Origin of the sequence: Clostridium puniceum, from assembly GCF_002006345.1 — a bacterium.
Taxonomy (GTDB): Bacteria; Bacillota; Clostridia; order Clostridiales; family Clostridiaceae; genus Clostridium; species Clostridium puniceum.
On sequence record NZ_LZZM01000138.1, the window covers coordinates 1 to 57,671 of the forward strand.

The 57,671-nt window shown below is 28.7% G+C and carries 53 protein-coding genes (1 of these 53 running past the window's edge); all 53 read left to right on the forward strand.

What is annotated here, in order from left to right; genetic code table 11:
• Positions 1-120: 120 nt before the first annotated feature.
• Positions 121-1,524 (forward strand): glycosyltransferase family 2 protein, encoded by a 1,404-nt coding sequence (locus CLPUN_RS10390; RefSeq protein WP_077847210.1) that lies wholly within the window; start codon positions 121-123, stop codon positions 1,522-1,524.
• A gap of 233 nt (positions 1,525-1,757) precedes the next feature.
• Positions 1,758-3,707, forward strand: coding sequence for a DNA gyrase/topoisomerase IV subunit B (locus CLPUN_RS10395; protein WP_077847211.1), 1,950 nt, complete (start codon positions 1,758-1,760; stop codon positions 3,705-3,707).
• A gap of 127 nt (positions 3,708-3,834) precedes the next feature.
• Complete coding sequence (locus CLPUN_RS10400) at positions 3,835-6,750, forward strand: DNA topoisomerase IV subunit A (protein WP_077847212.1); 2,916 nt, start codon at positions 3,835-3,837, stop codon at positions 6,748-6,750.
• A gap of 20 nt (positions 6,751-6,770) precedes the next feature.
• Positions 6,771-7,325 (forward strand): DJ-1 family glyoxalase III, encoded by a 555-nt coding sequence (locus CLPUN_RS10405; RefSeq protein WP_077847213.1) that lies wholly within the window; start codon positions 6,771-6,773, stop codon positions 7,323-7,325.
• Between the two features lie 111 nt (positions 7,326-7,436).
• Positions 7,437-9,203, forward strand: coding sequence for a single-stranded-DNA-specific exonuclease RecJ (gene recJ / locus CLPUN_RS10410; protein WP_077847214.1), 1,767 nt, complete (start codon positions 7,437-7,439; stop codon positions 9,201-9,203).
• A gap of 120 nt (positions 9,204-9,323) precedes the next feature.
• Entirely contained in the window at positions 9,324-10,397 is a 1,074-nt protein-coding gene (locus tag CLPUN_RS10415) for an undecaprenyldiphospho-muramoylpentapeptide beta-N-acetylglucosaminyltransferase (RefSeq protein WP_077847215.1), read from the forward strand.
• A gap of 302 nt (positions 10,398-10,699) precedes the next feature.
• Positions 10,700-11,131 carry a flavodoxin domain-containing protein gene (locus CLPUN_RS10420; RefSeq protein WP_077847216.1) on the forward strand — a complete coding sequence of 144 codons (432 nt, stop codon included), beginning with the start codon at positions 10,700-10,702 and terminating at the stop codon, positions 11,129-11,131.
• 182 nt (positions 11,132-11,313) lie between these two features.
• Positions 11,314-14,823: a pyruvate:ferredoxin (flavodoxin) oxidoreductase gene (gene nifJ, locus CLPUN_RS10425; RefSeq protein WP_077847217.1), complete on the forward strand. Its 3,510-nt coding sequence runs from the start codon at positions 11,314-11,316 to the stop codon at positions 14,821-14,823.
• Positions 14,824-15,021: 198 nt separating this feature from the next.
• A complete protein-coding gene (locus tag CLPUN_RS10430) occupies positions 15,022-15,393 on the forward strand; it encodes a DUF1292 domain-containing protein (RefSeq protein ID WP_077847218.1) in 372 nt (123 codons plus the stop codon).
• A 474-nt stretch (positions 15,394-15,867) separates the two neighbouring features.
• Positions 15,868-17,061 (forward strand): pyridoxal phosphate-dependent aminotransferase, encoded by a 1,194-nt coding sequence (locus tag CLPUN_RS10435; protein WP_077847219.1) that lies wholly within the window; start codon positions 15,868-15,870, stop codon positions 17,059-17,061.
• A gap of 248 nt (positions 17,062-17,309) precedes the next feature.
• Complete coding sequence (locus CLPUN_RS10440) at positions 17,310-17,948, forward strand: HAD-IB family hydrolase (protein ID WP_077847220.1); 639 nt, start codon at positions 17,310-17,312, stop codon at positions 17,946-17,948.
• 72 nt (positions 17,949-18,020) lie between these two features.
• The gene (locus tag CLPUN_RS10445) at positions 18,021-18,755 is read left to right on the forward strand and encodes an aminotransferase class IV (RefSeq protein ID WP_077847275.1); all 735 of its coding nucleotides are present in this window, start codon (positions 18,021-18,023) and stop codon (positions 18,753-18,755) included.
• 119 nt (positions 18,756-18,874) lie between these two features.
• Positions 18,875-20,839, forward strand: a complete 1,965-nt coding sequence (locus CLPUN_RS10450; protein ID WP_077847221.1) for a flagellar assembly protein A — start codon at positions 18,875-18,877, stop codon at positions 20,837-20,839.
• Between the two features lie 14 nt (positions 20,840-20,853).
• A complete protein-coding gene (locus CLPUN_RS10455; protein WP_077847222.1) occupies positions 20,854-21,303 on the forward strand; it encodes a chemotaxis protein CheW in 450 nt (149 codons plus the stop codon).
• A 9-nt stretch (positions 21,304-21,312) separates the two neighbouring features.
• Positions 21,313-21,801 carry a chemotaxis protein CheD gene (locus CLPUN_RS10460; RefSeq protein ID WP_077847223.1) on the forward strand — a complete coding sequence of 163 codons (489 nt, stop codon included), beginning with the start codon at positions 21,313-21,315 and terminating at the stop codon, positions 21,799-21,801.
• Positions 21,802-21,818: 17 nt separating this feature from the next.
• Positions 21,819-22,919 carry a protein-glutamate methylesterase/protein-glutamine glutaminase gene (locus CLPUN_RS10465; RefSeq protein ID WP_077847224.1) on the forward strand — a complete coding sequence of 367 codons (1,101 nt, stop codon included), beginning with the start codon at positions 21,819-21,821 and terminating at the stop codon, positions 22,917-22,919.
• Between the two features lie 7 nt (positions 22,920-22,926).
• The gene (locus tag CLPUN_RS10470; protein WP_077847225.1) at positions 22,927-23,694 is read left to right on the forward strand and encodes a CheR family methyltransferase; all 768 of its coding nucleotides are present in this window, start codon (positions 22,927-22,929) and stop codon (positions 23,692-23,694) included.
• Positions 23,695-23,707: 13 nt separating this feature from the next.
• Entirely contained in the window at positions 23,708-25,795 is a 2,088-nt protein-coding gene (locus CLPUN_RS10475) for a chemotaxis protein CheA (protein ID WP_077847276.1), read from the forward strand.
• 37 nt (positions 25,796-25,832) lie between these two features.
• Positions 25,833-26,435 (forward strand): chemotaxis protein CheC, encoded by a 603-nt coding sequence (locus tag CLPUN_RS10480; RefSeq protein ID WP_077847226.1) that lies wholly within the window; start codon positions 25,833-25,835, stop codon positions 26,433-26,435.
• 19 nt (positions 26,436-26,454) lie between these two features.
• The gene (locus CLPUN_RS10485; protein ID WP_077847227.1) at positions 26,455-26,814 is read left to right on the forward strand and encodes a response regulator; all 360 of its coding nucleotides are present in this window, start codon (positions 26,455-26,457) and stop codon (positions 26,812-26,814) included.
• Positions 26,815-26,930: 116 nt separating this feature from the next.
• A complete protein-coding gene (locus tag CLPUN_RS10490; RefSeq protein WP_077847228.1) occupies positions 26,931-27,332 on the forward strand; it encodes a chemotaxis protein CheW in 402 nt (133 codons plus the stop codon).
• A 21-nt stretch (positions 27,333-27,353) separates the two neighbouring features.
• The gene (fliM, locus tag CLPUN_RS10495; protein WP_077847229.1) at positions 27,354-28,352 is read left to right on the forward strand and encodes a flagellar motor switch protein FliM; all 999 of its coding nucleotides are present in this window, start codon (positions 27,354-27,356) and stop codon (positions 28,350-28,352) included.
• Positions 28,336-29,538, forward strand: a complete 1,203-nt coding sequence (gene fliY, locus CLPUN_RS10500; protein ID WP_198944314.1) for a flagellar motor switch phosphatase FliY — start codon at positions 28,336-28,338, stop codon at positions 29,536-29,538. Before fliM ends, fliY begins: the two co-directional genes overlap by 17 nt.
• Before the next feature lie 125 nt (positions 29,539-29,663).
• Positions 29,664-29,939: a flagellar biosynthesis anti-sigma factor FlgM gene (gene flgM, locus CLPUN_RS10505; RefSeq protein ID WP_077847277.1), complete on the forward strand. Its 276-nt coding sequence runs from the start codon at positions 29,664-29,666 to the stop codon at positions 29,937-29,939.
• Positions 29,940-29,941: 2 nt separating this feature from the next.
• On the forward strand, positions 29,942-30,352 hold the full coding sequence (gene flgN / locus CLPUN_RS10510; protein WP_077847231.1) for a flagellar export chaperone FlgN: 411 nt from the start codon (positions 29,942-29,944) through the stop codon (positions 30,350-30,352).
• Between the two features lie 113 nt (positions 30,353-30,465).
• Entirely contained in the window at positions 30,466-32,319 is a 1,854-nt protein-coding gene (gene flgK, locus CLPUN_RS10515; RefSeq protein ID WP_077847232.1) for a flagellar hook-associated protein FlgK, read from the forward strand.
• Positions 32,320-32,382: 63 nt separating this feature from the next.
• A complete protein-coding gene (flgL, locus tag CLPUN_RS10520) occupies positions 32,383-33,576 on the forward strand; it encodes a flagellar hook-associated protein FlgL (RefSeq protein WP_077847233.1) in 1,194 nt (397 codons plus the stop codon).
• Between the two features lie 18 nt (positions 33,577-33,594).
• Positions 33,595-34,020, forward strand: a complete 426-nt coding sequence (gene fliW, locus CLPUN_RS10525; RefSeq protein WP_077847234.1) for a flagellar assembly protein FliW — start codon at positions 33,595-33,597, stop codon at positions 34,018-34,020.
• Positions 34,021-34,024: 4 nt separating this feature from the next.
• Positions 34,025-34,252, forward strand: a complete 228-nt coding sequence (gene csrA / locus CLPUN_RS10530; RefSeq protein WP_077847235.1) for a carbon storage regulator CsrA — start codon at positions 34,025-34,027, stop codon at positions 34,250-34,252.
• 33 nt (positions 34,253-34,285) lie between these two features.
• Positions 34,286-34,699: a flagellar protein FlaG gene (locus tag CLPUN_RS10535; RefSeq protein WP_077847236.1), complete on the forward strand. Its 414-nt coding sequence runs from the start codon at positions 34,286-34,288 to the stop codon at positions 34,697-34,699.
• A 57-nt stretch (positions 34,700-34,756) separates the two neighbouring features.
• Complete coding sequence (locus CLPUN_RS10540; RefSeq protein WP_077847237.1) at positions 34,757-35,050, forward strand: hypothetical protein; 294 nt, start codon at positions 34,757-34,759, stop codon at positions 35,048-35,050.
• A gap of 11 nt (positions 35,051-35,061) precedes the next feature.
• Entirely contained in the window at positions 35,062-35,442 is a 381-nt protein-coding gene (gene fliS, locus CLPUN_RS10545) for a flagellar export chaperone FliS (RefSeq protein ID WP_077847238.1), read from the forward strand.
• Between the two features lie 43 nt (positions 35,443-35,485).
• Positions 35,486-37,069, forward strand: coding sequence for a flagellar filament capping protein FliD (fliD, locus tag CLPUN_RS10550; RefSeq protein WP_077847239.1), 1,584 nt, complete (start codon positions 35,486-35,488; stop codon positions 37,067-37,069).
• Between the two features lie 54 nt (positions 37,070-37,123).
• Entirely contained in the window at positions 37,124-37,453 is a 330-nt protein-coding gene (locus tag CLPUN_RS10555) for a flagellar protein FliT (protein WP_077847240.1), read from the forward strand.
• A 171-nt stretch (positions 37,454-37,624) separates the two neighbouring features.
• Positions 37,625-38,434: a flagellin N-terminal helical domain-containing protein gene (locus tag CLPUN_RS10560; RefSeq protein WP_077847241.1), complete on the forward strand. Its 810-nt coding sequence runs from the start codon at positions 37,625-37,627 to the stop codon at positions 38,432-38,434.
• 125 nt (positions 38,435-38,559) lie between these two features.
• Positions 38,560-40,299 carry a motility associated factor glycosyltransferase family protein gene (locus tag CLPUN_RS10565; RefSeq protein ID WP_077847242.1) on the forward strand — a complete coding sequence of 580 codons (1,740 nt, stop codon included), beginning with the start codon at positions 38,560-38,562 and terminating at the stop codon, positions 40,297-40,299.
• 22 nt (positions 40,300-40,321) lie between these two features.
• Complete coding sequence (locus CLPUN_RS10570) at positions 40,322-40,672, forward strand: DUF8042 domain-containing protein (RefSeq protein WP_077847243.1); 351 nt, start codon at positions 40,322-40,324, stop codon at positions 40,670-40,672.
• A 139-nt stretch (positions 40,673-40,811) separates the two neighbouring features.
• Positions 40,812-42,545, forward strand: coding sequence for a motility associated factor glycosyltransferase family protein (locus tag CLPUN_RS10575; RefSeq protein WP_077847244.1), 1,734 nt, complete (start codon positions 40,812-40,814; stop codon positions 42,543-42,545).
• Between the two features lie 185 nt (positions 42,546-42,730).
• The gene (gene pseB / locus CLPUN_RS10580) at positions 42,731-43,756 is read left to right on the forward strand and encodes a UDP-N-acetylglucosamine 4,6-dehydratase (inverting) (RefSeq protein WP_077847245.1); all 1,026 of its coding nucleotides are present in this window, start codon (positions 42,731-42,733) and stop codon (positions 43,754-43,756) included.
• 34 nt (positions 43,757-43,790) lie between these two features.
• Positions 43,791-44,768, forward strand: a complete 978-nt coding sequence (locus tag CLPUN_RS10585; protein WP_077847246.1) for an ATP-grasp domain-containing protein — start codon at positions 43,791-43,793, stop codon at positions 44,766-44,768.
• A gap of 46 nt (positions 44,769-44,814) precedes the next feature.
• Entirely contained in the window at positions 44,815-45,801 is a 987-nt protein-coding gene (locus CLPUN_RS10590) for an NAD-dependent 4,6-dehydratase LegB (RefSeq protein WP_077847278.1), read from the forward strand.
• Between the two features lie 102 nt (positions 45,802-45,903).
• Positions 45,904-47,070: a LegC family aminotransferase gene (locus CLPUN_RS10595; RefSeq protein WP_077847247.1), complete on the forward strand. Its 1,167-nt coding sequence runs from the start codon at positions 45,904-45,906 to the stop codon at positions 47,068-47,070.
• Positions 47,071-47,084: 14 nt separating this feature from the next.
• Positions 47,085-48,128: a nucleotidyltransferase family protein gene (locus CLPUN_RS10600; RefSeq protein WP_143329027.1), complete on the forward strand. Its 1,044-nt coding sequence runs from the start codon at positions 47,085-47,087 to the stop codon at positions 48,126-48,128.
• 125 nt (positions 48,129-48,253) lie between these two features.
• The gene (locus CLPUN_RS10605) at positions 48,254-48,964 is read left to right on the forward strand and encodes an acylneuraminate cytidylyltransferase family protein (RefSeq protein ID WP_077847249.1); all 711 of its coding nucleotides are present in this window, start codon (positions 48,254-48,256) and stop codon (positions 48,962-48,964) included.
• Positions 48,957-50,108 carry a UDP-N-acetylglucosamine 2-epimerase gene (gene neuC / locus CLPUN_RS10610; protein WP_077847250.1) on the forward strand — a complete coding sequence of 384 codons (1,152 nt, stop codon included), beginning with the start codon at positions 48,957-48,959 and terminating at the stop codon, positions 50,106-50,108. Before CLPUN_RS10605 ends, neuC begins: the two co-directional genes overlap by 8 nt.
• A gap of 4 nt (positions 50,109-50,112) precedes the next feature.
• A complete protein-coding gene (gene neuB / locus CLPUN_RS10615) occupies positions 50,113-51,117 on the forward strand; it encodes an N-acetylneuraminate synthase (RefSeq protein WP_077847251.1) in 1,005 nt (334 codons plus the stop codon).
• Positions 51,102-52,169 (forward strand): DegT/DnrJ/EryC1/StrS family aminotransferase, encoded by a 1,068-nt coding sequence (locus tag CLPUN_RS10620; protein ID WP_077847252.1) that lies wholly within the window; start codon positions 51,102-51,104, stop codon positions 52,167-52,169. The genes neuB and CLPUN_RS10620 overlap by 16 nt, the downstream gene beginning before the upstream one ends.
• A gap of 13 nt (positions 52,170-52,182) precedes the next feature.
• Complete coding sequence (locus CLPUN_RS10625) at positions 52,183-52,689, forward strand: GNAT family N-acetyltransferase (protein WP_077847253.1); 507 nt, start codon at positions 52,183-52,185, stop codon at positions 52,687-52,689.
• A gap of 11 nt (positions 52,690-52,700) precedes the next feature.
• Complete coding sequence (locus CLPUN_RS10630) at positions 52,701-53,726, forward strand: lipid II:glycine glycyltransferase FemX (protein ID WP_077847254.1); 1,026 nt, start codon at positions 52,701-52,703, stop codon at positions 53,724-53,726.
• Positions 53,727-53,755: 29 nt separating this feature from the next.
• The gene (locus CLPUN_RS10635) at positions 53,756-54,436 is read left to right on the forward strand and encodes an HAD family hydrolase (protein ID WP_077847255.1); all 681 of its coding nucleotides are present in this window, start codon (positions 53,756-53,758) and stop codon (positions 54,434-54,436) included.
• A 111-nt stretch (positions 54,437-54,547) separates the two neighbouring features.
• Positions 54,548-55,213 carry a cytidylyltransferase domain-containing protein gene (locus CLPUN_RS10640; RefSeq protein ID WP_077847256.1) on the forward strand — a complete coding sequence of 222 codons (666 nt, stop codon included), beginning with the start codon at positions 54,548-54,550 and terminating at the stop codon, positions 55,211-55,213.
• 570 nt (positions 55,214-55,783) lie between these two features.
• Positions 55,784-57,259 carry a TDP-N-acetylfucosamine:lipid II N-acetylfucosaminyltransferase family protein gene (locus CLPUN_RS10645; protein WP_077847257.1) on the forward strand — a complete coding sequence of 492 codons (1,476 nt, stop codon included), beginning with the start codon at positions 55,784-55,786 and terminating at the stop codon, positions 57,257-57,259.
• A gap of 25 nt (positions 57,260-57,284) precedes the next feature.
• On the forward strand, positions 57,285-57,671 hold the start of the coding sequence (locus CLPUN_RS10650; RefSeq protein WP_077847258.1) for a formyltransferase family protein. 534 nt of this gene lie beyond the right edge of the window; the window shows 387 of its 921 coding nt (coding positions 1-387); the start codon lies at positions 57,285-57,287; its stop codon lies off the right edge, out of view.

Genomic DNA, 57,671 nt, shown 5'->3' on the forward strand with positions numbered 1-57,671 from the left:
CTTAAGAATATAGGCTTGATTTTTTATTTCTATTGAAATATTATTAGATAGGAATAATATCAAAAAATATTAAAATAATCAATGGGAAATTATTTCCATTAAATATTAGGAGTGAATGTAATGGGAAATTATATTTTGACCATAACAGCTTTTTTCCAAATTTTTGTTTTTGCGATAATATGTTATTATTTAGTTTTGGGGATATTTGGTCTTTTTAGAAAAAAAGAAAAGAAAAATTACGAACCTAAAAATAAGTTTGCATTATTAATAGCAGCACATAATGAAGAAGTAGTTATTGGTAGTCTTATTGAAAGCATGCTAAAACTAGATTATCCAAAAGAGATGTATGATGTTTTTGTTATTGCAGATAATTGTACAGATGACACAGCTAAAATAGCTAAAAGTTATGGTGTAAATGTATGTGAAAGATTTGCAGAAGACAAAAGAGGTAAAGGTTATGCATTAGAATGGATGTTTGAGAAGTTATTCAATATGGAAAAACAATATGATGCAGTTGCAATATTTGATGCTGATAATCTTGTACATAAAAATTTTGCAAAGGAAATTAATTCTAAGTTACAGGAAGGATATAAAGTTGTTCAAGGCTATATTGATAGTAAAAATCCAGAAGACTCATGGATTGCAGCATCGTATTCTATAGCTTTCTGGACTCAGAATAGAGTGTTTCAGTTAGCGAGGGCAAATGTAGGACTTTCTAATCAAATTGGAGGAACAGGATTTGCTATAGAAACTAATACATTAAAAAAATTAGGCTGGGGTGCTACTTGTTTAACAGAAGATTTAGAGTTTACTTGTAAGCTTGTATTAAATGGTGAAAAAGTAGGCTGGGCTCATGATGCTATTATATATGATGAAAAACCATTAACACTTAAGCAATCATGGAATCAAAGAAAAAGATGGATGCAAGGTTTTACAGATGTTGCTTCAAGATATTTCTTTAAATTATTTAAGCAAGCTATAATTAAAAGAAAATTTTTTATGTTTGACTGTGCATTATATGTATTACAGCCTTTTGTAACGTTGCTAACAGGTGTCGCAGCTGTGTTAACATTGATACAATCGAATACCAGTGGATTAAATATATTTATTATAAATTATTTATTTGATAATCTAGGTCTTGGAGCAGCAGGCTATCAAGCTTTTGCCGTTATTCAATTCTTAATTACACCATTTATACTGGCATTTGATAAAAAAATTACAAAACCATTTTTGGTTATGATGGTGTTATACTCGAGTAATGTTTTTGTAATTCCATTAATAACTGCAAATATTCAAAATTGGATTGTTGCTTGGGCAATTGGGATATTATATAATTTAGCGTTCTTGATATTAACTGGATTACTACTCGGAAAGAAACAATTAATATTATTCTTTAGATTCTGGTTGTATTCTATTTATACATTAACTTGGATACCAATTACGATCCAAGGTATTTTAAATAAGAATAATAAAGAATGGAGTCATACAAAGCATGTTAGAAAAATAGAAATATGTGATGTATAAATATAGAACTTAAAAAATTTACATTTAATTTTAGGAGTGTATTATTAATTAGGATAATACACTCTTTTGATATATATAATTATAGAATTTTTTATGAGAAAAATGCAAAATATAATTGAAAAGTTTAAGATATACTTAAGTTTCTTTTTGACATTAATGAAGAAAGGAAGTATATTTTTATAGAGTAGAAGAATTACGAATAAATAAGAACTGGTGTTCAATGGAGGTTTTTTATGGAATTAAAAAATACTAATACGTATGATGTAACGGACTTAACATCATTAGAAAAATTAGAGCCTGTAAGGATAAGACCAGGAATGTATATAGGTTCTACAGGAAGCAAGGGATTACATCATTGTATATGGGAAATCGTTGATAATGCCATAGATGAAATAACTAATGGATTTGGGAATAAGATAACTATAATTTTAAATGAAGATAAAAGTGTTACGGTTATTGATAATGGAAGAGGTATTCCTACTGGAATTCATCCAGTAAAAAAGAAATCTGGAGTAGAAATGGTATTTACTGAATTACATACAGGTGGAAAGTTTGATAATAAAAATTATAAAACTTCAGGGGGACTTCATGGAGTTGGAGCAGCTGTTGTAAATGCTCTATCAAAATGGCTTGAAGTTGAAGTATATCAAAATGGGAATATATATAGACAAAGATTTGAATATACTTTTGATAAAGAATTAAAAAGAGATATGCCGGGAACAGCTGTTGGAAATTTAAAAGTAATTGGGAAAACAGATAAAGTTGGAAGTAAGATTACTTTCAAACCAGATGGTGAAATTTTTTCAACAATTGATTTTAAATTTGACATAATAGATAGTAGATTACAAGAATTAGCGTTTCAAAATAAAGGTATAACTTTAGAGTTAATAGATAAAAGAAAGGAACAAGAAATAACAAAAGAATACTATTCCGAAAATGGTCTTTTAGATTTTATTAATTACTTAAATGAAAGTAAGACAACAATTCATGAAACACCTATAATATTTGATGGAGAAAGAACTGTTGGAAGTCTTCAAATGTATGGCGAAATATGTATCCAATTTACAGATTCAACAACTGAATATATTGCAAGTTATGTTAATAATATCCCAACAACTGAGGCAGGAACTCATGAAACAGGTTTTAAAACTGGAATGACAAGATCCTTTAAAGATTGGGCAAAGAAGCTTGGTTTGGTTAAGGAAAAAGATAAGGATTTTGAAGGTGACGATTTAAGAGAAGGTATGACGGCTATAGTGAGAATAAAAATCACAAATCCTATCTTTGAAGGTCAAACAAAAACTAAACTTGGAAATAACGAAGCATATACTATGATGAATGATTTGGTTTATACTAAATTTTCTGAATGGATTGAAGATAATAAGACACTTGCAACAAACATAATAAATAATGCACTAGAAGCTGCTAAGAGAAGAGATAAAATTAAGAAAATAAATGAAGCAGAAAAAAGGAAAATCGGAAAAGGAACAGCACCACTTGCTGGTAAGGTTGCTGTATGTACTTTAAAGGATAAAACTATAAATGAATTTATAGTTGTGGAAGGAGACTCGGCTGGAGGTTCTGCAAAGCAAGCTAGAGACAGAAGGTTTCAAACGATTATGCCTTCTAAAGGTAAAATTATGAATACGGAAAAACAAAAGCTTGAAAATGTATTAGCTTCAGAGGAATTGAAAATATTTAATACTGCTGTTGGAACTGGAACATTAGATAATTATAAAGAAGAAGATTTAAAATATGATAAAATAATAATAATGAGTGATGCAGATGTGGATGGATATCACATTAGAACCCTTTGGATGACTTATATTTATAGATATATGAAACCATTAATTGCCAATGGGCATTTATATTTAGCACAACCTCCTTTATATAAAGTGTATAAGGAAACAAAAGGAAAGAGTATAATTAAGTATGCTTATAGTGATGAAGAATTGGAAAAAACAAAAAAAGAAGTTGGTAAAGGTGCGTTAATTCAAAGATATAAAGGTCTTGGTGAAATGAATCCAGATCAATTGTGGGATACAACATTAAATCCAGAAAGTAGAGCACTTCTTCAAGTTAATATAGAAGATGCGGCAAAAGCTGAAAAAATGGTTTCACTACTCATGGGAGATGTTGTAGAACCTAGAAAAAAATATATATATAAATATGGAGAATTTTAATCGGTTAATAGTTATCAATTAAGAGTTAAGGAGTAAAAGCTAAAGGTTTTTCTAAATTATATATTAAAAAATTCAGTAGGAATTTTCAACTAAACTTTTAACTCTTAATTGAAAGAAAGGGGATATTATGGCAAAGAAAAATAATAATGTTATACCTAAAGATAATAATATAATGGGCATTCTTTTAGAAGAAGCAATGCCTGAGAATTTTTTACCATATGCAATAGAAGTTGCAAAAGATAGAGCACTTCCAGATGTTAGAGATGGACTTAAGCCTGTACATAGAAGGATTTTATATGGGGCATATATGCTTAAAGCGTTTCCAGACAAACCGTATTATAAATCTGCTAGAATAGTTGGAGATATTTTAGGTAAATTTCATCCTCATGGAGATACATCTGTATATGAAGCTATGGTAATTTTAGCTCAAGAATTTTCAACTAGAGTGCCTCTTATAGAAGGACATGGAAATTGGGGGTCAATAGATGGGGATGGTGCAGCTGCAATGAGGTATACTGAAGCAAGGTTATCATCTATTGCAATGGAAATGTTACGTGATATTGAAAAAGATACTGTAGATATGGTTCCTAACTACTCAGAAAGTGAAATGGAACCTAAAGTTTTACCAAGTAGATATCCAAACCTATTAGTAAATGGTACTTTTGGTATAGCAGTTGGTCTTGCAACTAACATACCACCACACAATTTAGAAGAAGTAACTAATGGAGTATTAGCTTACATAGATAATAATGAAATAACTACTTCAGAACTTATGGAGTATATAAAAGGTCCAGATTTACCTACAGGTGGAATCTTAATTGGAGAAAATTCTATGTTGTCAGCCTATGAAACAGGAGAAGGAAAAGTTGCATATAGAGCTAAAACTTCAATTGAAAAATTGGAAAATGGAAGATTAGGGATAGTAATAACTGAATTCCCTTATAGGAGAAATAAAGCTAAACTTCTTCAACTAATATCTGAAATGACAGGCGATAAAAGACATGCAAAAGCATTAGAATCAATAACAGATATTAGAGATGAATCTGATAGAAATGGAATAAGAGCTGTAATTGAACTAAAGAAAAATATTGATGAAGATGCCGCAGATAAGGTATTAAAATATCTATTTAAAAAGACTGATTTGCAATGTAACATAAATTTTAATATGGTTGCACTTGCAAATGGAAAGCCAGAAACTATGAGTTTAAAGGCTATAATTAAATATTATGTTGAGCATCAAAAAGAAATAATAACTAGAAGAACTCAAAAAGAACTTGATGTAGCAAAAAAGAGACATCATATTGTTGAAGGATTTATTAAAGCTATAAGTGTATTAGATGAGGTTATAGCCACTATTAGAGGCTCAAAATCAAAAAAAGATGCATCAGACAATTTAATTAGCAAATTTGGATTTTCAGAAGTTCAAGCACAAGCTATATTAGAACTTATGCTTTATAGATTAACAGGTCTTGAGATAGAAATATTTGAAAAAGAATTTGAACAGCTTGAAAAACTTATTAAAAAACTTGAAAAGATTTTATCTAGTGAAAAAGAACTTTTAAAAGTAGTTAAAAGTGAGCTCAAAGAGGTAAGCGATAAATATGGAAATAAAAGAAGAACTGAAATAATTCATGACGACAATGAAAGTAAGATTGATGTTGAAGAGTTAATTGTCGTAGAAGAAGTGATGATTACAATATCAAAGGATGGTTTCATCAAAAGAATACCACTTAAGAACTACAATAGATCAAGTTCAAATCCAGAGGATATTGAATATAGAGAAGGAGATTCGTTAAAATATTTAATAAGCTCAAATACTAAGGATACACTACTTATATTTACGGATAAAGGATTTATGTATCAAACCAAGGGGATTAATATACCTGAGCAGAAGTGGAAAGAAAAAGGTGAAAGATTAGATGAAATAATCAAAACCGTAAATCTAGATAATGAAAATATTGTTGGAGCAGTATCTTTAGATAGTTTTAATCCAAGTAAAGCATTTAGGTTTATAACTAAACGTGGTGGAATGAAATTAAGTTCATTAGAAAAATTCCAAACTGCTTATGGAAGGCTTCAGGCTTTAAAATTAAGAGATGATGATCAAGTAATTGATGTAGCAATAAGAGAATTGGAAGAAGAAAGTAAATTCTTAAAAGTTAAAAGTAAGTTAGGATTGGATTTTACTCTTGAAATGCCAAAGCTTGAAAATACTGCGAGAAACATATTGCCTATTCAATTATTTAACTTTGCACAGGAAGATGAAGTCATAGAAGTTGAAGATACAGAGCAAATTGAATATTTTGAATTGAGTGTTGGGATTACTGATAAGAACAATTTTAAAATGTATGAAAGAATTAAAGAAGATCCTTTAAAGACAAAAACTAATTCATTAAAGGAATTGCTTATTTTTACGAATAAAGGTTATGTTTATAAATTGCCAGTATTTTTAATGAAAAATGTTATGAAGGAAGAAATATCTGTAGAAGCATTTATAGGAAAACTTGAAAAGGGTGAAAAGATAGTTAGCTTAGTTTCAATCGATTCTTATGACGAAGAGTTAGGAGTATATACTTTCACTAAAAGAGGAATGCTTAAAAAGACATTATTAAAGGAATTTGAAGGAGAGCACATTAAACAAGTATGTCATAAATTTAAATTTGATGATGATCAAGTGGTTTCAGCAGAAATAAATCCAATGAAGCTTGGATATTTAGTAATGATAACTAAAAAAGGTATGGGAATAAGATTTCCTGTTGAAAATGTTAATGCAATGGGAAAAGTTGCATCAGGAGTTACAGGAATAAGCTTGAAAGATGAAGATGAAGTTATTTTTGGTAAATATCATAGTAATTATATAAGCAGTGAAGGAAACAGCATAACTTTATCACAAAATAGACTAGAAGTAATATTAATTTCAAAATCTAAAGAAAAAGCAATAGTTAAAATAAATGACATTAAATTACAAAATAGAGCTGGCAGAGGAACGAATATAATTATGGTTGCTCTTGATGATGAAATAAAAAATGTAACTTTAAATTAATTATACGAGGAGGAAATGATATGAAAAAAGTATGTGTATTGTTAGCAGAAGGATTTGAGGAGATCGAAGCATTAACAGTATCAGATGTAATGAGAAGAGCAAATATAACGTGTGATTTAGTTTCTATTAATAAAGATAAACAAGTTAAATCAAGTCATGGTATCATAGTTGAAGCTGATAAACTTTTCGATGATAATATGGAATATGACTTAATAGTAATTCCAGGTGGTATGCCTGGTGCAACTAATTTAAGAGATGATGACAGAGTAATAAACCTCATAAAAAAACAAAATAAAGAGGGAAAATTAATAGGCGCAATTTGTGCAGGACCAATAGCGCTTGGAAGAGCTGACATTATAGAAGGTAGAAAAGTAACTTCTTACCCAGGATATGAAGATGAATTGCTTAATTGTGAATATTCAGAAGATGCAGTAGTTGTTGATGGGAATATAGTCACTAGCAGGGGACCAGCAACAGCTATAGCATTTTCTTATAAATTATTAGAAAAACTTGGCTATGAAAAGCAGGCAGAAGTAATTTCGGCTGGTATGTTATATAAAATGTTTGTAGGATAAAATTATAGTTTTAAATAGTATAAAACACCTCTAAAATTAAAATTTTTTCATTTGCTTTTGAAAAATTTTATTTTGGGGGTGTTACTATAATGTGCTATGAGAGGAGAAATAATGGCAGAAAGATGGTTTATAAAAAATAAAAAAGTTGATTATAAGCAAATGGCTTATAAATATGGAATTACAGAATTTATAAGCAGGCTTATAATAAATAGAGACATTGTAAATGATGATATGATAAAAAGTTACATAAATCCAGAATTTGACAAACTTCATAATCCAAAACATATGAAAGATTTAGAAAAAACAGTAGAGATACTTCGTGATAAAATAAAATCTAAGCAAAAGATAAGAATTGTTGGAGATTATGATGTAGATGGAGTAATTAGTGTTTATATTTTATATACTGCATTAAAATTATGCAGTGCAAATGTAGATTATGAAATACCTGACAGGATAAAAGATGGTTATGGAATAAATAGTAATATAATAAAGCAGGCTAAAGATGATGGTGTAGATACTATTCTAACTTGTGATAATGGGATATCAGCTATAGAGCCAATACAATATGCTAAAGAATTAGGTCTTACTGTAATAGTTACAGATCATCATGATATCCCATTTGCTGAAGATGAAGATAATAATAGAGAATTTATAAAATTAAGTGCAGATGCTATAATAAATCCAAAACAAGAGGAATGTAATTACAAGTTTGAAAAGTTATGTGGAGCAGGAGTGGCATTTAAACTTGTAGAAGTTCTTTATGATAAAATAGGTATAAGTAAAGAAGAAAGTTATAAGTTTATGGAATTTCTTGCTATTGCAACAGTTTGTGATGTAGTGGATTTAGTTGATGAAAATAGGATTTTTGTAAAAAAAGGGTTGGAGTTTATAAATAATACTACCAACTTAGGTTTGCAGGAATTAATAAGAGAATGTGAAATGACAGGAAAAAAATTATCAGTGTATCATTTGGGGTTTATTATAGGACCATGTATAAATGCATGTGGAAGATTAGATTCTGCTAAAAAAGGTTTAGAACTGTTACTTTCAACAGATGAGGAAGAAGCTAATAAACTTGCAAAAGAATTAGTGAAATTAAATGAAGAAAGAAAAGAAATGACAATGGATGGTCTAGAAAGAGCCATAGAAATTATAGAAAAGAATAATATGATAAATGATAAAGTTTTTGTTATCTATATTTCAGATGTACATGAAAGCTTGGCAGGGATAATAGCGGGAAGAATAAGAGAAAAATATAATGTTCCTACTTTAATAATCACAAAATCAGAAAATGGTGCAAAGGGGTCAGCGAGATCGATAGAGGAATATAATATGTTTGAAGAGCTTGTTAAATGTAAAGACTTGCTTGGAAATTTTGGAGGTCATCCGATGGCAGCAGGATTTTCATTAAAGGAAGAGAATATTGATGAATTTAGAAGAAGATTAAATGAAAATACAATACTAAAAGATGAAGATCTACTAAGAAAAGTTACTATTGACTGTGTTTTACCTCTAGATTTAGTAAACTATGAATTAATTAATGACTTAGAAAGATTAGAACCTTTTGGAAAAGCAAATTCTAAACCTTTATTTGCTGAAAAAAATATTAATTTATTGAAGGCTACAATACTCGGCAAGAATAATAATGTATTGAAATTTAAGCTTAAAACAAAGTTAAATAAGTTTTTAGATGCTATTTATTTTGGTGATGTATATGAATTTGAAGAAATGATAAATGATAGATATGGAAGACAAGAATTGCAAAAGCTTTATGATGGAGCATATAATGATGTGAAGTTAGATTTAGTCTTTTATCCGAGTATTAATGAATATAATGGTAATACAAGCATTCAAATAGTAATACAAAATTACCGATAAATTAGAACAGTTCACAATTAATAATTAAAAGAAAGAGTTAAGGAATCAACTCTTTATGAGTTTGAAAATAAAAAATATAATAAACTCATAACTCTTAACTGAATTAAAGGAGTGGTATTTTTGACAAAATACAAAATAATAATGACAGGTGGAGGAACGGCAGGGCATGTGACTCCTAACTTAGCACTGATTCCTAAATTAAGAGAAAATGATTTTGAAATAAAGTATATTGGAAGCAAAGATGGAATTGAAAATGAAATAATAACACAAAATAATATCCCTTTCTTTGGAATTTCGTGTGGGAAATTAAGAAGATATTTTGATGTGAAAAATTTTACTGATCCTTTTAAAATTGTAAAGGGAATTGCACAAGCATTGGTGATATTATCTAAAGAAAAACCAGATGTTATTTTTTCGAAGGGCGGTTTTGTAGCAGTGCCAGTTGTTATTGCGGCATCTATAAAAAAGATACCTGTAGTAGCTCATGAATCTGATATGACACCAGGACTTGCAAATAAATTATCTGCACCTTTTTGTAATAAGTTATGTGTAACTTTCCGTGAAAGCTTAAATTTTGTAAAAGGAGATAAAGGTGTTCTTACAGGCAGCCCTATAAGAAAAGAAATACTTCAAGGTAATAAAAATAAGGGAAAAATAGCTTGTGGGTTTAATAATGATAAAGAAATATTGTTTATTATGGGCGGAAGTCTGGGTTCAAAGCTTATAAATGATGAAGTGAGAAAAAATTTAGAAGTGCTTTTGAAGGAATTTAATATAATTCATATTTGTGGTAAAGGAAATATAGATGAAAGCCTAAAAAATAAAAATGGGTATAAACAGTTTGAATATGTAAGTAAAGAATTGCCGGATTTTATGAAGGCTGCTGATTTTATAATTTCAAGAGCAGGAGCAAATTCTATATTTGAATTTTTAGCATTAAAAAAGCCAACTCTATTAATACCGTTATCAAAAAAGGCTAGTAGAGGAGATCAAATTTTAAATTCTAAATCCTTTAAAAAAGAAGGCTATTCATTAATGTTAGAAGAAGAAGAAATTACACAGGATGTATTGTATAAGAAAATTTTAGAACTCAAGGAAAGAAAAGAAGAACTTATTAGTAATATGGATAGAAGTCAGGCCCAAAATGGAGTGGATTCAATAATACAAGTATTATTAAATAGTATAAATAAATAAAATTATATAAGGCATATTCTCAAAATAATAAGTCAGCATGTTAACTGATGTCGAGATATACGTCTTAAGTATATTCACCTGATAGCTTCACGATGAGGTGAATTATGCTTCTTTATCTATAACGAAGTATAATTCACATCATTGACTTGTTACTTTCTTTTGTATGCCTAATTATTATTTAAAATAATACAAATTGCAAACAAATCTTGCAAAAAAAAATATGTGAGATATAATAAAAGAGTAAGTTCGTTTTAGTGAATAATAAAGTTAATTATTTAACAAGAAGATGAGGTGCTATTTAAATGAAGAAAGTGTCAATCATTTATTGGAGCTGTGGGGGTAATATAGAATTATTAGCAAACGTTATGGGAGATGGTGCTAGGGAAAAAGGGGCAGATGTAACCATAAAACATGTTGGAGATGCTACTATAGAAGATGTTTTGGAAGCGGATTCAGTTGCATTTGGAAGCCCAGCAGTAGATTCCACTAAAATAGAACAACAAGAAATGAAACCATTTCTAGAACAATTAAAGGACTTAAATCAAGAAAATGAAAGCAAAAATTGCATTTTATTTGGAACCTATGGATGGATTGAAGATACTTTTATGAAAGTATGGAAAGATGAAATGATATCTTATGGGTTCAATGTAATTGGAGACTTAGCAGTTAAAGATTCACCAACTAAGACCCAAACTAATCTTATTAGAAAATTAGGTGGAGAACTAGTTAAATAATATAGAGAATGAAATATTATAAATAGTTTTATTTATAATATTGTTTATGTGTGTAATTTTGGAGAAAAACTTTAAAGGCTAATTATTTAGTGTGTTTATTAGGTGGTCTTTAAGACTTACTTATATAAAAAAATTTAAATTACTAAATTTAAGTTTTAAAAATAGAAAGAGGGGTCAACGCGATGAGAAAAATGAAAACTATGGATGGTAATACTGCAGCAGCTCACGTATCTTATGCATTTACAGAAGTTACTGCAATATACCCAATCACACCATCATCACCAATGGCAGAACATGTAGATGAATGGGTAGCACAAGGAAGAAAAAATATATTTGGACAACCTGTAAGAGTTATGGAAATGCAATCAGAAGCTGGAGCAGCTGGTGCAGTTCATGGATCTTTACAAGCTGGAGCATTAACAACAACTTATACTGCTTCACAAGGGTTATTATTAATGATACCAAACATGTACAAAATTGCTGGTGAAATGTTACCAGGAGTATTTCATGTATCAGCTAGAGCATTAGCTACTTCTGCTTTAAACATATTTGGAGATCACCAAGACGTTATGGCAGCAAGACAAACTGGTTTTGCAATGCTTGCAGAAGGATCAGTTCAAGAAGTTATGGATTTAGCTCCAGTTGCTCATTTAACAGCAATTAAAACAAGAATTCCATTCTGCAATTTCTTCGATGGATTTAGAACATCTCATGAAATTCAAAAAATTGAAGTTTTAGAATATGATGAATTAGCTAAATTAGTAGACTATGAAGCATTAGCTGCATTCAGATCTAGAGCTTTAAATCCAGATCATCCTGTAACTAGAGGAACTGCTCAAAATGCAGATATCTATTTCCAAGAAAGAGAATCAGTTAACAAGTTCTATGATGAACTTCCAGAAGTAGTTGAAAGCTATATGGCTGAAATTACTAAATTAACAGGTAGAGAATATCACTGTTTTGATTACTATGGAGCACAAGATGCTGATAGAGTAATCATAGCTATGGGTTCTGCTACTGACGTTTGTGAAGAAACTATAGATTACTTAAACGCTAATGGACAAAAAGTTGGTGTTGTTAAAGTAAGATTATTCAGACCATTCTCAAATGAAAAATTATTAGCGGCTATTCCAAAGACAGCCAAGAAAATTGCTGTTTTAGATAGAACTAAAGAACCAGGAGCTGCTGGTGAACCACTATACCTAGATGTAAGAAATGCATTCTTCGGACAAGCAGATGCACCAATCGTTGTTGGTGGTAGATTCGGTTTAGGTTCAAAGGATCCAAATCCAGGACATATTGCTGCAGTTTATGCTAACTTAGCACAAGAAGCACCAAAGAATGGATTCACAATTGGAATCAATGATGACGTTACAAATACTTCATTAGAAGTAACTGAAGATATAGATGCTACTCCAGAAGGAACTACAGCTTGTAAGTTCTGGGGATTAGGATCAGATGGTACTGTTGGAGCAAACAAGAGTGCAATCAAGATTATTGGAGATCATACAGACATGTATGCTCAAGGATACTTCTTCTATGATTCAAAGAAATCAGGTGGAATTACAGTATCTCACTTAAGATTTGGTAAGAAAGCAATTAAGTCACCATACTTAATAAACAAAGCAGACTTTGTTTCATGTTCTAACCAATCATACATCCACAAATACAATGTACTTGATGGATTAAAGCCAAATTCTACTTTCTTATTAAATACTATCTGGAGTCCAGAAGATTTAGAAGAAAAGTTACCAGCTTCATATAAGCAATTTATAGCTAAAAACAACGTTAAGTTCTATACTATAAATGCTGTAGGAATTGCTCAAGAAATTGGTCTTGGCGGAAGAATCAACATGATAATGCAATCAGCTTTCTTTAAGCTTGCTAACATTATTCCAGTTGAAGATGCTGTTAAGTACTTAAAAGATGCTGTTGTATCTTCTTATGGTAAGAAGGGTGAAAAAGTTGTTAACATGAACAATGCAGCTATCGATAAAGGTGTTGAAGCAATGGTAGCAATTAATGTACCAGAAGCTTGGAAAACAGCTGTAGATGCAGAAGTTGCGGATACTAAGAAGAAATCAGACTTTGTTAAGAATATAGTTATCCCAATGAACAGACAAGAAGGTGATGCGCTTCCAGTTTCAACATTTGTAGGAATGGAAGATGGTACATTTGAACAAGGTACTGCTGCTTTCGAAAAGAGAGGTATTGCAGTAAATGTTCCTGAATGGGATTCAGAAAAATGTATCCAATGTAATCAATGTTCATATGTATGTCCACATGCTGTAATAAGACCATTCTTATTAACAGAAGCTGAAAAGAATGCTGCTCCAGAAATAGTAACAGCAGTTGCAGCTAAGGGATTAAAGACAGAAGAACCATTATTCTACAGTATGGGAATTTCACCATTAGATTGTAGTGGTTGTGGAAACTGTGCTCAAATATGTCCAGCACCAGGAAAAGCGTTAGTTATGAAACCACAAGAAAGTCAACACGTTAGAATTCCAGGATGGGATTATTTAACTGAAGATATATCAGTAAAGGCTAACCCAATGAATAAGAACACAGTTAAAGGTAGTCAATTTGAACAACCATTACTTGAGTTCTCTGGAGCTTGTGCTGGTTGTGGAGAAACTCCATATGCTAAGCTTATAACTCAATTATTTGGAGACAGAATGATGATTGCTAATGCAACTGGATGTTCATCAATTTGGGGTGGATCAGCACCTTCGACTCCATACACAACTAACAAAGAAGGACATGGTCCAGCTTGGGCTAATTCATTATTCGAAGATAATGCTGAATATGGATTAGGTATGTTCTTAGGTGTTAAATCAATGAGACAAAGAATTGGTTCAAAAGCAGAAGAAGCTATAAAAGCTGGTGATGCTGCAAGTGCTGAATTACAAGATTGGTTAAACAATATTGATGAAAGTGCTGGTACTAGAGAAAGAGCTGCTAAATTAGTTGCTGCTTTAGAAAAATCTGGATCGGATATAGCTAAGTCTATATTAGAAGATAAAGAATACTTCGTTAAGAGATCTCAATGGATCTTCGGAGGAGATGGATGGGCATACGATATCGGATACGGTGGAGTTGACCATGTATTAGCATCAGGAGAAGATGTAAACATATTTGTATTTGATACAGAAGTTTACTCAAATACAGGTGGTCAATCATCTAAATCTACTCCAACTGCTGCAATAGCTAAATTTGCTGCAAGTGGTAAAAAGACTAAGAAAAAAGATCTTGGTATGATGGCTATGACTTATGGTTATGTATATGTAGCTCAAGTTAACATGGGAGCTGATAAGAATCAAGTTCTTAAAGCAATTGCAGAAGCAGAAGCTTATAAAGGACCATCGTTAATAATTGCTTATGCACCATGTATTAACCATGGATTAAGAATTGGTATGGGTAACAGCCAAGAAGAAGCTAAGAGAGCTACTGAATCAGGATACTGGGGAATGTACAGATTCAATCCAGAATTAAAAGAAGCTGGAAAGAATCCATTTAGCTTAGATTCTAAAGAACCAAAATCAGACTTTAAGGAATTCTTAATGGGAGAAGTTAGATACTCTTCACTTGCTAAGGCATTCCCAGAACAAGCTGAAGCTTTATTTGAAAAGACTAAGAAAGATGCTATGGAAAGATTAGAAGGATACAAGAAATTAGCTAATCAACAATAGTATTAAAAATGATTAAATAACTAAATTTGCGCGAAAATAAAGAAGTTACTTATTTATAGAAATTATTCTATAAATAGTGGCTTCTTTTTTATGAATAATTAATTAATCAGTTTTTTTTATTTTAGGGTTTTAATTTTATTCGATAAAGGGTAAAATTGAATTAGGTATAGATACCTAGAACCTAAAGGAGGTCAAATTATGGAAAAAGATTTAGAAAAATGCGGATGTAATAGTGAAGAAGGAACTTGTGGTTGTGGTGGACATAATCATGATGATAAGGAACATGAATGTTGTGGTGGACATGATCATGAACATGAATGTGGTTGTGGATGCAATGATGATGAAGAAAGCTTCGTTATAGATTTAGAAGATGAAAATGGAAATGTAGTTACATGTCCTATAATCGATGAATTTGAATTTGAAGAAAAAGTATATTACTTAGCTCAAAATCCAGAAGAAGATTCAGTATATCTTTTTAGACTTGATGATGAAGAACTTGTAGTTCCTGAGGAAGAAGAATTTGATAGGGTATCAGCTTATTATCAAGATGAATTAGTGGGTGAAGAATAATAAAAAACGGCCTTGGTGATTTTTACCAAGGCCGTTTGTTTATGGAGATAAAAATATAATATAATTTTTGAAGTGATAAATATTAATAAAATAATTTAAAAATGAATGATAAATAGGGAAAGATGAAGGAGGAAATTTAAAAGAGATTTCTATATGTAAAATTTAATGAATTACGAAGTGATTTTATTCTAAATTATTAATTATTCAGTATTAATTGTTCGTTGATTAACAGAAGATGAGCAAGCATATTGTTTACAATTTAATGTATTAATGATATATTTTTAATATGTGACAAGAATATACAAATAGAATTAAGACAGCTCCAAAATAACTGATCAATATGTTAGCTTATTGCATAATATTGTACTCTAAAGTTGCAATTAATAATTTAAGAATAAAAATATAAATTATTGATACCAATATATGCTTATATATGGAAAGTTATTTTTGTGTCTAACTGGAGGGAATAAAGCAATGCAATTATCTAAGAAAGCGGGCAATATGAGTCCATCCATTACATTAGCAATTACGGCTAAAGCAAATGAATTAAAAAGTCAAGGGGTTGATGTGGTGAGCTTTGGCGCTGGGGAGCCAGATTTTAACACACCAGAAAATATAATTCAAGCTGCTATAAAAGCAATGCATGATGGAAAAACTAAATATACTCCAGCAGGAGGTATATTAGAGTTAAAACAAGCTATATGTGAAAAGTTTAGAAAAGACAATAATCTAGAGTATAAGCCAAGCCAAATAACAATTTCAACTGGAGGTAAACAATGTTTAGCTAATGCTTTAATGGCTATTTTAAATCCGGAAGATGAAGTGTTAATTCCAGTACCATATTGGGTTAGTTATCCTGAATTAGTAAAATTGGCTGATGGGGTGCCGGTATTTGTGGAAACATCTAAAGAAAATAATTACAAATATACAGTAGCTGATTTAGAAAAGGTTACTACAGATAAAACTAAGGCAATAATAATAAATAGTCCAAACAATCCAACAGGAACTATTTATCATGAAGAAGAATTGTTGGAAATTGCTAACTTTGCTAAAGAACATGATTTGTTAATTCTATCCGACGAAATTTATGAGAAATTAATATATGATGGAGAAAAGCATATAAGTATAGCGACTTTAAATGAAGATGCATATGAGAGAACAATAGTTATAAATGGTTTGTCTAAAACATATGCAATGACAGGATGGAGATTAGGATATGTAGCTGCAAGTGAACAAATAACTAAACTTATGACTAGTATTCAAAGTCATATGACATCGAATGTAAATTCAATAACACAATATGCAGCAATAGAAGCATTTAATGGGCCGGTAGAAGATTTAAATAATATGATAAAAGAATTTGAAAATAGAAGAAATTTTATGATATATAAGTTGGAAAAATTAAGCGAGATATCAATTATAAAGCCAAGTGGAGCATTTTATATTATGGTTAATATATCTGCATACTTAAAAACTACTTTTAGGGATCAAGTTATTAATAACTCGGTGGATTTTGCAAAAGTGTTATTAGAAGAAGAAAAGGTTGCAGTAATACCTGGATCAGGATTTGGATTAGATGATTATATAAGATTATCTTATGCAACATCTATGGATATAATAGAAACTGGAATAGATAGAATTTCAATATTTTTAAGTAAAATTAAATAATAAATTGATAGATACCTAATGTGAAAATCATACTTATGATAATATCTTAGTGAAATAAATGGTAATTTGATTTGAAAATCCTTAAAATAAATACTCTGTATTTTTATTTTTGGTATATTTGAAATTAGGTATCTATACTATTATGTAATTGTTAATAATATTTAATTCTAAATACTTAGTTATTTTAATAAAATTTAATTAGTAAAAATGAGTGTTTAGAATTAAATATTAAAGGTGGGTATTTAAAAGTGAAAAAACTTGCTATATTTGATATAGATTATACTATTACAAAAAAAGAAACCTTGATGGAATTGTTTAAGTATTCAATAAAAATAGATAAAAGAAATATTCGTTTTTTGCCTAGAGCTATATTTTGTGGAAGTATGTATATGTTAAAATTATATGATGAGAGAAAAGTAAAAGAAAAATTTCTAAAGTTTATAGATGGAATAAAAGAAAAAGATTTAGCGGAACTTGTGAAAGGTTTTTATAATTACAAATTAAAAACAATACTATATGAAGATGCATTAAATATGATAAAGAAACTTAAAAGTGAAGATTATGATATATATTTAATTTCTGCATCGCCTGAATTTTATGTTAATGAATTTTATAATATAAAAGAAGTGGATAAAATAATAGGAACAAAATTTAATTTTACAAATGGAGTTTTTGTGAGAAAAATGGATGGAGAAAATTGCAAAGGTGAAGAAAAAGTAAGGCGATTAAAGGAATTTCTTAAAACAGAAAAAATAGAAGTTGATTTTAAAGAATCATATATGTTCTCAGATTCTTTATCAGATAAACCTTTATTGGATTTAGTTGGGAAACCATATTTAATAAATTACAAAAAAAGTCACCATATAGAAATACTTAAGTGGAAATAAAAGGTGAATGCTGATTGAAGATGAAAAATGGAGTTATTGACAGTAAATTATACAAAAAAGAGAGGGAGAGATATGGGAGAAAAAATAATATATGAAGTATTAAGAGTAATAGAGGGAAAACCTATTTTTTTAGAAAATCATTTTAAACGAATGAAAAATTCGTTTGAATTAATAGATGAAAAAGTTACATTAATTTATGGTGACATAAGCAATAAAGTATATGAGCTGATAAAAAATGAAAATAAATTAGAAGGTAATATAAAAATAACATACGAAGTATACAGTAAGACATTAAAAATATTTTTTATAGAACATTCATATCCTTCAGCTGAAATGTATGAAAATGGAGTTAAAACAATATTATATTTTGGAGAGAGAGAGAATCCAAATGCAAAAATAGTAAATGAAAATTTTAGAGAAAAAATAAATAAAGAAATAAAAGATAATAATGCTTATGAAGCTATATTAGTTGACTCAAATGGATATATAACAGAAGGAAGCAGATCTAATATATTTATGGTTAAGGGAAATAGACTTTTAACATCACCTGTTAAAGCGGTTTTGCCGGGAATCACTAGACAAGAAATTATAAAATTGGCAGAAAAACTAAAGATAGAGGTTGAAGAGGTTGAATATAAATACTTAGATATAAACAAATTAGATGGAATGTTTATTTCGGGAACGTCGCCTAAAGTATTGCCAATAAAATCAATAAATGATATAAATTTAGATCCTAATGCTGGTATCATTAGAAAATTAATGATCGAATATGATAATAAAGTTAATCAATATATAAAAAGTCATTAATAATGATATTAATTGTTATTTTGTGTAAAATAATATGAATTATTAAAATAATGGATATAAAATTAAACTAGGCTGTGGTATACTTAATTTACGAAGTATTTTTTATGGAGGAGATAGTTATGAGTTTAAAGTTTTCTGCAACATCAGTGGATGAATGCCTTGAAAAAGCATCTTCTGAATTGAATATTTCTAAAGAAGCTCTTAAATATAGGGTGACTAAAGAAGAAAAGAAATTTTTTAAAAAGAAAGTGGAAATAGAAATAATAGAAAGCGAAGAAAATGAAAATAAGAATGATAAAAATGAAACTATCGATAATTTGAAAGAAGAACAAAAAATAGAGGGTACAAAAGAATTTTTTGGGGCTAAAGTAGAAGCGGGAAAAATAATAGTAACAGACTCCCCAAATGAAGATGATATTATCACAATTAAAGCATGTCCAGGTGTAAATTTATATATTAATGGTGAAATAAGTAATCAAATAACACCTGTAACATCAAAAGATAAAATTGAATACCAATTTGATGAAATTGAGCCGGTTAGAAGTGCTGATATATCGATTACAACTGATAGAATGGAAGTATATGTAAATGTGAAATCTACACCGATACATATATATGAGTTGGAAGATCAAGAATATAGCAAAAAATTAACGCTTACAAAGAAAAAAGTAGGCGATAAGCATCCGCCTAAATATACTCTAAAAGAATTGAGTGACTTATTGGCAAGCAAAGGTGTTCGTTATGGAATTATAAAGGAAGAACTTCAAATCATAAGTGAGGAATACGAAGCGTTTAATAAATTAGTAGCTAAAGGATTACCTGTTATAGATGACGTATCAGATGAAATTCAACTTTTATTTAAAGAATCAGAAGAACTACATTATAAAGATACAGAAGAAAAGGTGGACTATAGAAATAGATTTTTAATTGCCAATGCTAAGGCTGGCGATATTATAGGGAAAATAGTTCCGGGAAACACTGGAAGTGATGGGCAAGATATATTTGGAACACCACTGAAAAGAAAAACAGCTAAAAAAGTTGTTTTTAAAATTGGCGAAGGATGTAAACTAGAAAATAACAATGTTATAGCAACTACAGAAGGAAAACCTGCTTTTAAGGCCAATACTTTTGTAGTAAACAAGCTATATAAGGTAGATCAAGTTGACTTGAAAAGTGGTAATATAGATTTTGTTGGAAATGTTGAAGTTGTTGGAGCTGTTGAAGAAGCAATGGAAGTTAAAGCAGGAAATGAACTTAGTGTTGGAAAAAATGTAGAAGCGGCATTGATAAGAGCGTCAGGCCGAATTACCATTGGTGGAAATGTATTAAATTCAACAATAACTGCAGGCAGTGAAAATGTAGAAAGAAGACAATATTACGATAATCTAGTAAACTTGAAATCTGTAATAAAGGAATTAGGAGCATCAGCAGAACAGGTAAGGGAAAATAATTTGTTAGGTCAACGACAATATGGGGAAATTGTTAAAATATTAATAGAAAATAAATTTAAATCATTACCTAAATTATCAAGAAATATTTTGAATTATAATATGTCACAAGGTGTTCAACAGAGCGAAATAACTACATTTATAATTAATAAATTATTAGGAATGGGACCATTAAAATTAAAAGAATTTAAAGAAATAAAGAATTTTCAAGAAATAGTAGAAGAAGAAGTTGAAGAGATTGAAAATTTAATAGTGATTCCAGCTGATGTTTATTTAGAGTATGCACAAGGATCTACTATAGAAGCATCAGGAAGTGTTTTTATAACAGGAAAAGGACAATATACATCTAATATAATAGCTTTAAATAATATAGAATTTCTAAGTGATAATTCTGTTTGCAGAGGTGGGACATTATCTGCCGGTGCAGAAATAAAACTAAAGACTGTGGGAAGTGTAGCCGGTGTTAGTACCATATTAAAAGTTCCTAAAAAAGGACGTATTACAGCTGCAGTAGCTTATAATAATACAATTTTTTGTTTTGGTGAAAAGCAAATTATGTTGGAGGTTTCATCAAAAAATGTAGAAGTGTATTTAGATAAAGCTGGAGAAATAACAATTGATAAATTTGTCTTATAGGAGGATTAGTAACAATGTCAAGTAATGAAAATAAGATGTTGATATTTGGTCTTAATGGAGAACATTATGCAACCGATATTAAAGAAGTTGAAAGAATTTTAGGGTATCAAGAACCTACTGTTCTTCCAGATGCACCTATCTTTGTGAAGGGAGTAATAAATTATGAACAAAGTATACTTCCAATAATAAGTTTATCAAAAAAATTTAATTTGGGAGAAGATAGGGATAGTGAAAATAGAAAGATAATAGTTGTAAAACGAAATGAAAATAAATTTGGAATTATTGTAGAAAATGTTTATGAAGTAAGAGATGTTAGTAATGATTTGATGGAAGCTGCACCACCTATAACAGCGACAATAGATAAAAAATATATTGCAGGATTAATAAAATTAGAAAATAATATAGTTATTTTATTAGATTTAGAAAAGATATTGTCTTCAGAGGATGAAGAAAATATCTTTTAGGGGGTAAAAATGGTAAGTACTGAAATAAAAGTTGGAATAGCTGATCTAAATGTTGTACTAGATCCTGGTTCAATTATGACAATAGGACTTGGATCTTGTATAGGAATAGCCTTGTATGATAAGACGATAAAAGTGGCAGGATTAGCACATATAATGCTTCCTGATAGTACTCAATTTAAAAGTAATACAAACCCCATGAAATTTGCAGATTTAGCAATTCCAATGTTAATTGAAAAAATGGAAAAAGAAGGATGCAGCAAAAGAAATATTATAGCTAAAATTGCTGGAGGAGCTTCTATGTTTAATTTTTCTGATAAAAGTATAATAAGCGATATTGGAAAGAGAAACAGTGATGCAGTGAAGAAGGCTTTAAAAGATGAATCGATTCGAATTATGGCAGAAGAAATAGGTGGTAATAAGGGTAGAACAATGATTCTTAAAGCTAACGATGGAAGTGTAATACTAAAGGTTGTAGGGCAAGGAATTATTGAATTATAAAGGAAGGTGTGATATGGATGGATAAAATAAAAATTGTAGTTGTTGATGATTCTGCTTTTATGAGAAAAGCAATATCCGATATGATAGAAGCTGAAAAAGACTTCGAAGTAGTTGCAAAATTAAGAGATGGAAGAGAATTAATTGAAAAGGTAGATAAATATAATCCAGACATTATCACGTTGGACGTACATATGAAAGACCTGGATGGTCTTGCAACGCTTAAAGAATTAAAAAGGTTAGATAAAAATTATCCAATATTAATGGTTAGTAGTTCAACAACAGAAGGTTCAGAATTAACCTTAGAATGTTTAGATAATGGAGCTATTAGTTTTATTACTAAACCATCAGGAAGTATTTCTTTAGATATAATAAAAGTGCAAAAAAACCTAGTAGAAGAAATAAGAAGTATAACAAGTAATATTAAAGCTAAAAGAAAATTTAATAATATAGGTAATAATAATTTTTATGTTAACAGTAATAATATAGTTAGCAATACAATTGAGGTAAAGGAAAAAAGTGTGAATAGTTCATGGTCTATACCAAAAAATAGAAAGATTGATGCAGTTGTAATTGGAGCGTCTACTGGAGGACCTAAGGCACTTCAAGAAGTATTAACTAAATTTCCTGCAAATTTAGGAGTTCCAGTTTTTGTGGTTCAACATATGCCAGAAGGTTTTACTAAAGTATTTTCAGAAAGATTAGATAAGGCATGTGCAATGAGAGTTGTTGAAGCAGCAGAAGGAATGAGGATAAATAAGGATACCATATATATTGCTAAAGGTGGTCAACATATGACTGTTGGAGCTAATAATGTAATACGATTAAATGAAGAACCACCTATATGGGGAGTTAGACCAGCAGTGGATAAATTATTCAATTCAGCTATAAAAGTATATGGCGGAAATCTAGTATCTGCAATTTTGACTGGAATGGGGAGAGATGGCGCTGATGGAACTAGCAATATAAAAGATAGTGGAGGTATAACAATTTCAGAAGATAAATCTACATGTACAATTTATGGAATGCCAAAAGCTGCATTTGAAACAGGAAAAGTAGATTTAGTAGCTCCACTTAATGAAATAGCTGGCAGGATAATAAAAATAGTCAAAGGAGTATAGAAGAAGAATGGATTTTAATGAATTTCATAAATGGATTTATAAAGAATTAGGTATAAATCTATCAGCATACAAACCAGAACAACTTAATAGAAGAATAAATAGTTTAATGACTAGAGTTGGAATAAAATCATTAGATGAATATTCGAAAGTAATAAAAAACAATTCAGAACAAAGACAAAAGTTCTTGGATTTTATTACAATAAATGTGACAGAGTTTTTTAGAAATCCAGAATTGTTTGTTGATTTAGAAAAACAAATAGCCCAAGAATTATTACATAATAATCCGAGTTTAAAAATATGGAGTGCTGCTTGTTCAATAGGATGTGAACCATATACAATAGGAATAATATTAAATAAATTATCGCCAAATGGACGACATAATATAATAGCGACTGATATAGATGATACTATACTTGCAAGGGCTAAAATGGGAGAATATACACAAAATGAGATGAAAGGTGTAAATAATTCAGATTTAAGTAAATATTTTTCCATAAAGGACGATAAATATTATATAGACTCTAAAGTTAAGAATATGGTAACTTTCAAAAAGCATGATTTGATTTTAGATAAATATGATACTGGCTTTGATTTAATTGTATGCCGAAATGTTGTTATTTATTTTAACAACGATATAAAACAAGAAATTTATAAAAAATTTAGTAATTCATTAAAAAAAGGTGGGCTTTTATTTGTAGGAGCTACGGAAAGCATTTATAATTATAGAGATTATGGCTTTGAAAAAGCATCAACCTTTATTTATAAAAAAATATAAAGGAGGAATAAAGATGGATACATCTCAATATATGTCAATGTTTTTAGAGGAATCATTAGATAATTTGCAAACATTAAATGAGTCATTATTAGATTTAGAACAAAATCCAGATGATACAGATAAGGTAAATTCAATATTTAGAGTTGCTCATACAATTAAAGGCATGGCAGCAACAATGGGATTTACAGATCTTGCAGAACTTACACATAAAATGGAGGATGTATTAGCTGAGTTTAGAGAAGGAGATTTAAAAGTAACTCAAGATGTAGTAACTGTATTGTTTGATTGTCTTGATACATTAGAAAAAATGGTTGATAATGTTCAAGAAGGATCAGATGAAAAAATAGACATAGATGGTATAATTAAAGCTTTAGCAGATATTAAAAATAAGGGAAATGTAGAAAAGGCTACTGATATTGAAGCGAAAGATGCAGAATTACTAAGTAATGATGCGTTAAATTTAGACTTAAATCAATATGATACATCAGTAATTAAACAGGCAAAGGAAAAAGGATACAATTCTATTGAAATAAAGGTAACATTAAGTGAAAATACTCTATTAAAATCTGCAAGAGCATTTTTAATTGTCAAAGATCTTGAAGAGCATGGAGAAATTTTAAAATCAGAACCATCAACTCAAGATATTGAAAATGAAGAGTTTGATTTTGAATTGAAATTTATACTAGTAACTAAAAATACTTTAGATGAAATAATATCCGTAGTAAATGGGATTTCAGAAGTAGCAAAGGTTGAAGCTTCTGAAATTGAATTTGAAAATATTGAAGGTATTGAAAAAATACCTGAGCAAAAGTCACTTGAAAAAAATGCACCAGAGCAAAAGATTGCAGAGGTAAAGGTGGTTGAACCTAAAGTAGAACAAAAAGTTCAAACAGAAAATCAACCAGCAGAATTAAATCCTGAAGTTAAAAAAGCACCAGAGAAGAAACAAACTCAAAAGAAAGAAGTTAAAAAAGCTCATCAATCTGTAAGAGTGGATTTAGAAAGAATAGATAATTTAATGAACATGGTTTCAGAACTTGTAATTTATAGAACAAGATTAGAACAAATAGTTGTATCTCATAAATCACAAGAACTAAATGAAACTTTAGAACAAGTAGGAAGAACAACATCTGATCTTCAAGATTTAGTTATGAAAATTAGAATGTTGCCATTGGATACAGTATTTAATAGATTCCCAAGAATGATAAGAGATGTATCAGTAGAATTAAATAAAGAAATTAACTTTGTTATAGAAGGTGCAGATACAGAACTTGATAGAACAGTTATAGATGAAATTGGTGAACCATTAATTCATTTATTAAGAAATGCAGCAGACCATGGTATAGAATCAGCTGAAAAAAGAATTGCTCAAGGTAAGTCTCCAGTTGGAACAGTTAAATTAGTTGCATATCAAGAAGGAACAAAAGCCTTAATAAAGGTAATTGATGATGGTGCAGGTATAAATGTCGAAAGAGTTAAGGCAAAGGCTGAACAAAGAGGCATAAATACAGAAGGAATGTCAGATAATGATATTAGGAACTTGATTTTTGCACAAGGGTTTAGTACAAATGAGGTTGTAACTGATATTTCTGGTAGAGGCGTTGGAATGGATGTTGTTAAAACAAAAATTGCAGCACTTGGAGGTACCGTAGATTTATATAGTGAAGAAGGTAAGGGATCAACATTTGTAATTAAGCTTCCACTTACTTTACAAATAATACAAGCATTGCTTGTAAAAGTTGGAGAAGAAACTCTTGCAATATCATTAGGTTTTATAGATAGAGTAATAGATTATAAGGAAGAAAAAATAAAGAAAAGTAATGGAAAAGAAGTAATTGTTTATAGGGAAGAAGTAATTCAGCTAGTAAGATTAAATGAAACTTTAGATATTGAGGCTAGCGAAACTAATAAGAAATTTGTTATAATAGTAAACGTAGGAGATAAAACTATAGGACTATTAGTCGATTCATTATTAGGACAACAAGAAATAGTAATCAAGCCACTCGGAAAAACATTGAAGAATTTAGATCAATATATTGGTGCAACAATACTTGGAAATGGATTGGTAACACTAATATTAGATGTGGGAGCATTATTATAAAAATATGTATTAGAACAAATTTTAAGGAGGGTTATAGGTGGAGTATTCTAATTTAAGCGCTTTACAATTAGATGCACTTAAAGAAGTCTCTAACATAGGGGCTGGAAATGCAGCGACCGCTCTTTCCATGTTAATAGGGAAAAAAGTAGATATGACAGTACCATCAGTAAATGTCGTAAAATTAGAAGACATAGTTGAAGAAAATGGCGAAATTGAAGTTGCTGGAACAGTTGTTAGAGTACTTGGGGATATTGCAGGAAATATTCTATTAGTATTCGAAAATTCAACATCCGAAAATATAATAAAGAAATTAGTTGGAACCAAGCAATCTCCTGAAAGTGAAATGGGGAGTTCTGTATTGTGCGAAATAGCTAATATAATATCAGCAGCTTATATGAACTCGATAGCACAATTAACCAATCTTGCTATTTTACCATCGGTACCAGCCACTTCATATGATATGTTAGGTGCAATACTCACAACAACATTTATAGAATCTAATCAATATGATGAATATATATTAGATATTGAAACTGTATTTTTAGATGAAGATACAGAAGAAAATATAGGAGGGCATTTTTACTATATACCTATGCCTGGATCATTAGAAAAAATATTGAAATCTATAGGAATAAATTAAATTTGGAGGGAAAAATTATATGGCTAAAGTTTTAATCGTAGACGATGCAGCATTTATGAGAATGATGATAAAGGATATTTTAGAAAAAAATGATTTTGAAATAGTAGGGGAAGCAAATAATGGATTAATTGCAGTTGATCTTTATAAGAAAGAAAAACCAGATGTGGTTACTATGGACATAACAATGCCTGATATGGATGGTATTGAAGCAGTTAAACAAATAAAAGCTTTTGATCCGGATGCTAAAGTTATTATGTGTTCAGCAATGGGTCAACAATCAATGGTTATGGATGCAATAAGAGCAGGAGCAAAAGATTTTATAGTAAAACCATTCCAAGCAGATAGAGTTTTAGAAGCTATAAAGAAAGTTGTAGGGTAAAATTCAGTTAGCAGTTAGCAGTTAACAGTTGAATTTAACAGTTAACTGTTAAGAAACAAATCTCTTTGGAATTTAAAATTAATTGGCACTTGTCAATTGAAAGGGAGGTTAAGAAAATGCAAATAGTAGTTTTCAAATTAGGAGAAGAACATTTTGCAGTGGAAACAGAAAGAGTTCAAAGTATAACTGATACTATGGGAATTACAAAAGTACCCAAAGCTCCAAGTTATATTAAAGGTCTAATAAATTTACGTGGAAGTATTAAGTCTCTTGTTGACATAAATTTATTATTAGATGTACAACCAGGAAAAGAACAAAATAATATCATAATTTTAACAGTTGAAGATGAAGAAATAGGAATATCAGTAGATGAAGTTGAAGAAGTTTTAGATATAGATGAAAAAAATATACAAAAAGTAGATAAAGAATCTGGTAAGGTTCAACAATATATAAAAGGTATATTAAATTATGATGAAAAGCTTCTTACAATAATAGATATAGACAAATTATTAAATTAATTATTGAAATGAGGGAATAATATGGCAGATGTCTTATCACAAAATGAAATAGATGCCTTGTTATCTGCCTTGTCTACAGGGGAAATAGAATCAGAGGAAGTTGGTAAAGAGGATGAAAGGCATAAAGTTAAGCTTTATGATTTTAGAAGCCCTCAAAAATTCTCAAAAGAGCATATAAGAACTCTTGAATTAATTCATGATAATTATGCAAGAATTATTTCCAATTACTTAACGGGTCAAACAAGACAAAATGTTAAAGTGAAAATAGAAACTGTAGAGCAGATAACTTATGAGGAATTTATACATTCTGTGCAAAACCCTACTATTATAACAATATTTAAAATGCCTCCATTGACAGGCACAATAATATTTGAAACTAATCCTCAATTTTCACTTCAAGTAATAGATGTTTTGCTTGGTGGAAAAGGTGATAGAAAAGTAGAAACAAAAGAATTTACAGATATTGATAAAAATATAATGAAACAAATAACAACTGGAATGATTAATAATTTAAAACTAGCATGGGATTCTATATTAGATGTTGAGCCAGAAGTTGAAACGATTGAAACTAATCCGGCAGTAAATCAAACAATGGCACCTAATGATCCTGTGGCATTAATAACTTTTTCTGTAGAGATGAATAAGAGAAGTACGTTTATAAATATGTGTCTTCCATATCTAAGCATAGAAAAAATATTGGATAAATTAGTTGTACAATATGCATTTAGAAGTGATGATGAAAGTTTATTAGCTGAATCAAGAGAAAAATTGGAAAAAGGCATTAATAAAGTTGATGTTGATGTTATAGCTGAACTTGGACATGCTAGCTTAACGGTAGATGATTTCTTGAAATTAACAGTAGGTGATGTAATTAAACTTGATACAAAGTGTTCATCCCCAGTAAAAGTGTATGTAGGTAATGAAGAATGTTACTATGCTAAGCCAGGTATAGCAGGTAAAAATATGGGTGTTGTTATTTTAGATATAACAGATAAGGAAGTGAATGGGTATGAGCAATAATTTTTTATCACAAGAAGAAATAAACGCATTATTATCAGGTGAAGAAGTATCTTCTAGTGAAGAAGAAAATACATCATCAGATGATAATAAATATGCAGCGGATGCAGAAAGTATAACTGATATTGATAAAGATTTACTTGGAGAAATTGGGAATATCTCTATGGGATCAGCTTCAACAGCGCTATATCAGCTTATAAATCAACAAGTTAATATAACTACTCCGGTAGTAACCGTAACAACTTTAAGAGAAATAAAAGAAAGTTTTGAAACTCCTAATATTGTTTTAGATATTCAATATGTTGCTGGTATAATAGGTAGAAATATATTAATTATAAAAATTTCAGATGGATTAGTTATTTCTAATCTTATGATGGGTGGAGATGGAAATATAACTGAAACTCATGAAATATCTGAAATAGAAATTAGTGCAGTATCGGAAGCTATGAATCAAATGATAGGTTCTGCAGCAACATCGATGGCAACTATGTTTGGTAGAAAGGTGGATATATCACCCCCTACATCGAAAATAGTAGAAGATGGAGCAATACCAATTTCGGATGCAATACCAGAAGATGAACCAATTGTTAGAGTTTCGTTTAAAATGACTATTGGAGATATTGTAGATAGTAATATTATGCAAATATTTCCTATAAAGACTGCCAAAAATATTGTTGCAATAATGACAGGAGAAGATAAATTGGAAGAAACAGTAAATGCACAACCAATTATAAATAAAGAAATAAATCAAACACCAGAGCCTGTTGCAATGGCACAATCACAATATCAACCTGAACCTCAGTATCAGCAACAAGTTCAATATCAGCAGCCAGCTCAATATGAACAATCTATGCAAAGAATGCAGCAGCCAGTAGAAGTTCATTCTGCAGCCTTTGAGCCTTTAATTCCTCAAAGTAATGTTCCACCGATAAAAAATATAGATTTAATATTGGATGTTCCTCTAGATATATCAGTAGTGCTTGGAAGAACAAAGAAGAGTATACAGGATATTTTAAACTTAGGGACAGGATCACTAATAGAACTGGATAAACTTGCAGAAGAGCCAGTTGAAATATTAGTTAATGGAAAGCAAATAGCACTTGGAGAAGTTGTTGTTGTTGATGAAAACTTTGGAATAAGAATAACTAATATAGTGAGTAGTGTAGAGAGAATAAAAAGAATACAATAATGAACTCCCGAAAGGGAGTTTTTTTGAAGGGGATATCCTCTTCTTTTTTTATGAGAAAAAGTGTAAACTTAATTAAAAAGTATTCGATAACTATAGTAATAGAGTTAGGAATGGAGAAATGTGTTATGAGTATTGAAAGAATAAACAGGCAACCATATATAAATGCATATAATTCAAACAGCAGTAAAGCTGTAGAAAAAGTTAATAAATCAAAAGAAACTGATAGAATTGAAATTTCTGAACTTGGGAAAAGTCTTAAAGATTATTCCTTAAATAGTGATATAGGAAATATGAAAAAAATAACAGAGATTAAGTCTAGAATAGAGAGTGGAACATACAATGTTGATGCAAGATTGACAGCCAAAAGTTTATTAAATGCGATGAAGGAGAATAATTCATAGATATGATGAATGAACTTATTAAATTAATGCAAAACCAAGATGCTGATTTGAAAGAACTTTTAAAATTATTAGAAACTCAATACAAAATGATAATGGATAAAGATATATTTGGTTTGGAAGGATTAGTTGATAAGATTAATGAATGTGGCAAAAGGATAGCACAAGAAGAAGTGCAAAGAAGAAAAGTGACTGAAAATATAAGTATAAAAGAAATTGTAAATGAATCAAATGATGAAGGATTAAAAAAATTGTATGCTGAAATACAAAACACATTAAATAGTGTGATTTTAAAAAAAGAAACAAACGATGTATTGTTGAAGCAACAAATAATATTTAATAATAAAATGATCCAATTAATGAATCCAAGTAGACAAATAAAAACTTATAATTCATATGGAAATTTATCTAAGTAAGCTTATAAACTTTTAACGATTGGTTAAATCAGGTTTATAATTAAAAATGATAAGGATGTTAAAATTTATATATAACATGGAAGTTGGGATTAAGTGAAAGGTAGGAAAAATAAATGTCAGGATTATTTGACACATTTACTATTGCCAAAAGGGGGTTGAATGTTCAACAAGGAAACATAAATACAACATCTCATAATATAGCTAATGCAAGTACAACTGGATATTCAAGACAAAGAGCAGTGATAGAAACAACAAGGCCTTTTGGAGGAACTTCAAAATATGATGGAACTTTAGCAGGACAAGTTGGAACTGGAGCTGAAGTAAAAACAATACAAAGAATCAGAGATTATTTTAAAGATTATCAAGTTAGAAATCAAAAAACAGAGTATGGTGCTCTTAATAAAAAAAATCAATATTTAACGCAAGCTGTAGATATATTAAATGAAACATCAGATACTGGGATACAAGATGCATTAAGTACCTTCTATAATGCATTTAATACATTATCTTTAGCGCCAGAAAAGACAAGTAACAGAACAGTAGCAATTCAGCAAGCTGCAACTTTAGCTAATGCTTTAAATACTAGATATACGCAACTTGAAAATACGCAAAGTGATGCTCAGGCAGTTTTACAAACAGATGTCACTAATGTAAATAGTATTTTAGATCGAGTTAATGAATTAAATAAACAAATAGCAGGTGTATCAGCAATAGGAATGACGCCTAACGACTTAATGGATACAAGAGATAATTTGTTAGATGAATTGAGTGACAAATTTGGAATAACAATAAAAAGAGAAAACCATGAATCAATAGATGTTACTACTAATACTGCGTTAAGTTCTAATAAATTAAATTTAGTGGATGGAACAGACTTTACTGGTGCAAATTGTAACAGATTATCTTATGTTGAAAGTGCAAATATTGATAGTGCAACTGGAGATTTAAAGGTAACATATTCTGTTTTAGGAGATAAAAGTAATCAAAGAACTATTACAATAAAATCACCTTCTCCTGCAACAGCTACATCAAAAGAGACGCTAGAAAATATAAGAAAAGATTTAACTAAAAATAGAATTCTAGTTGGAGATAAAGATGGTATAATTAGCGACAATGCAAGTAATGCAAATGATTTAAATGGGCTTTCAGCATATACTTCTGGAAATGCAACAATAAGTTTAAGTGATTTTAATGCAGCTAGTTCAAATGTAATATTTGCAGTAAGTAAAGGTGAAATTGGTGGAATTCAATCTGTTCAGGATAATATTCAAAAAGCTATGGATGGATTGGATAAATTTGCAGCAGGATTAGCATATTCGGTAAATGCAATTCAAACTGGATGTACAGGAGGGGTTGGAGATACTTCAAATGCAAACCTAAAAAATCAAGATCTTCTATTTGTTACTAAAGCATCAAATGGTGGAACTACACCAACAGATACAGGTATCAATGCTAAAAATATAGCTGTTAACGCTGTACTACAAAATGATGCAACAAAATTAAATTGCAATGTAACAGATACTAGTGGTGAGAAGGATGGACCTAGAGCGCTAGCTATTGCAAAAGTAGCAACTTTAAAAATGGATCTGACTAAAATTACTGTTACAGACACATCTACAAGAGGTGATTTCTTTAACAATACTACTACTACAGGTTCAGGACTAGTATTCGAAAGTTCTGACAAGTTAAATTTAAAAACTAGTTCAACAGGAGCAACATTAGGTAATTATTATACAAGTACAGTAAGTGGCTTGGCTACAGTGGCTAAAGGGGTATATAGTGACCTTACGACTGCGGGTGAACAATTAGAAACTTTTGAAAATGATAGATTATCAGAATCAGGAGTTTCCTTAGATGAAGAAACAGCAAATTTAATACAATTTCAGCATGCATATCAAGCAAATGCTAAGGTTATGAGTACAATAGATGAATTATTAGATGTAGTTATAAATGGATTAAAGAGATAATTATATAACAAATTAATGTAAGCTAGTCTAGTTAATATATAGATAAAAGAGGTGGAATGAAATATGCCAAGAATAACAAGTTCGATTTTAGTTGCTAACTATATGAATAATATGAAAAGAAATTTAGGGAAGATGAGTACATTACAAAATCAATTGTCTTCAGGAAATGTTATAAAAAGAGCTTCTGAAAATCCATATACAGCAACAAGAATTATGCAATTAAATAGTGAAATTTCTGCAAACAAGCAATATAATTCCAATATAAAAGATACGTCAAATTGGTTAGATACAACAGATACAGCATTATCACAAGCCGGGAATGTTTTGTCAAGAATAAGAGAGCTTATGGTAAAAGCGGGAAATGGAGCTTATGGAAAAGATGAAATAAGTACAATAAAAGATGAAGTAGTGGAAAAAGTGAAGCAGCTTGGGACAATATTAAATTCTTCATTTGATGGAGATTATATATTTGGAGGCACAAAAAGTAATTCGAAGCCTATTATTGTATCAGATGATGGAACTATTAGTTATGCAGATAAAAATGGAAATGCATTACCATGTAAATCGGATGGGACTAAAATAACAAGCACAACTAAAACAGCCACAAAAATAGAGCAGGTTGGAACAGATATTAAAATCTCATATACAAACACAGTTGCACCAGCGACAGGAACAGATACTGTTAGTACGATAAAAAGCGCAGGACCACCAGTTGTTTTATTTACAAATTCAGAATTAGAAACTGAATTAAATACAGCATGGCCAGGAGCTGGCAGCGATTTATTTTCATCATTAACAGATATGAAACAAATAGATACAAGCTTAAAAGCAGAAATATCGCAAGGTGTTGAAGTTGAATACAATAAAACTGCAACTGATATATTAGAATTTACAGATCCTAATACAGGAGCCAGTATAAATGTTTCAGATGTGTTAAATGATATAATAGATAATTTAACAACAGCAAGTTCAACTAGTTTAAGTACTTTAACAGGATCAAATTTAACACAAATGGATGCTATTACAAAAAATTTATTAATGTGTAGAGCAAGTGTTGGAGCTATGCAAAATAGAATGGATTCAGCAGCAGATAATAATGAAGAACAAAATTATAATATGACAAGCATTTTATCAGAAGTGGGAGATGTGGATTTTACAGAAAAAACAATGGAGTACTCAGTGGCTCAAACTGTTTATACAGCAACTCTTCAAACTAGTGCAAAAGTATTAACTAAGACATTATTAGATTATCTATAGAAATGGAAGTGTTTATAAATGGTATTTAATTCAAAGGTTCATGGAGAAATATTATATGAAGAAGAAAATATAATTACTTTTAATAAAGGAATTTTAGGTTTTGATGAATTAAAAAATTTCATTCTTGTAGATTTGGAAGAATATGAACCTTTTAAATTACTTCATTCGCTAGAGGATGATGAGATTGGTCTTATAGTAACTTCACCTTATGATTTTTTTGAAGATTATGAAATAAAATTAAATGAAGAGACTATTGGAAACTTGAGTATAAAATCACCAGAGGAAGTTATGATAATAACTACAATAACTCTAAATTCAGATATAAAAAAAATTACAACCAATTTACAAGGGCCAATTATTGTAAATAATTCTAATAAATTAGGAGAACAAATAATTATAGATAACTCTAAATATAAAGTTAAAGAGCCTCTAGTAAGGGAGTGATGACGTGTTAATTATTACAAGAAAAAAAGGTGAATCACTCATGATTGGTGATGATATAGAAATCACTATAAGTAAAATTGAAGATGGAAGCGTTAAAATTGGAATTAATGCACCAAAGAAAATAACTATATTAAGAAAAGAACTTTATGAACAAGTAAAAGAAGAAAACAGACAAGCAATAAATGTTGATATGAAGTTATTAAAGAATATTAAGAAAAATAAAAAAGACTAATTGTAAAAAATTAATCAAGGAGGAATGCTAAACATGGATGTTAATGCAATTGGAAACAAAGTAAATTCTATTAAAGCGTATAGCAATAGTAGTGATGCAGCACAATATTCTAATAATAATACTAACAATGCTAACAATGTAAGTAAAAATGTAGAAGTTTCAAATTCTAAACAGGTTGAAAAAAGTCAAGAAAATAAAAATAACAAAGAAAATAAAGAGGGGATTGCTAAAGAAAATTTAGATAGAGCTGTTAAAAAATTAAATAAATTTTTAGAAGACGATAAAACACATGCAGAATATTCAGTTCATAAAGAACTTGGTACTACGATGATAAAAATAATAGATGATGATACTAAAAAAGTTATCTTAGAAGTGCCATCACAAAAAATTTTAGATATGGTTGCAAGTATGTGCGAACAGGTTGGGTTGATAGATAAAAAAGCTTAAAACATTATTTTCAATGAAAATAGCTATATTAAGTTTAATCTGATGGAGGATGTCAAGTTGGAATTTAAATTAAATAAAATAGATACTGACATTAGAAAAAAAATGCAAGAGGAAAGAAAAGACAATAAAGTGCATTCTGGAAAAGCAATAAGTGTAAAAAGAGACTTAAAAGAAGATAAAAATACAAATGAAAGAAAAGGAATATTAGAACAAGGAAAAGAAAAAAAATATATGACGATTGATGGTATAAAATATGATAAGGAAAAAATAGAAGTACAAGTTGAAGTACAAAAGGTAGAAAATATCAATGAAGTAAATTCTAAAGGAAGAGTTTTAGATGCAAAAAAATAGGAGGACTAGAGATGTATCCAAATGCTTATAACGTTTATAAAAATAATAGTGTTAATTATGCATCGAAAGAGCAATTATTACTTATGTTAGTTGAAGGTGCAGTTAAATTTACTAAAATTTCAAGACAAGCAATTTTAGATAAAGACATAAAAAAAGCACATTCTAGCTTGATTAGAACACAAGACATATTTACTGAACTTATGGTTAGCTTAGATACAACACAAGGGGAATGGACAAAGGATTTAATAAATATATATGAATTTATTAAGGAAAAGTTAGTAGAAGCTAATATGACTAAAAAAATTGATGTGATTGATGAAGTTCTTCCTTTAATAGAAGATGTAAGTAATTTATGGCATGATGCCTATAAAGAAGCTAAAAAAAATGGTTAATATTTTTAAATGAAATTTATAAATAAAAAAGGAGTGACATTAAATGACTAATAGAATGACAGGGATTTCGGGTTTAATAGATACAGATTCATTAGTTAAGGCAACAATGCTGCCATATAAAACAAAAGTAGAAACACAAAAACAAAAGGAACAAGTTTTAGAGTGGAAACAAGAACAATATAGAGCAATAATGAAGTCAGCAAATTCTCTATACACTAAATATTTAACCTCAGATGGGTCAAGTAGTTTAATATCGTCAAGTGCATATAGTTCAGTAAAATTTACTTCAAGCGATTCTACTGCAGCGGCTGCAACAACAAATGGTAATGCAACTATTGATAATTACACTATATATGTAAAACAATTAGCAACTAATGCGACAGCTACTTTATCTGATAGTACAACAACTGCAAATACAGATCAAACCATAAAAATTGGCGCATCAACTATAACTTTTAAAGCTGGTGCTACTGGAAGCGAAACTGTTAGTAATTATAATACAGCTGTATCAAAAAGAATATCCGATTTGAAAAATTTAACTACTAGAACTGCAGCAGAACAAACAGAATTAAATGATTTAAATAATAATGTTATAACTGCAAAATATAATACAATTGATAAAGGGGTTGTTTTTACAGCTGCTAAGGCTGAGACAGGTGGATTTACGTTAACTAATAATAGTGGGACTAGTACTTCTGCAACCGATAAAGCTCTTGATGCAGAAATAGTAAATAGCAAGGGGAATAGATATAGAATTAGCGCTACTGAAAATACTTCATATAAAAATGAAGTGACTATAGATGGTGTAACGTTTAATTTTAAAAATGTTACAGGTGCTGTAGACGGAACTGGTGCTGATGCTGGTAAATTAACAGGTGGTACGCCAGTTACACTAACAGGAGGAAAAGATGTTACTGCACTAAAGACTAGGATTGTAGCTTTTATGAAAGATTATAATGAGTTAATGGGAAGTATAAATACAAAATTATATGAAACAAGGGATAAGAGCTATTCACCATTAACAGATGATCAAAGATCAGAAATGACAGATGATCAAATTACTAAATGGGAAACTAAAGCTAAAACTGGATTACTTAGAAAAGATGACACTTTGGAAGATTTGGCAGAAGGCATGAAAAGTGCAATGACAGGAATATTTGGCAATAGCTTAATATCATCTTCAGGAATTACACTGGAAAAAATAGGAATAACTCCAATTAAAGACTATACAACTCAAAATGGTATGTATGAAGTAGATGAAGAAGCACTTACAAAAGCTTTGGAAGAAAATTTTGATGGAATAAAGGAAATGTTCATAAAAAATGCTTCTAGTGATGACACTTCAAATTCGGGAATTATTCCAAAGCTTACAAAGGTATTATACGATAATGTGAAAAAGTCAGATTCTGTGTTTAAAAAATTAGCAGGTGACGAAAATGGCGTTAGCTCATTAACAAGTGATTTAAGTAAGCAAATAACTGAGATGAAAAAGAAGATTGCAGAAATGGAAGACGCATTAACTGATAGAGAAAATAGATTGTATACTAAATATTCATCATTAGAAAGTGCTTTAACTAAAATGCAATCTCAACAAGATTCTTTAGCTAGTTACTTTACTTCATCTTAATGGGAAAAGAATATTTGATTAAATTTAAATTAAAAGATGAAAAGAGTGTGAAATATGGATTTAGATGAATGTTTAGAGACATATAAAGCGATAACTTTAGAACTAATAGAGAAAACTAAACATGGAGAAGATTTAGAGGAATTATTAGCTCAAAGATCTAAAGTCATAAATGAAATTGGTAATATTGATTTTTCTAAAGAAGAGTTAAAGAATAAAATAAGTGATCTACTTATTTTGGAATTAGATAGTGAGCTGCAAAGCTTAGTTAAAGCAGAAAAGATAAAAACTAAAAAGCAAATAGATGCTTTGAGGAAAAATCGTGAAGCCAGGAAGAACTATGGAAAGATACAAGAAAAACCTAATTTCTTCAGTGCTAGAAGTTAAAAAATAAAATATTTAGAAAATAATAAAAAAAATTCATAAAAACTCTAAAGTAATTTTATAAGGTCACGAATATATAAATATAAAGCTTATAAGCTATTAACTCTTAAGAGTTGATATAAATAAAAAATAGGACATGGAAGTCCAAATTCAAAAATCAAGGAGGAAATTATTATGATAATTAATCACAATCTTAGTGCAATGAACGCACACAGACAAATGGGTATCAATACAGGAGCTCAAGGAAAAGCAATTGAAAAATTAAGTTCTGGTCAAAGAATCAACAGAGCTGGAGATGATGCAGCAGGTCTTGCAATCTCAGAAAAAATGAGATCACAAATCAGAGGATTAAACCAAGGTTCAACTAATGCTCAAGATGGTATTTCAATGGTACAAACTGCTGAAGGAGCATTAACTGAAACTCATTCAATGCTTCAAAGACTTAAAACATTAGCTACTCAAGCATCTAATGGAACTTATGGTAATTCTGATAGAGCATTAATCCAAAAAGAAGTTTCACAATTAACTACAGAAATTACAAGAATTGCTTCACAAACTGAATTTAATGGTAAAGTAGTATTAAATTCAACAAGTACTGTAGATTTCCAAGTAGGAAATAAGAGTGGTCAAAAAATATCAGTTACTCTTGCAAAAATGGATGCAAAATCATTAGGTGTTAGTGGGCTTTCATTAAGCACACAAACAAATGCTGTAAGTGCACTTAAAAAGATAGAAGATGCAATTGCAACAGTATCAAAACACAGAGCTACTTTTGGAGCAGTTCAAAACAGATTAGAACATACTATTACTTCTACTGATAATACATCAGAAAACTTATCAGCAGCAGAATCTAGAATCAGAGATACTGATATGGCTAAAGAAATGATGGAGTATACTAAGAATAAAGTATTAACTCAAGCATCACAATCAATGCTAGCACAAGCTAACCAAGCTCCAAACAATGTATTAAGTTTATTACAATAGTATAAATGAAATACTAAAGTATCAAAAGACATTCCTGATGTGGAATGTCTTTTTTTTGACAAAATATATGCTTTGTAATCATAAAGTTAGAAGTTAAATATTCGATAATCAAATGAGGTGAATTTATGATTACTGCTAATTTAGAGTTTAAAATTGAAAAAACTAAAGATGATTACGAAATAGTAAAAATAAATAAAGATAACAAATGGATTTATATTGGAAGTAAATACAATATGAAAGCTGAGATAGATAGATTTTTGGAAAAAATAGGTGAAAATAAAGATGATCAAAAAATATTCTTAATATATGGTTTTGCAACAGGAGAGCATATAAAAGCTTTAAAAAGTAAATTTCCTAAAAATAAGATTTTAGTATTTGAACCTAATGAAGAATTAGAAGAATATATAAATAATTTAGAATGGGTCAAAGAAGATGAACTATTAGAAATAATAATTAGTCAAAAAGATAAAATTTTGAGTGTCATGAAAAAAAATATAAATGAGCTTAATTTAGATGATACAAAATTTATACATTTTTCAAATTATGACAAAGTATATATTGATGAGATGAGAGATTTTTTGATTCAAATAAAAAACATTTATATGGGAATTATAATTGAGAATAATACTAGAATAAAATTTAGTGTAAGATGGTTTGAAACCTTAATAGCAAATCTTCCATTTATGATTGATGCTGTCCCAGCGGATTTGTATGAACAAAAATATAAGGATATACCAGCAATAATAGTCTCAGCGGGACCTTCTCTTGAAAAGAATGTAGATCAGTTAATAAAATTAAATGATGAAATGTTAATAATAAGTGGCGGTAGAACCTTGAAAGGTCTTATGGAAAAGAACATAAAGCCACATTTATTAGTTGTAATAGATCCAGGAGATAAGAGTTATGATTTAGTAAAAGGATATATAGAAAAAACGGAAAGTCCATTATTATTTTTTGAATGTACTAATGAAAAAGTAGTAATGCACCATACAGGAGAAAAAATATTTTCTTCTTATGCGAGCATCATTAGTAAAGTGGCAGGAAGGAGACTTCAAATTATTCAATCAGGTGGTTCAGTTGCACATAGTATGACTTCATATGCGGCTATAATGGGATGTAATCCTATTATTTTTATAGGGCAAGACTTAGCTTATACAGATGAAAAAAGTTATTCATCCATTTCAGGAAACAGAGATGGAAGTTGGAAGTTTGATGAAGTGAAACGTGAAGATGATATTTGGGTTGAGAGCATTTATGGAAATAAAGTTAGGACTAGCCTTCCGTTGAATGAGTTTAGAATAGCTTTTGAAGAAATAATAGAAGCATTTCCAAATACTAAATTTATAAATGCAACCGAAGGTGGTGCGAGGATACATGGAACTATTGAGATGACATTAGCTGAAGCGATTGAAAAATATAAAGTTGAGAAAGTAAAACCTATTAAGAAAATTGAGTATGAAGTTGATATGAAAAAAAATGCTATTAATGCTTTAAATGAAACAAAAAAATCTGGAAAAATTATTATTGGAAAATGTAAACAAGCATTAAAATATATAGATAAATTAAAAATTTCATATATTATGAAAAAGGGTAATGAAGTAAATTCTATTTTGAAAAAACTTGATAAAATTGATAAAGAAATAAAAGATGAATATACGGATGTGGATATTGTTGCAACTTTATTATATCCAATTCTATATGAAATTTTAAAGGATAAATCAATAGACACAAATAATCCGAATTTAGAGAAGATTCAATTTATAATAGATCAAAATAAGAAATTATATTCGGAAATTTTAAATCAGCTAGAATATGCACTTGAATATGTAGATGAGACAATAATAAAATTAGAAAATGGTGAATAATGATTACTTGGAGGTAAGAAACATGAATGGTGAAAAAATAGAAGCATTAAGCTCAGCAAATGAATATCTATATAATCTAAAAGGTGGAATTAAAAGCATTGTAGAAGCAATACAAGAAGGAAGAGAGCAAGAGGGAATTAACCTTGTTTCAGCAGTAGCAGAGGGAATAGATTGGGTTTCTAATGTGATTAACTTAACTAAAGATATTCAAAAAAACGAAATTGAAATACAAGATATTAATGAACAAATAGAGGCAATTATAGAAGCACTGGAAAATGAAGATTATATTTTGGTTGGAGATTTATTTAACTATGAAATTTTGCCTATATTAGATAGAGTTCATGATGAAATACAAATATGTATAGCTAATTAAATACTCACACATAAGATATGTTTGTTTTAAATGATTAAATTCAAAACAAACATATCTTTTTTAATAAAATTTTCTATATTAAATAAGATTAAGAGTTTTGTATATTTTACGATAATTATCTAAGGAGTGAAATGTAATTATGAGTTTAGATATACAATTTTCAAAAGATGGGTATAGAATTTTAAAAGTTGATATAAATGAAAAAAAACGGTATTTAGGCAGTAAATATAATCAGAAAAGAGAAATAGAAAAATTTGTTGAAGGTTTGGGGAAGCGTACTAAAAAAGATAATTATATTGTTTTAGGATTCAGCTTTGGAGAACATATAAAGGAATTATTAGAAATAAGTGATGATAATAGTAATATTTTAATTGTAGAATTAAATGATGAATTAAAAGAAATATGTATCAAGGATGAAAATGTAAGAAATATCCTAAGTAACCCAAGAGTTACTATAACAAAAGAAAAAGAACAGATAAGAGAGTTCTTTATAAAACATATAAATGAAGGTAATATAAATTATTTGAAAGCAAGTCAATATTGTAATTATTATAATTTATATTTAGAAGAACTAAAAGATTTATATGCATTTATTAAGAAGGAAATAACTAGAATTACAATAAATAGAAATACATCGATTGCTGGTGGAGAAGTTTTTTTAAATAATTTCCTTTGTAATTTAAAATATATAGCAAAAGCTGCAGAAGTAAATAAAGTAAAAGAAAAATATATAAATAAACCTGCTATAATAGTGTCAGCAGGACCTTCATTAAGCAAAAATATTGATGTACTTAATGATGTGAAAAATGCTTTAATATTAAGTGGGGGAAGAACACTCAGACCTTTATTAGAAAGAGGTATATCTCCAAGTTGCGTAGGAATAGTGGATTCATCAGAAGTATCCTATAAATTAGTAGAAGAATATATTGATAGGGTAGAATGTCCATTATATTTTAATGATTCTACGCCAACTAAAGTTATAGAAGAACATAAATTTAGTAAGTTTTTTTCTATACAAAATGAGTTTGTAGGAAAGATTTTGAAGGAAGAAATTCCAGCCTTATATGGAGGAGGATCTATAGCTCATAACTTAACTCTTTTGGCTATATATATGGGATGTAATCCAATTATTTTTATAGGTCAAGATTTAGCTTATACAGGAGATAAAGGGCATGCTAGTTTTGCAGAAAATAAATGGCAAAAATTAACATTTGATAATTTTTATAAAGATGAAAGTGATATTTATATTGAAGATTTGAATGGTAATCAGATTAGAACTAGCATTACATTAAACAATTATAGACTATCAATGGAAGATATAATAGAAAAACATAAAAAAATAAAATTTATAAATGCGACTGAAGGTGGAGCTAATATAAAGGGTGCAGAAAATAAAAGGTTAGAAGATGTACTGAAGGAGTTGGAAAATGAGGAAATTATTCCTATAGATAAATTTTTAACTAATGAAAATAGAACTAATAAGATGATTGAAAGACTATTAAATACATTAAATGCATTTAATCAATATATTCGATGGTGTGAAAAGGCTGAAAGAATTGTAAAACAATGTAGAATAAATTATAATTTAAAGAAAACCAATTTATTAGAAAAAAATAAAAAAGACCTACAAAATATCGAGAGTAAAATAAAAAACAAGTTAGATGAAATTATTATAATAGATGCAATGATATCAAAAGTAGTATATAGTATAGAAAATTGTGATGAGTACGTGATAGAATTATCAGATAGCGAGAATATTGTATTTAATAAAGAAATAAATAAAATTGAAGCGCTATATTCAGCGTTAAAAAAGGTTATAGTAGACTCTTATGGAAAAGTAGAAATGACTATTAAAGGATTAAAAGAAGAGTAGATATGGTATTTTGTATTACTTATTATATAATTATAATTTTTAATTAATAAAATTCATAATTATGAAGGTCGCCATATATGACAGCTATAAAAACATTAATTCAAGTTTAATTAATAATATTTGTAGATCTTATATATTTAGAAAAATATAAGATTGTAGAAATTAACTGCACTGGAGGATTTAATATGCTTAATGAGAAGTCAATTTTAATAACAGGTGGGACTGGGTCTTTTGGTAAAAAGTTCACAGAAAGAATTTTAAATGAATATAATCCTAAAAGAATAGTGATCTATTCCAGAGATGAATTTAAGCAGGATGTTATGAAAAAAGAATTTGCAATAAAGTATCCTGATAAAATACATAAACTTAGGTTTTTTATTGGAGATGTTAGAGACAAAGATAGGTTATACAGAGCTTTTAAGGATATAGATTATATTATTCATGCTGCAGCTATGAAGCAAGTACCAGCATGTGAATACAATCCTTTTGAAGCAATAAAAACTAATATTAATGGAGCTCAAAACATTGTGGATGCAGCAATTGACTGCAATGTTGAAAAGGTCGTAGCACTATCTACTGACAAAGCGGTTAATCCAATTAATTTATATGGAGGAACAAAGCTTGTTTCAGACAAATTGTTTATTTCTGGAAATGCTTATTCAGCTGGTCATGGAACAATATTTTCTGTTGTTAGATATGGAAATGTATCAGGAAGCAGAGGTTCTGTAATTCCATTTTTCGAATCGATAATAAAAGAAGGTAAAAAAGTGCTTCCAATAACTGATTATAGAATGACAAGATTTTGGATTACATTAGATGAAGGTGTTGATTTGGTTTTCAAAGCCTTAGAAGAATCTAGAGGAGGAGAAACTTATATTTCAAAGATACCATCTTTTAAAATAACAGATTTAGCAAAAGCTATGTGTGATAATATTGATATGCAAGAAATTGGAATAAGAGAAGGTGAAAAATTGGATGAAGTTATGATAACTAAAGATGATTCACGAATGACTTATGAATATGAGAAGCATTATATAATATATCCTCATTTTGATTGGTGGAATTCTCAAAATCATATGACGCCAGGTGGAAAATTAGTAGAAGACGGATTTGAATATAATTCCGGAACTAATAAGGAATGGCTTAGTGTGGACGAATTAAGGAAAGTATTAAAAAAAGAAGGATTATATGATTATAAAAAATATAATTAATTATAAATTTTAGTCGTATAGGATGGATTTCAATATGAATCTTTTAATAACAGCAATAGGGAAAAGAGTTCAATTAATCAAACATTTAAAAGAAAGTTTTAATGTTATTGGAGTAGATGCTGGAGAATTAAATTCAGCCAGATATTTTGTACATAAGTTTTATAAAATTCCTAAGGTAAAAGAAAATGGTTATATAGAATCATTATTAGATATATGTAAAAAAGAAGAAATTAAAGTTTTAATTCCATTATACGAAGGGGAATTTGAGATTTTACATGATGCAAGAGAATTATTTAAGAAAATAGGTACAATCATTTTGCTAAGTAATAATGAAATATTAAACGTATGTAAAGATAAACAAAAAACATATAAATATTTTTGTGTTTCTGAAATAAATATTCCCAAAGTCTATTCAGAAAAAGAAATTAAAGACATTATAACATTTGGTGATATAGATAAATTTCCATTAATAATAAAACCTAAAAGTGGTATGGGAAGTGAAGGTGTTTATAAACTTAATAATCTTAATGAATTATTATTTTTTAGGAACTATATAAAGAATGGACTAGTACAAGAATTTATAGATGGAGATGAGTATACGGTTGATACTTTAGTTGATTTCGAAGGAAATCCAGTATATATTGTTCCGAGAAAAAGGATAGAAGTTAGAGCAGGAGAAGTAGTTAAAAGTTCTACTGTAAAAGACAATGCAATAATAAATGAAACTTTAAAAGTAATTACGAATTTGAATAAATTAAGAGATAAAATGGGAGTGGCATTACTAGGACCATTAACAATACAATTCTTTAAGAAGAGTAATGGACAAATTTATTTATTAGAGATTAATCCGAGATTTGGAGGAGGAGTTCCACTAACATTTGAGGCGGGAGCAGATTATGGAAAGCGAATTTTAGAAATGCTTGAAGAGAAGAAGTTAGAATATATAAAAGAGTTCAAAGAGATTACAATGCTTCGTTATGAAGAAGCAGTTTACATTTCAAATGATAATTGACAACAAACGAAAAATTACATTCATTAAGAAAGGAATGGAAATATTAATGGGAAAAGTATTAGTAACAGGGGCAGATGGATTTATAGGAAGTCACTTGACTGAAATGTTGTTAGAAAAAGGATATGATGTAAGAGCATTTTCATATTATAATTCATTTAATTCTTGGGGATGGCTAGATACCTTATCAAAAGATAAATTAAAAGAAATAGATATTTTTACTGGTGATATAAGAGATCCCAATGGAGTTAGAGAAGCAATGAAAGGAATTGATGAAGTTTTTCATTTAGCAGCTTTAATTGCTATACCTTTTAGTTATCATTCTCCAGATTCATATGTTGATACTAATATAAAGGGAACGTTAAATGTTCTGCAAGCAGCAAGAGATTTAGAAACCTCACGTATACTTATTACATCAACTTCAGAAGTGTACGGTACAGCAAAGTATGTACCAATAGATGAAAATCATCCTTATCAAGGACAGTCACCATATTCCGCAACTAAAATTGGAGCAGATAGATTGGCAGAATCTTTTTGCAGAAGTTTTAATATGCCTATAAGTATTGTAAGACCATTTAATACATATGGACCAAGACAATCAGGAAGGGCTGTTATACCAACAATAATAACTCAATTATTATCAGGTGAAAAAGAAATAAAGCTAGGAGCATTATCTCCAACAAGGGATTTTAATTATGTGAAAGATACGGCTAATGGATTTATTGAAATATCTAAAAGCAGCAAGACTATTGGACAAGAGATAAACATTGCAACTGAAAAAGAAATTTCAATTGGACAATTAGCAGAAGAATTAATAAGACAAATTAATCCAAATGCAAAAATTGTGTGTGATGAAGAAAGAATAAGACCAGATAAGAGTGAAGTTAACAGACTACTAGGGTCTAATAAAAAAATAAAGGAACTTACAAATTGGAGGCCTAAATATACTTTTGAAGAAGGCATAATGGAAACTATAGAGTGGTTTAGGATTAAGAAAAATATGGATGGGTATAAGGCTAATATATATAATATATAGTAAAACTAATTAAGTAAATGTCGTTAGAGCATTATGGTATAGGGAGATAATACATTATTAATAAATAGTTACAAGAATAAAATATAATAAGTAGGTGATTGTATGAATAAATTTATTCCTTTATCAGTACCAAATTTAAAAGGAAATGAATTAAAATATGTTACAAATGCAGTGGAAGAAGAATGGGTATCTACTGGTGGAGCATATATAGATAAATTTGAAAAAAATATAGCAGATTATTTGAAAATAGATTCAGCAGTTGCATGCCAAAGTGGAACTGCTGCACTTCATCTTTCCTTAATAGAAAGTGGTGTAGATTCAGGAGATGAAGTTATAGTACCTACTTTAACGTTTATTGCTGCCGTTAATCCAGTTAAATATTGTAGAGCATATCCAATATTTATGGATTGTGATGATTCTTTAACATTAGATTGGAATAAATTACAAGAGTTTTGTGTAAAAGAATGCAATTTCACAAATGGAATTTTAGTTAATAAAAAGAGTAAGAGAAAGATAAAAGCAATTATAGTTGTGCATGTTTTTGGAAACTTAGCTAATATGGATAAAATAATGGAAATAGCTGAAAGGTATAATTTAAAAGTTATAGAAGATGCTACTGAAGCTTTGGGGTCATACTATACTGATGGAATGTATAAAGGAAAATATGCAGGCACTATTGGAGATTTTGGAGCATATTCGTTTAATGGTAATAAGATTATAACTACTGGTGGAGGTGGTATGGTCATTGCAAAAGATAAGAATGATTTAAAAAAAATAAAATATCTTTCAACTCAAGCAAAGGATGATGCATTATATTATATCCACGATGAAGTTGGATATAATTACAGAATGACAAACCTCCAAGCAGCACTTGGTGTGGCTCAATTGGAAAAGCTGGAGGAATTTATAGAAATAAAGAAGGATAATTATAATTTATATAAAGAATTATTAAATCAAATGGATGGTGTTAAATTATTAGACTTTAAGGAAAATATTAGATCAAATTATTGGTTTTATTCTTTGGTTTTAGAAAAACATAATATAAATAGAGACGAAATGATTAGGAAATTAGCTGAATATAAGATTCAAACTAGACCCATATGGGGACTTATACATGATCAGAAGGCTTATTTGGAAGTTCAAAGCTATGCTATTGAAAAAGCATATTATTATCATGATAACGTAATAAACATACCCTGTAGTTCAAACCTAAAAAAAGATGAGGTAATTGATGTGGTACAAGCTATTAAGAATATCTTATCGGAATAAGAGAGGTAATTACATTGGAAGAGATATTTATAAAAAAGAATACATCAATAAGAGAAGCCATAAAAAAATTAGATATAACAGCAAAAAAAATATTATTGGTAGTAGAAAATGACATGTTACTAGGAACTGTTACTGATGGAGACGTAAGAAGATGGATTTTGAAAAATGGTGATTTTAGTTTTGAAGTACATAATATAATGAACAAAGCACCAATAAGTTTACAAATAGAAGAAAAGTATTTAGCAAAAGAATTGATGAAACAAAAAACTATAGAGTCAGTTCCAATAGTTGATGATAATAATAGAGTTGTAGATATTGTATTTTGGAATGATGATTTGGATGTAGCCGTTAATATGCATAAAAAAATATCAGCACCAGTAGTTATTATGGCGGGAGGAAAAGGGACAAGGCTTTACCCATATACTAAGATTTTACCTAAGCCATTGATTCCAATAGGCGATTCTTCTATATCAGAAAGAATAATAAGTAGATTTACTAAATTCGGTTGTAAGAATTTTTATTTTACTGTGAATTATAAGAAAAATATGATAAAAGCATATTTTGATGATTTAGATAAAAACTATGAAATATCATATGTTGAAGAAGAAAAGTTTCTAGGAACAGGTGGTAGTTTACATTTATTAAAGGGGAAAATCAATGAGACTTTTTTCGTAAGTAATTGTGATGTTCTAGTAGATGCAAATTATTATGATATTTTAAAATATCATAAAGATAATAATAATTTAATTACAATGGTAACGTCACTAAAAAATTATCAGATACCTTATGGAATTATAAAATTAGGTAATGATGGTCAAGTTATAGGAACAACTGAAAAACCTGAATACGATTATCTTGTTAATACAGGCTTTTATGTTTTGGAGGCAGAAACCTTAGAAAATGTACCAGAAGATACTTTCTTTCATATAACAGATTTAATCAATAAATACATAGAAGATGGTAAAAAGGTAGGAACATATCCAATTACGGAAAATGCATGGCTAGACATGGGTGAAATGAAAGAAATGGAGAGAATGTTGAAGAGGTTAGAGTTATAAAGAATATAATTAGTGAAGTGATTGTAAGAGCATATGAAATCATTTTATTAATATTATTAAGTTATAATAAAATTATTCATATATAATTGATTTAAATTTAATGGATAAAGAAACAGGTGGTAAAAATGATAAATAACAATAATATATTAGCAATAATACCAGCAAGAGGTGGATCAAAAGGTGTACCAAGAAAAAATGTAAAAGATTTAAATGGTAAACCGCTTATTGCATATACGATACAGGAAGCTAAAAAAAGCAAATATATAGATAGGATTATGGTATCAACTGAAGATCAAGAAATTGCAGAAATAAGTGATGAGTTTGGTGCAGAAGTTCCATATTTAAGACCTAAAGAACTTGCGCAAGATGATTCAAAGGCAGTAGATTGCGTGATACACTTGTTAAATCAATTAAAAAGCAATGAAAATTATATACCAGATTATGTTTGTTTGCTACAATGTACATCTCCATTAAGAACTGCAGATGATATTGATGGAACTATTTGTAAAAGTATAAATGCAGGTATGGATGGAGCAGTATCAATATGCGAAGCTGAAGTAAATCCCTATTGGACGAATGTATTTGATGGTGATAAATTGAAGTATTTTCTAGAAGAAGGTAAAAAAATAAGTAGAAGGCAGGATTTACCTAAAGTATATAGATTGAATGGTGCAGTTTATGTGATAAAAACAGATGTTTTTTTAAGTAATAAAACATTCGAAACAGAAAATATAACAGGGTATGTTATGAATAATGAAAGCTCAATTGATATAGACACTGAAATAGACTTCCAGTTTGCAGAATTAATTATGAAAGAATGTGAAAATCATGCGTAAAATTGCAGTAGTAACTGGAACTAGAGCAGAATACGGACTACTCAAAAATACATTGATTAAAATAAAAGAAAATAGTAATTTAGAACTTCAATTAATAGTAACAGGGGCTCATCTATCAGAGAATTTTGGAAATACTATCAATGAAATATTAGAAGATGGGTTTGAGGTAGATGAAAAATTACCAATTCTAATAGGTAGTAGTAGTAAAAGTATCATGGCGAAAGAAATGGGATTACTAATGGTTCAACTTTCTCAAACTTTTGAAAGACTAAAACCAGATATATTACTTGTATTAGGCGATAGATATGAAATATTTGCAGCAGTAACAACTGCAATGACTATGAATATACCAATTGCTCACATATCAGGCGGGGAGGTGACAGAAGGTGCTATTGATGAACAAATTAGACATGCAATAACTAAAATGTCACATATTCATTTCCCAGGGGCTGAAGTTTATGTACAGAATATATGTAATATGGGAGAGGAATCTTGGAGAATTTTTAATGTGGGAGATCCTGGAATTGAAAACATTAAAATTACCAAATTTTTAAGTAAAGAAGAGTTAAGAAAAGAATTAGATGTGGTTATTGATGAGGATACATTGCTAGTAACATATCATCCAGTGACACTTGAAATTGATAAAATTTCATATCAGACGGAAAATTTAATTGAAGCATTAAACAAAATAAATAAAAAAATGATAATCACTTATCCTAATGCAGACAACGGTGGTGAACATATAATAAAAAAACTACAAGAATTTGAAAAAATAAATCCAAAAGTTAAATTATTTAAAAATCTAGGAGTTTTAAGATATTTAAGTGTTATGAGATTATGTGGTGCAGTAATCGGAAATTCATCTAGTGCATTAGTTGAAGCACCATATTTGAAAATTCCAGCCGTTAATATAGGAAATAGACAAAAAGGAAGACTCATGGCAGATAATATTATCTGTAGCTATAATGAATGTTCAGATATAATAAGAGCTATAAATAAATCATTAAGTATTGAATTTAAAGAAAAAGTTAAAAATACTAAAAGTCTTTATGGAGAAGGTAATACTAGTGAAGAAATAGTTAAAATTATTGAGAACGTAGAAATAAATGATAAACTATTAAAAAAGAAGCTTGTTTGGAGTTGATAATATGGCAGTATTTATAATTGGAGAAGCGGGAGTTAACCATAATGGAGACATCGAAATAGCAAAGAAACTTGTAGATATGGCAGTGGAATGTGGAGCGGATGCTATAAAGTTTCAAACGTTTAAAGCAGAAGAGAGTACTGGAACATTTGCTGAAAAAGCGCAGTATCAAAAAGAAAATGATCATATAATAGAGAGTCAACTTGAAATGATAAAAAAACTTGAATTGCCTTTTGAAGATTTTAAAGAAATTCAAACTTATTGCAATGAAAAAGGAATTATTTTTATATCTACCCCGGATGGCGAGCAAAGTTTAAATTATTTAGTTAGTATAGATGTACCTTTAATTAAAATTGGTTCTACGGAAGTCACAAATTACGAATTTCTAAGACAGATAGGAAAAACGCTTAAACCTATAATAATATCGACTGGTATGAGTACTTTAGGCGAAGTAGAAAAGGCAATTGAAGTTATATATTCTACTGGTAATAATGATGTGAAACTTATGCATTGTACTACAGATTATCCAACAGAATTAGAGGATGTGAATTTAAAATCTATGGTTACAATGAGGGATGCATTTAAAGTAAAAGTTGGATTGTCGGATCATACAGCAGGATCTGAAGCAGCTATAGCAGCAGTAGCTCTTGGTGCTGAATTTGTAGAGAAACATATTACTCTAGATAGAAATATGGAAGGACCAGATCATAAAGCATCTATGTCAAAAGAAGATTTTAAGAAATATGTTCAGCTTATAAGAAATACTGAAAAACTTTTGGGTGATGGTATAAAGAAGCCAACTGAAAGAGAATTGGCTATAATGAAAGATGTAAGAAGAAGTATAGTAACTACTTGTGATTTAAAAAAAGGAACTATAATTGAAAAAGATATGCTTTCATATAAGAGACCAGGATATGGCATAAAGCCAGAGTTATCTTATGTTTTAATTGGAAGAGAACTTAAAAGGGACTTAGCAAAAGATGAGGTCATAGAATGGAAAGATATTTAAAGCCAATAGGTGGAGAGCAATGGTTTGATATAAACTTATTTGATGATAAATTAAATAAGTTTAAAAGTACAGAGGCAGTATTTTTAAATAGTGGGCAGAGTGCTATTCGATTTATACTTAAAGATATTGGAATAAGAGATGGTGAATATATATTGATGCCGTCTTATTTATGCCCAACCATTTTATATAGCTTCAAAAAATTAAATATTAAATATGAATTTTATAAAATAAATAAAGATTTATCCATAGATTTAGATGATGTTAAATCCAAAATGAATAAATTTAATATAAAAGCGGTATTTTTTATTAACTATTTTGGATTTTATCATAATGAAGATACTATAGAGTATTTACTACAATTGAAAAATCGAGATATTATAATAATTGAAGATGCAGTACAAATGTTGTGGTTTAATAGAAAAAAGTTTATTGGTGATTATGTTTTTAATAGTTACAGAAAATTTCTACCTATAGATGGTTCAATTGTATTATGCAATAAAACGAAAAAAATTGACTTTGAAGAAGATAATTATTATGAAAAAGTTAATTTAGCAAGAGCTAAGAAAACACTTTTTCAAAACTTTAATATTGGAAGTGAAGAAGAATTTTTAAATTTATATGAAGAAGCTGAAGTAGAGTATTATAAAAGAGAAAAAATAATAGGTATGGATTATGAATCTAAAAAAATGCTTTCAAAAGTAGCTTATGAATTCATTCATAAGAAAAGAAAAGAAAATTATTCTTATTTACATAATCTATTAATAGAAAATAAGAAAATACAAATTATGTATAGCAAAAATAGAATTAATGATAACACCATATTAGGATTACCTATTCTAATAAAAAATAGAGATGAAATTAGAAGAAAATTAAGAGAAGTTAGTATATATTGCCCTGTTCATTGGAATATTTTACACGAAGATTGGTGTAATAAATATGCCGATAGTAAATTTGTATCAACACGAATTATCACTATTCCCATTGATCAAAGATATGACCTTAATGATATGGAAAGAATAGCAAATATTATTGAAAATATTGATGATATATAAGGAGGGTCTAAATATGGAGATTTATTTAAGTCAATGTAATCTGAATGATTTTGAAAGTTTTTATTTTTTGAAATGTGATGAAGAAAATATTTATTGGACAGGACATAAAACTAAGCCAGAAAAACAAAATCTTGAAAAGTGGTTTATTGAACAATTGCAACGTAAAGATAGAATTATGTTTTTAGCCAAGAATAAAATAAATGATGAAATTGTAGGATATTTATATTTAGATATAGTGGGAGAGTTAAAAAATATAATTGAAACAGGACATGGAGTTCATAGTAAATTTAAAGGGAATGGATTAGGGACTAGAATTATTTGTTTAGCAATACAATATACTAAAGAAAATTTGAAATTTATTGATGAAGTGGATGGTTGGATATTAGAAAATAATATTGGTTCTATTAAAAATGTATTAAAAAATGGATATTTAGGAACCGATGAAACAAAAAATGTTTTTATAGAAAGCACAAATAAAAATGAGTGTATGCGAAAGTATATTTATAAAATAGAAAGGTAATTTATACTAATATGCAAGATTTATTATATACTAGTTCTCCAAAATGGAATGAATATTTAGAAATAATGAATAAAGATAATGAAGACATATATTTTTCGAAAAATTATTATAATATGTATGAACAAAATGGTGATGGAAAAGCAGAATTATTTGTATATAAAGAAGAAAATGATATTGCAATATATCCTTTTATGTTAAATGAAATAAAAGGATATAGATTAGATAAAAAATATTATGATATTGAATCTGCTTATGGTTATGGCGGTCCGCTAACTAATAATTACGATGAAAAATTTTTGATGAACTTTGAAAATAGTTTTTTAGAATATTGTAGTGCAAACAATATAATTGCCGAATTTATAAGATTTCATCCTTTAATAAAAAATGAAAATATATTTAAGAAAAATATTAAGGTTTTACATAATCGTACAACTGTATATTTAGATTTAACTAAAGGTATACAGGCAATTTGGAAAGAAGATATAAAAAGTAAAAATAGAAATATGATAAGAAAAGCAGAAAAAAATGGTTTAGTAGTAGAAAATAGTGATGATTATGAAGAGTTCCAAAGTATATATTCTAAAACTATGGATAAGGTCGAAGCCAATGATTATTACTACTTCAATGAGAATTATTACAAGCAAATCAAAAACAGTGATAATTATATTTTATTAAATGTTAAGCAAAATGATATGGTTATAGCGTCAGCTATATTTATTAAGTATGGAAAATTTTTTCATTATCATTTAGCTGGAAGTTTAAAAGAATATCTTAAATTCGCTCCAAATAATTTGTTACTATGGGAAGCTATTAAATTAGCTTGTAGCAGTGGGGCGAAAATGTTTCATTTTGGAGGGGGATTAAGTGATTGTATAGACGATAAGCTTTTTAAATTTAAGAGCAGTTTTTCAAAAAATACAACAGATTTTTATATAGGTAAAAGAATACATAATAATGAAATTTATGAGTATTTAATAAATGAGTGGGAAAAAGAAAATGAAAAAAAGGCCACTATTTTATTGCAATACAAATCTTAATAATTAAAAATTACTTAGAAGGTGAAGATATGATAAAAGCACTAATATTTGATTTAGATGATACATTATATTATGAAAAAGAATATGTACTTGGAGCTTTAAAAAAAGTGGCATATTACCTGGGAAATAAGTATAGGAAAAATGAAGAAAAATTTTATATTAGAATGGAAGAAATCCTTAATACATTAGGTAGAGGAAAAATATTTAATATAGTATGTGAAGAAAACAACTTTGCTGAAGATATAAATGATTTAGTTGATTTATATAGAAATTCAAAACCTAAATTAAATCTTTATGATGATAGTAAAGAAATTTTAAAATGGGCAAGAGAGCACGATTATAAACTTGGAATAATTACAGATGGATGTTCAAAGGTTCAATGGAATAAAATTGATGCTTTAAATATAGAAAAATTAGTAGATAAAATTATTGTAACAGATGATTTAGGAAAAGAGTTTTGGAAACCACATGGGAAATCATATTTAGATATGATGAAATATTTTGGGGTAAGTAAAGATGAATGCGTATATATTGGTGATAATCCTAATAAAGATTTTATTGGCGCTAGAGAGCTTGGAATGAAAACCGTCAGAATTATAAGAGAACAAGGAGATCATATTACAATATTTTTGGAAAAGGAATACGAGGCAGACTTTAATATATTAAATCTTTTGGAATTAAAAGAGGTATTAAAGTCAATAAACAATTAATATTGAAAACTTAAATGAGAAAATTCGACTAATCAAATTAATAAAGAAGTTAATTAGCAAAATTTATTTTACTTTTTTGGATAAATATAAAAATATAAGAGGTGAATATTTATGAAAGTCTTATGTATAGTTCAAGCTAGAATGGGTTCAGAAAGATTGTCAGGTAAGGTTATGAAGAAAATAAATGGTGAGCCTATGATTAGTTACACATTAAAGTCACTTGAAAAGAGCAAATACATAGATGAAATAGTTTTAGCTACATCAACATTAGAAATAAATGACCCTTTAGTAAAATATGTTGAAAGTATTAATTTTAATGTATTTAGAGGAGATGAGGATAATGTACTTCAGAGATATAAACTTTCAAGTGATAAATATAATGGAGATGTAATAATTAGAGTTACTGGAGATTGTCCTTTAATCAATCCTATAATAGTTGATAATGTTATAACAAAGTACTTAATATATGATTATGACTATGTAAGATTAGATGTTCCGGATACGTTTCAAAGAGGATATGATGTAGAAGTATTTTCAAAAGAGGCTTTAGATAAAGTATATAATAAGGTTTGCTCTAAAGAAAATATTGAAAAACAAGAGTATCAGCCTTTTAGAGAGCATGTAACTTATTATATTTACAATCATCAAGATGAATTTAAGGTTGGGTATGTTAAGGGAGAAGATAATTATTTTGAAAATAGAGATATAAATATAAGTGTAGATACTGAAGAGGACTTTAAAAGGGTTGAAGAACTATTAAAGATTGAAGAACACTAAATACTTAATTAGGTAGATAATTTTCTATATGTAAAATTTTTAATCAAAAATTAAACTTCTTTTTGGCAATGGTTGAATTGATATAACAATATATTGTCACAAAGAAGTTTTTTTATACATATTAATCCAATGGATTTTTAGTTAAGAAATTAAAACATATTACGATAATAATAGGAGAAATAAAATATTATTATAATATTAAAGATAGAAATTTAAATCAATTAAGAAAGCAGAGCTTTTGTAGAAAAACTAAATCTAGAAAAGACACAACAATATTTAGAATATGACAATTATTTATGGAATGTAGCGTCTATTTTAGAAAAAGATGATGGGATATATGTTATTTCAATTGATATTAGAACATATCAAACTGTGGAAAGATACCGAATCAAAGGTGAAAAAGAAAATATAACTTTAGGAATAGGATCTTATATTGATGGAACTAATAATATAGTGATATTATTTGGCTAACAAATAATTATTGATAGATTAAGTGAAATATTGTACGATCAATCATTTGATTTTATTGTAATTAATTCCAGTTATGTAAAATAAGGAAGGAGAAAATTTATGAAAAAAAAGAAGGTAGTTATGTTTGGAGCTTCTAAAATGGGAGAAGCGGCTTATGCATTATTTAAAGATAGATATAATATTAGTTATTTTTGTGATAATGATGGTCATAAATGGGGAAAAAATTTTTGTGGATTAAGAGTAATTTCTCCAGAATCTTTAAAAAATGAAGAATTTGAAAATACCATGATTATAATAACAAGTATATATCATAAGGAAATTATGAAACAATTAATAGATATGCAAATAAGTGATATAGAGATATTTAGTTATGAATCAAATGGAATAAAACAAATGTATAGTGATGCTAATTTTATACAGAATGTTATTGATAAAATATATGATGATAATAACGATAAATACAATCTACATATAATGATAGATAATTTCTATTGTAGGAGATTTATAGAGTTTACAAATGAGAACTTTAATCCTAGAGAGCATAAATTTATAATTCTAACTTATGAACCAATAAAATTTGTAGATAATATAAATGGTTATGAAAATACAGAAGTTATTAATATAGGAAAATATACAGAGCTAAGATTATGCTATTATATTAAAGAATCTAGTAAAGTTTTTATACACTATTTAACAGACTATATATGCGAGTTTATATGCGATTATAATATAGATAGATATACAGAAATTAATTGGATTTTATGGGGTGGAGATCTGTATGGGTATATAGATAGTGAATTGTATGATGAAAAAACCAAAGAGTTTATTCAGCAAAAGTGCAAAAAATCTAGTTATTTTAAAAGCTTTGGAAACAATGAATATAGGAAAAAGTGCATAAGCAAATTAAAAAATGTGTTAGCTATTGAAGGTGATTATAGAGTATTAAAAAAACATTTTAATACTAATGCGGAATTTAAAAACTTTATTTATCCTAATCCAGTAAATTTCGAAAAGCTAGATAAAATAAATTATATAGAGATTAAAAATAATCAATTTTACAATTTGAAGAGTAAATATAAATATATAATTTTACTTGGAAATTCAGGAACACCAGAAAATAATCATTTAGATATTTTATATGAGTTAAAGTATTTAAAATTAGAAAGTTTTTGTGTTATATGCCCATTATCTTATGGAGATGAAACTTATATTAATGAAATTATTAAAGCAGGCAAAGAAATTTTAGGAGAGAAATTTATTCCATTAGAAGATTTTTTGCAGCCGGAAGAATATTTTAATTTATTAAAATTTGTAGATATAGGAATTATGAATCACAATAGGCAACAAGGCGTTGGCAATATATTAGCATTAGCATATTTACAAAAAAAATTATTTATAAAAGATAATATAACTACAAATGAAATGCTAACGGGCTTAGGTGTAAAATTATTTGATATTAAGGAAATAAAAAATATTAATAAGATACTTATGCTAAATTTAGATAAAAATGAAAAAAGTATTTTAGAGAACTTTGGAAAAGAAAGTATTTTAAGAATCCACAAAGAAATATATTAATTTTAAAGGTTAGAGGTGGGGTTGTTTGCGAAGTAAATTAATGCTTTTTATTGCTACTGAAAAAGGGGAGTGTGTATTAAAAAGTTTACTAAGCTTTGATAAAGATTTAGTGAAAATAGTTATTGGATTTAATGAAGTGAATGTGAAGGAAAATTATTACAATGAGATTAAAGACAGGTGTCAAAATAATGAGATTTTGTTTTACGATTGGAATGATGTAAAGAGCAATCTGGAGTGTTTACTTATTAATGAGGATATAAGTGAAGCTGTTGCAATAGGATGGAAATTTTTCATTCCTTTATCTATAAATAAATATTTAAAGCATAAATTAATAGTTTTTCACGATTCCTTATTGCCTCAATATAGAGGATTTGCTCCAACTCCAACTGCATTAATATGTGGAGAAAAAGAG

Bases quoted from the DNA above. Each gene is read 5' to 3' on its own strand.
- CLPUN_RS10465 (WP_077847224.1), top strand. From the start codon at position 21,819: ATGGATAAAATAAAAATTGTAGTTGTTGATGATTCTGCTTTTATGAGA.
- neuB (WP_077847251.1), top strand. From the start codon at position 50,113: ATGGCAGTATTTATAATTGGAGAAGCGGGAGTTAACCATAATGGAGAC.
- CLPUN_RS10435 (WP_077847219.1), top strand. From the start codon at position 15,868: ATGCAATTATCTAAGAAAGCGGGCAATATGAGTCCATCCATTACATTA.
- CLPUN_RS10635 (WP_077847255.1), top strand. From the start codon at position 53,756: ATGATAAAAGCACTAATATTTGATTTAGATGATACATTATATTATGAA.
- CLPUN_RS10555 (WP_077847240.1), top strand. From the start codon at position 37,124: ATGGATTTAGATGAATGTTTAGAGACATATAAAGCGATAACTTTAGAA.
- CLPUN_RS10625 (WP_077847253.1), top strand. From the start codon at position 52,183: ATGGAGATTTATTTAAGTCAATGTAATCTGAATGATTTTGAAAGTTTT.
- CLPUN_RS10560 (WP_077847241.1), top strand. From the start codon at position 37,625: ATGATAATTAATCACAATCTTAGTGCAATGAACGCACACAGACAAATG.
- CLPUN_RS10620 (WP_077847252.1), top strand. From the start codon at position 51,102: ATGGAAAGATATTTAAAGCCAATAGGTGGAGAGCAATGGTTTGATATA.
- CLPUN_RS10445 (WP_077847275.1), top strand. From the start codon at position 18,021: ATGGGAGAAAAAATAATATATGAAGTATTAAGAGTAATAGAGGGAAAA.
- CLPUN_RS10535 (WP_077847236.1), top strand. From the start codon at position 34,286: ATGGATGTTAATGCAATTGGAAACAAAGTAAATTCTATTAAAGCGTAT.
- pseB (WP_077847245.1), top strand. From the start codon at position 42,731: ATGCTTAATGAGAAGTCAATTTTAATAACAGGTGGGACTGGGTCTTTT.
- CLPUN_RS10460 (WP_077847223.1), top strand. From the start codon at position 21,313: ATGGTAAGTACTGAAATAAAAGTTGGAATAGCTGATCTAAATGTTGTA.
- CLPUN_RS10605 (WP_077847249.1), top strand. From the start codon at position 48,254: ATGATAAATAACAATAATATATTAGCAATAATACCAGCAAGAGGTGGA.
- CLPUN_RS10430 (WP_077847218.1), top strand. From the start codon at position 15,022: ATGGAAAAAGATTTAGAAAAATGCGGATGTAATAGTGAAGAAGGAACT.
- CLPUN_RS10590 (WP_077847278.1), top strand. From the start codon at position 44,815: ATGGGAAAAGTATTAGTAACAGGGGCAGATGGATTTATAGGAAGTCAC.
- fliS (WP_077847238.1), top strand. From the start codon at position 35,062: ATGTATCCAAATGCTTATAACGTTTATAAAAATAATAGTGTTAATTAT.
- CLPUN_RS10585 (WP_077847246.1), top strand. From the start codon at position 43,791: ATGAATCTTTTAATAACAGCAATAGGGAAAAGAGTTCAATTAATCAAA.
- CLPUN_RS10595 (WP_077847247.1), top strand. From the start codon at position 45,904: ATGAATAAATTTATTCCTTTATCAGTACCAAATTTAAAAGGAAATGAA.
- CLPUN_RS10475 (WP_077847276.1), top strand. From the start codon at position 23,708: ATGGATACATCTCAATATATGTCAATGTTTTTAGAGGAATCATTAGAT.
- CLPUN_RS10450 (WP_077847221.1), top strand. From the start codon at position 18,875: ATGAGTTTAAAGTTTTCTGCAACATCAGTGGATGAATGCCTTGAAAAA.
- CLPUN_RS10630 (WP_077847254.1), top strand. From the start codon at position 52,701: ATGCAAGATTTATTATATACTAGTTCTCCAAAATGGAATGAATATTTA.
- CLPUN_RS10420 (WP_077847216.1), top strand. From the start codon at position 10,700: ATGAAGAAAGTGTCAATCATTTATTGGAGCTGTGGGGGTAATATAGAA.
- CLPUN_RS10640 (WP_077847256.1), top strand. From the start codon at position 54,548: ATGAAAGTCTTATGTATAGTTCAAGCTAGAATGGGTTCAGAAAGATTG.
- fliW (WP_077847234.1), top strand. From the start codon at position 33,595: ATGGTATTTAATTCAAAGGTTCATGGAGAAATATTATATGAAGAAGAA.
- CLPUN_RS10575 (WP_077847244.1), top strand. From the start codon at position 40,812: ATGAGTTTAGATATACAATTTTCAAAAGATGGGTATAGAATTTTAAAA.
- CLPUN_RS10570 (WP_077847243.1), top strand. From the start codon at position 40,322: ATGAATGGTGAAAAAATAGAAGCATTAAGCTCAGCAAATGAATATCTA.
- nifJ (WP_077847217.1), top strand. From the start codon at position 11,314: ATGAGAAAAATGAAAACTATGGATGGTAATACTGCAGCAGCTCACGTA.
- CLPUN_RS10470 (WP_077847225.1), top strand. From the start codon at position 22,927: ATGGATTTTAATGAATTTCATAAATGGATTTATAAAGAATTAGGTATA.
- CLPUN_RS10485 (WP_077847227.1), top strand. From the start codon at position 26,455: ATGGCTAAAGTTTTAATCGTAGACGATGCAGCATTTATGAGAATGATG.
- CLPUN_RS10400 (WP_077847212.1), top strand. From the start codon at position 3,835: ATGGCAAAGAAAAATAATAATGTTATACCTAAAGATAATAATATAATG.
- flgN (WP_077847231.1), top strand. From the start codon at position 29,942: ATGATGAATGAACTTATTAAATTAATGCAAAACCAAGATGCTGATTTG.
- CLPUN_RS10455 (WP_077847222.1), top strand. From the start codon at position 20,854: ATGTCAAGTAATGAAAATAAGATGTTGATATTTGGTCTTAATGGAGAA.
- neuC (WP_077847250.1), top strand. From the start codon at position 48,957: ATGCGTAAAATTGCAGTAGTAACTGGAACTAGAGCAGAATACGGACTA.
- fliD (WP_077847239.1), top strand. From the start codon at position 35,486: ATGACTAATAGAATGACAGGGATTTCGGGTTTAATAGATACAGATTCA.
- flgK (WP_077847232.1), top strand. From the start codon at position 30,466: ATGTCAGGATTATTTGACACATTTACTATTGCCAAAAGGGGGTTGAAT.
- CLPUN_RS10645 (WP_077847257.1), top strand. From the start codon at position 55,784: ATGAAAAAAAAGAAGGTAGTTATGTTTGGAGCTTCTAAAATGGGAGAA.
- CLPUN_RS10490 (WP_077847228.1), top strand. From the start codon at position 26,931: ATGCAAATAGTAGTTTTCAAATTAGGAGAAGAACATTTTGCAGTGGAA.
- fliY (WP_198944314.1), top strand. From the start codon at position 28,336: ATGGGTATGAGCAATAATTTTTTATCACAAGAAGAAATAAACGCATTA.
- fliM (WP_077847229.1), top strand. From the start codon at position 27,354: ATGGCAGATGTCTTATCACAAAATGAAATAGATGCCTTGTTATCTGCC.
- CLPUN_RS10390 (WP_077847210.1), top strand. From the start codon at position 121: ATGGGAAATTATATTTTGACCATAACAGCTTTTTTCCAAATTTTTGTT.
- CLPUN_RS10565 (WP_077847242.1), top strand. From the start codon at position 38,560: ATGATTACTGCTAATTTAGAGTTTAAAATTGAAAAAACTAAAGATGAT.
- CLPUN_RS10395 (WP_077847211.1), top strand. From the start codon at position 1,758: ATGGAATTAAAAAATACTAATACGTATGATGTAACGGACTTAACATCA.
- flgL (WP_077847233.1), top strand. From the start codon at position 32,383: ATGCCAAGAATAACAAGTTCGATTTTAGTTGCTAACTATATGAATAAT.
- recJ (WP_077847214.1), top strand. From the start codon at position 7,437: ATGGCAGAAAGATGGTTTATAAAAAATAAAAAAGTTGATTATAAGCAA.
- CLPUN_RS10405 (WP_077847213.1), top strand. From the start codon at position 6,771: ATGAAAAAAGTATGTGTATTGTTAGCAGAAGGATTTGAGGAGATCGAA.
- flgM (WP_077847277.1), top strand. From the start codon at position 29,664: ATGAGTATTGAAAGAATAAACAGGCAACCATATATAAATGCATATAAT.